Genomic DNA, 56,154 nt, shown 5'->3' with positions numbered 1-56,154 from the left:
GCGCCGAGATGATGGGCGTCGACACCTCGCAGTCCGATCAGCCGTGCAAAGGCATGACGCTCGACTGCATCGCCAAGATGGGCTGTGCCATTCCGCTGGCCGTCGTCACACCCGCTGCACCGCTTGCCGTTGCCAGCCATCGGTGCGAACTGGTCGATCCGCTCGCCGTGCAGCGGCTGGTGGGACGCAACTTTGGCCCCGAACCCGAGCCACCGCTAACCCTCGGTTGAATCGCGCATTGCGCTCCGCCTCGTCGCGGCGCGCAGTTCCCTGCTTTTCAATCGAGGAATTCCAAAATGAAAATGCTATTATTCGCCGCAGCGATTGCGGCCATCGGTTTTGCAACGCCGAGCTTCGCCCAGGAAAAATCGGGCGGTCACTATGAATGGCGCGAGCGCCAGATACCCGGACCGAACAAGTCCAACATCTCGCCGCGCGTCCGCGTCTGGGTTGTCGACGCCTTGCCCGAGATGGCGAACTGCGACGGGGACATGATGAAGTCCGATGCGGCCGACTGCATGAAGACCATGTCCGCTCGTCAGATGATGCCCGCGAAGGGCTGACGCTGTGCCGCCCCCGGCGCACGCGTCGGGGGCGGACCTGCCTACGCCCGAAGAGGGGAACATCATGCGCATATTGCTTGCAACCACCGTCCTGGCGCTGCTGCCCTCGGTACTTCGCGCCGAACCCATGTCGCTGGACGAAGCGCTTCGGCGCGCCGAAACGCAGGCGCCCGAACTCCGGGCGCGCGAAGCGGGCGTCGACGCGGCCACATCCGCGGCTATCGCGGCGGATCGCCTGCCCGACCCCAAGCTCGATCTGGCGATCAAGGATTTTCCGGTCACCGGCCCCGATGCGGGGCGGTTCAACCGCGATGACTTCACGATGCAGGTCATCGGCATCAGTCAGGAATTCACCAATCCCGCCAAGCGCCGCGCCCGCGCATTGCGCGAGCACGCCGAGATCGGCGTCGCCGAGGCCGAGCAGGCGGTCGCGGCGCAGGATGTTCGCCTTGCCACCGCGCTCGCGTGGATCGATCTTCACTATGCGAAAAAGCGGCTGAAGGAACTCGATTCTCTCGATGCCGAGCTCGACAATCTGCAGGCAACGGTAACCGCGCGGCTCGCAAGCGGTGCGGCGCGCCCGGCGCAAGCGCTCGAACCCGAGCAATTGCGCGCCGAAATCGCCGACCGGCGCAGCGGGCTCACCGCCGAAATCGCGCGGTACCGGGCGCAGCTCACCCGGTTCACCGGCGATCCTGCGGCCGATACGGTGGTCGACCTGCCTCCGCTCGCGGTCGATGGCGACGCGCTGCGCGCCGGCCTCGCCGCCTTGCCGCTGCTGCGCGGCTATGACGCACGGACATTGGCCGCCGATGCCGAGACCGGGCTGGCGCGCGCCGACAAGCGACCCGACTATACCGTCAACGCCGCCTATGGCCGGCGCGAACCCAATTTTGGCGATCTCGTCACGGTCGGGGTGACGATCGACCTGCCGCTATTTGCGAAAAAACGACAAGACCCCAAAATCGCCGCGCGCGCGAGCGAAGCGACCCGCGCGCGGCTCGATCGCGAAGCGGCCGAGCGCGCGGTGGAGGCGTCGCTGTCCGCCGACCTTGCGATGCACCGCATGCACGACGAACAGCTGGCGAATGCGCGAACCAGACTGGTGCCGCTCGCCAAGAAGCGCGCCCAGCTCGACCTCGAAAGCTTTGGGGCGGGGCGTCTCGATCTCGGCACCGCGCTCTTGTCGACACTGACGCTCGCCGAAGCCGAGGTCGATGCGCTGGCGCGCGAAGCCGAAGTGGCGCGCGACGCGGTGCGGATCATTTACACTTATGGGGAGACGCGGCGATGACCGATGCGACGACGACGGCGGCGCGGTGGCGCGCCGCGCTGATGGCCGCAGTTTTGGTCGCCGGGGGCGCGGGCTATTGGTTGGGGCAGCGCGGCGACAACGCGACGGTGGCCGGGTCTGCGACGGACGATAGCGGCAAAGTGCTCTATTATTATGATCCCATGTTCCCGAACCAGAAGTTCGACCAGCCGGGCAAGTCGCCCTTCATGGACATGCAGCTGGTTCCCAAATATGCCGACGGGAGCGGCGGGACCGATGCAGCGCCCGGCATTTCGGTCGATCCATCGGCCGGGCAAAGCCTTGGCATCCGGGTCGTCGCGGCCGAAATGGGAAGCCTCGCTGCGACGCTCGACGTCACCGGCACGGTCGACTTCAATCAGCGCGACGTCGCGATCGTCCAGGCAAGATCGGGCGGCTTCGTCGAGCGCGTCTATCGGCTCGCGCCCGGCGATGTGGTTCGCGCGGGCGCTCCGATCGCCGACCTGCAATCGCCCGAATGGGGCGGCGCCCAGACCGAGTATCTGAGCGTCAAACGCCTTGGCCGGCCCGAACTCACCGCCGCAGCGCGGCAACGCCTGCGCCTGATGGGCATGCCCGAGGCCGTGATCGCACAAGTCGATCGCAGCGGGCGGACGAGCGGCACGGTTACGGTCCGTGCGCCGATCGGCGGTGTCATCCAGACGCTCAATGCGCGCGCGGGCGTGACGCTCGCCGCCGGGCAGACGCTTGCGGAACTCTCGGGGCTCGGGACGGTGTGGCTGAATGCCGCGCTCCCCGAAGCGCAGGCCGGCGCTGTGGAGGTCGGCCAGCGCGCGAACGCCAAGCTCACCGCCTTTCCCGGCGAAAGCTTCGGCGGCCGTGTCGTCGCCATCCTGCCGACTGCGGCGGCGGACAGCCGGACGCTGACCGTGCGCATCGAACTTGCGAACCGCGGCGGGCGGCTACGCCCCGGCATGTTCGCGAGCGTGGCATTGGGGGGCGATGCCAAGCCGGCGCTGCTCGTGCCGAGCGAAGCCGTCATCCGCACCGGGACGCGCACGATCGTGATGCTCGAGATGGGCGACGGCCGCTATCACCCCGCCGAGGTCGCGACCGGGCGTGAAGGCGGCGGCAAGACCGAAATATTGCGCGGTCTCGCCGCGGGCGAGAAGGTCGTGGCGTCGGGCCAGTTCCTGCTCGATTCCGAGGCGAGCCTGACCGGCATCGCCATCCGGCCGCTGGACAATGCGAAATGATCGAACGGATCATTCGCGCATCGGTCGCCGCGCGCGGCCTCGTCGTCGCCGCGGCGCTGATCCTGGCATTAATCGGGATTGCCGCCGTCCGCACGACGCCGGTCGACGCCCTTCCCGATCTCTCGGACGTGCAGGTCATCATCCGCACCACCTATCCCGGCCAGGCGCCGCGCATCGTCGAGGACCAGATCACCTATCCGATCACGACAACGATGCTGTCGGTTCCGGGCGCGCGCGTCGTGCGCGGCTACAGCTTCGTCGGCGACAGCTTCGTCTATGTGTTGTTCGAGGACGGCACCGACCTTTATTGGGCGCGCAGCCGAGTGCTCGAATATCTGAGCCAGGTGCAAAGCCGCCTTCCCGAAGGTGCCCGGGCGTCGCTCGGTCCCGACGCCACGGGGGTTGGCTGGATTTACGAATATGCACTCGTCGACAAGAGCGGACGCCATGATCTCGCCGAACTTCGCAGCCTCCAGGACTGGTTTCTGCGCTTCGAGCTCAAGGCGGTGCTCGGCGTCGCCGAGGTCGCGAGCATCGGCGGCATGGTGCGGCAATATCAGGTCCTCGTCGATCCGACGAAGCTCGCCGCCTATGGCGTGACCGCGCAAGAGGTGACCGAGGCGCTCCAGCGCGCCAACCAGGAGAGCGGCGGCGGCACGGTCGAAATGGCCGAGGCCGAATATATCGTGCGCGCCGGCGGCTATCTTAAAAACCTCGACGATTTCCGCGCCGTGCCCGTTCGTAGCGCGGCGGGCGGCATTCCCGTGACGATCGGCGATGTCGCCACCGTCCAGATCGGTCCCGATATGCGGCGCGGTATCGCCGAGCTTAACGGCGAAGGCGAAGTCGCGGGCGGCGTCATCGTGATGCGCCAAGGCCAGAATGCGCGCGAGGTGATCGAGGGGGTTCGCGCCAAGCTCGCCGAACTCAAGCAGGGCCTGCCGCCAGGCGTCGAGATCGTGACCACCTATGACCGGTCGGGCCTGATCGACCGCGCGGTCGACAATCTCACCTCGAAGCTCGTCGAGGAATTCATCATCGTCGCGCTCGTTTGCGCGCTGTTCCTCTGGCACGCGCGCTCGGCGCTGGTCGCGATCCTCACCCTGCCACTCGGCATCTTGATCGCCTTCATCGTCATGCGGTTTCAGGGTCTCAATGCCAATATCCTCTCACTTGGCGGCATCGCAATTGCGGTCGGCGCGATGGTCGACGCCGCGGTGGTGATGATCGAAAATGCCCATAAACATATTGAGCATTGGGAAAAGGCTCACCCGGGCGAAGAGCTCGCGGGCAAGGAAAGGTGGCGCGTCATCACCGACGCCGCTGCCGAGGTGGGACCGGCGCTGTTCCTCAGCCTCCTGATCATCACCTTCTCGTTCCTGCCGATCTTCTCGCTCGAAGGACAGGAAGGCAAACTCTTCGGGCCGCTTGCCTTCACCAAAACCTATGCGATGGCGGCGGCGGCAACCCTGTCGATCACCCTCGTCCCGGTGTTGATGGGCTGGCTCATTCGCGGACGGATTCCGAACGAACAGGCCAATCCGGTCAACCGCTGGCTGACCCGCGCCTACCGCCCCGCGCTCGACCGGGTTCTCTGTCATCCCCGGCGGACGCTCGCGGTCGCCGGCCTCATCTTTGCGACCAGCCTGTGGCCGCTGACCCAGCTCGGCGGCGAGTTCATGCCGCAGCTCAACGAGGGCGACTTGCTCTATATGCCCTCGGCGCTTCCCGGCATTTCGTCGGCCAAGGCGTCGAGCCTGCTCCAGCAGACCGACCGGCTCATCAAGACGGTGCCCGAGGTCGAGAGCGTCTTCGGCAAGGCCGGGCGCGCCGACACTGCGACCGATCCCGCCCCGCTCGAGATGTTCGAGACGACGATCCGCTTCAAGCCGCGCGATCAATGGCGCGGGGGGATGACCCCCGAAAAGCTGGTTGCCGAACTCGATGCCCGCGTGAAGGTCCCCGGCCTCGCCAATTTCTGGATTCCACCGATCCGCAACCGCATCGACATGCTGGCGACGGGGATCAAGAGCCCGGTCGGCATCAAGGTCGCGGGATCGAACGTCGCCGAGATCGACCGCACCGCGAAGCGGATCGAAGATATCGTCCGCAAGGTTCCCGGCGTCGCCTCGGCGCTCGCCGAGCGGCTGACCGGCGGGCGCTATATCGATGTCGACATCGATCGCGCCGCCGCCGCGCGCTACGGTCTCAACGTTGCCGATGTGCAATCCATCGTCGGCGGCGTCATCGGCGGCGAGACGATTGGCCAGACGGTCGAGGGGCTGGCGCGTTATCCGATCAGCGTGCGCTATCCGCGCGAGCTTCGCGACAGCTGGGGCAAGCTCGAGAATTTGCCGATCCTCACCCCGTCGCGCCAGCAGATCACGCTCGGCACGGTAGCGGCGGTCCGGATCAGCGACGGACCGCCGATGCTGCGCAGCGAGAACGGCCGGCCGGTGACCTGGATCTATGTCGACGGCCGCGACCGCGATCTTCAGCGACTGGTGCAGGACATCCAGCAGGCGGTCGCGCGCGATGTCAAACTGCCGCCGGGGATCAGCATCTCCTATACCGGCCAGTTTGAATTCCTCGTGCGTGCGGCCGAGCGGATGAAGATCGTCATACCCGTCACGCTCGCGGTCATCCTCATCCTGCTCTACCTGACCTTCCGGCGCTGGGACGAGGCGCTGCTCATCATGGCAACTTTGCCCTTCGCACTCACCGGCGGGCTGTGGCTGCTCTATTTGCTCGGCTACAACCAGTCGGTGGCGAGTGCGGTTGGCTTCATCGCGCTTGCGGGCGTCGCGGCGGAGTTTGGGGTGGTGATGCTCATCTATCTCAAGCATGCGCTCGCGGCGCGCGGTGACGGCCCGATCGAGGACGCGGTTCGCGACGGCGCGCTGCTCCGGGTCCGGCCCAAGGCAATGACCGTCGCGGTCATACTCGCGGGCCTGTTCCCGATCCTCATAGGAACCGGCACCGGATCCGAGGTGATGAGCCGGATCGCCGCGCCGATGGTCGGCGGGATGATCACCGCACCGCTCTTGTCGATGTTCATCATCCCCGCCGCCTATCTGATGATGCGGCGGCGATGGCCCGATCGACCCCCGTTGAAAACCGAAGAGACGTAACATGAAAGCAAGGAGAAACGACATGAAGACGAAGTGCATATTGGCTGCGAGCGCGGTCGTGCTGATGGCCGTAGGCGCCTGCAGCCCGGAGGCCGACAAACAGCAGACCCCCGCCCCCAAGGAAACGACCGCAGCCGCTCCGGCTTCGGTGCAGCGTGGAAAAGGCGAAGGAAAAATCACCGCGATCGATACAGCCAAGGGGACCGTCACGCTCGATCATGGCGAAATCGCCGCGCTGAAATGGCCGCCGATGACGATGGGGTTCGAGGCCTCGGCGGACTTGCTGAAGGGCCTCAAGGTTGGCGACCGCGTCGCCTTTGAGCTCGACTGGGATGGCGCCAAAGGGCGCATCACGCGGATCGAGGCGCTTCCCGCCTCCTGATCGCGCGCCGGCCTTTGGGCGGCGCGTCAGTTTCGCGCGGCGCCGCGCATCGGCCCGAGCGTCTGGATGATCTTGCAGTCGCCGACTTTTCCCAAGCGGCAGCCACCGATAATGCGCGCGAGTTCGTCGCGCATCTGGGCGAGATCGGCGATCTTGCGCTCGATCGTCGCGAGATGGCTGCTTGCGACCGCATCGACGGCGCCGCAGGGCTGGTCGCGGTCGTCGGCGAGCGCTAGAAGCTCGCGAACCTCCTCGAGCGAAAATCCGAGATCGCGAGCGCGGCGAATAAAGGACAGGCGCTCGAGATCGCCGGTTCCGTAGGAGCGATAATTGCCGCCGGTCCGTGCCGGAGGCGCCAGCAGGCCCGCGACTTCATAGTAGCGGATGGTTTCGACCTTCGTGTCGGTCGCGCGCGCCAATTCGCCTATTTTCATCGCTTGAACCTATAGTTGCTGGAGGGTGCATATAGAGCGCCGACTCGAGAAGGGAAAGAATGACGGAATGAGCGATTGCGGCTGCGAAGCGGACGAAAAGCGCGCGGGTGTTGACCCCGCATATCGGCGCGCGCTCTGGATCGTTGTCCTTCTCAACCTCGGCTTTGGCGTGATCGAACTGGCGGGCGGCTTCCTTGCGCGGTCGCAGGCACTCAAGGCCGATTCGCTCGATTTCATCGGCGATGGATCGATCACCCTTGTAGGACTGATCGCGCTCGGCTGGTCGGCGGTTGCGCGCAGCCGAACCGCGCTGGCTCAGGGCTGCTTTCTCGCTGTCCTCGGCCTTGGCGTCATTGGATCGGCGATCTGGCGCAGCTTTCACGCCATCCCGCCTGAGGCCGACCTGATGGGCGGCATCGGCATCGCCGCCCTGCTCGTCAACATCTCGGCGGCGCTCGTCCTTAGCCGCTTCCGCAACGAAGGCGACGCGACAGCGCGCGCGATCTGGCTGTTCTCGCGCAACGATGCCCTCGCCAATGTGGCGGTCATCGTCGCGGCTGGTCTGGTTGCGGTGACCGGCAAGGCCTGGCCCGACCTGCTCGTCGCGGGCGTCATTGCGCTGCTCTTCCTCCATTCAGCCTATGATATCGTCCGCGACGCGCTCGGAGAGATTTCTTCGCACAAGGCGGGAGTGGCCGCGGAGTGACGTGCGGGAAGTCGGCCGTTGCTCGTGCCCACTGACGGCATGCTGATGATGTTCCTCGCGGCGCGCAGCTAAGCCGCGCGCGGCGCCCTTGCCCGATTGAACCAGAAGCCTGCGGCAAGGATGATGGCAGCCGCAAGCTGCGCCAGGACCGTCTGAAGCGTCGGGTATACTCCCAGGATCGGAACCCGGGGAAATCCGGCCAGCGGCGTAACGCCGAGTAGGCCGGCTTCTTGCAATCCGCCGACACCCTTACCGGCCAGGCCAATGGCCAGGACTGCGATCAGCGCCGCGCTCCAGGAGAAGAATTGCGTGATCGGGAGCCGGGCGCTGTAGCACAGCATTGCCCAGGCGATCAAGCCAAGCAGGACAGCAGCCGTCGCAGCCCCCGCCAGCATGGCGCCGCCATTTCCCTGCGCCCACAGGGCTGCGTAAAAGAGGATCGTTTCGAACACCTCGCGATAGACCACGAGGAAGGTCAGGCCGAACAGAAACCATGCCGACCGGCGCGACAGCGCAGCGGAGATTTTTTCCTTGATATAGCGCTGCCAAGCTTCGGCATTGCTCTTGCCATGCATCCAGATGCCGACCGAGATCAGGATAATTGCAGCGAAGAGCGAACCAAAGCCTTCGGTGAGTTCGCGTGATGCCCCGCTGACCCCGATAAAGTAGGTTGCGACGAACCAGGTCAACGCCCCAGCGGTGAGCGCCGAGACCCAGCCGCCATGGACATATCCCATCACGTCGGTTCGGCCAGTTTTGCGCAGAAAGGCCATCATGGCGATCACGATCAGCAGCGCCTCAAGGCCTTCGCGCAAAAGGATTCCGAAAGCACCGAGAAAGCTGGAAGAGACGCTCGCCTGCTCAGGGGCGAGGGCAGCTTCGGCTTCGACGAACAGCCGGGCAACCTCGGCATTTGCCGTCTCGACTTCCGCGACCGGGCGGCCCTTCCCGATGGTCGAACGCAAATTTCCCATCGCCAGCTCGATCTTCGCCATGAGGTCGGGATCGCGCGCTGCTAGAACCGGTTCGACTGGTTCAAATCCGTCGAGATAGGCGGATAACGCCAGATCGGACGCGGCGCCGCGGTCGCCTGCCGAATAGGCTTTCAGGCTCGCTTCGAGGCGCTGGCGGGACAGCGCCAGCGAGCCGGCCGGTTTCGCAACGGCGGCTTCGGGCTGGCGACGCAAAAAGGCGGTCAGCGGCCCGGCCTTGTCATCTCCTATCTCACGCGCAAGCTGCGCAGGCGTCTTGGCCACGAGGGTTGCAAGATCGGGTATGGCGGCCCGAACGGGCGCCTCCGCATCCCATATCTGCCGACCGACGGTTTGCGAAGATTCGGGAAAGGCGAGGCTGCCGACATAAAAGGACAGCGCCCAGCGATCGCCGTCGGGAAGGGCTTCGAAACTTGCCATCGACGTTCCCTCAAGGCCTTGCGAAATCACTTGGTAGAGCGCGAACAGGCTACGCTCGCGCGCTCGCGCCGCGTCCGTGAAAGCGATCGGCGGCGGATCGAGCCCCGCGGCGCCCGGGCCGTTTCCGGCACCGGTCGCGCCATGACACATGGAACAATTTTCCGCGTAGAGCTTCGCGCCGCGCGCCAGATCGGGAGCCGACCGCGGCGCCAGCGGCACGGGGTAACTTCCAAGCAAAGCCTCGGCGAGCCCCCGCGATTGTTCTTCGATCGTCGCCGGTGCGGATTTCGCAGCGATCGATTGGCGCAAGGTGGCGGCGCGAGCCACCAAATTCGGCTTCGCGGCCTTCTGCGGCAGTCGCTTCAAACGCGCTTCGACCTGCGTGGCAAACTCGGTCATCTCGGCATATTCAGCCGCACTCATAACCTTGTCGCCGGACACCGCACCGGGATAATCAACGGCAACATAATCGAGCAGCCGCCAAATGGTCTGAACCTCGGATTCGCTCGCGCGGGCCGGCTGGAGCGCGAACAGAGCCAAGAGCAAAATGGCCAGAGCGCCGCGCCCCAGCGCCCGCATCGGCGCGAATGAATTTCGGTTCAGGGTCATCGCCACGCCAGCCACCTTTATTGAGAATGATTTGCAATGACTGATTGGGGCCTGGCAATCAATATAGAATCGGCGTCTTTGGCTAAGCTGCGATCAACAGGCCCAACCGGAGGGCGCCTATTCAGAAGCATATGAACGCCAAGCGAGTTCGTCGCCCGGGGTGACGGCGAGGTAGACCTGCTGCTATCAGAATAGCATGACCGACCTAGCTCATTGGAAAGGCAGACTTCGCATTGGCGATTTCCTCGCCTGCTGGTCGGGTTCGGTCGGAGATGCCGTTCCCCATCGGCACTTCGCCGCGCAGGCGGTCTTTGCCGACGATCCGGTCGAAGTAACCGACAGCCACGGGCAGCGCTACATAGGTCGGTGCCTGCTCATCGAGCCCGAAGTCGTTCATTGTCTTCTTCCGGCGAGCGAGGCGGAGCTCTGGTATGTCGAGCCGACGATCCAATTCGGTCCGCCCGTCGATCTGAGAGCGCGCCCGAACGGCGCGAAGCCGATCCATGTCGTGAGCGACCGTGGCACGGGCTTCTGGAAGGCTTGGCTCGCACTTGAACCGCGCCGACCGCTCGATGCGCGCATCGTGCAAGCCGTCCGGCTTGCCGACGCAGGCCGGGAGAGCGGCCTGTCGCTCGGACGGTTCCGCCATCTCTTTACCGCCAAAATCGGAATGCCATTCCAACGCTATGTGCTGTGGCGCCGTTTGCTGATCGCGTTCGAAGCGATCGGCAGGCAACGGGGCGCAACGGAGGCGGCGCACATGGCGGGGTTCAGCGACAGTGCCCATTTCGCACGCACGATCAAGGCGATGTTCGGCATTTGCGCGAGTGATCTCATGATCGAGGGATAGCCCCTTCGTTCAAGCGCGGATGCGATGGCCGTCACTAAAGAAGGGTCATGACCGACACCGACAGAGATTTCGTACCCGCGCTTGGCAAAAGCGGTTCGCTCGACCGCTATGATGCCGCAATCGCGGCGGCCAGAAATCCTCTCTTGTCGTTGAATGACCTCTGAATATGCGGCTCTTGCTGGCGGCCCAGCGGCGACCCGGGTCGTATTCGCGGCAAGGCGGCAGGACTGGCGCGTAAATTCCGGCACAGAAGGCCCGCCCCGACATTTCGCCGGGACGGGCATCATCACTTTCCAGCACGACCCGTCGCATGTCCTCCGCGGATGATCGTGTTCACGACCGCCGCCCCTTCTTCGACCGCATGACCTTCGCTGCCGGTTTGGACCGAGGCCGAGCGAGATATTGTGTCAGGAGGCGGTTGGTTTCGCTCAGAAGGACTTCAAAGTTCCGGCGTATCTTGGGAAGCCCGAGACGAGCGATCAGCCCCTTGCAGCTTATGCTGTGGGTCAACCGCGTACCTTCCGGCGCCGGCTCGATCTTGAAATGCTCCTCGATCGACAGCAGCATCCCGCCGAGCTTCACGTCGAACGCGAGATGCTCTCCGGGGTCGCATCGGGATATGGTTGCCGTTACCCGCCAGAAGCGCGGGTTTGCCGGGTTCATGCGGAAGGAAAATTCGATCTCCGCGCCGCGCTCAAAGAGTCCCTTTGGCCGTACATAGGGTTTCCAGCGTTCGTATCGGTCGAAATCCGCCAGTACTTCCCAGAGCTGGTCGGGCGATCGCAGCAGCAGCGTCTCCCTTACAATCTCGAACACGTCCATCTCCCCTAACCGCGCCAAGTCCCAGCGCGCAGCTATTCGCGATAAGCAAGCAGCCGCAGTGCATTGGCGACAACCACGAGGGTCGAGCCTTCATGCGCCGCGACCGCCGGGCCGATCCCCAGGCCAAAGATCGTCGCCGGGACCAGGACGACGACGACGCCAAGACTGACGACCATATTCTGGCGGATGATCGAGCGGGTCCGGCGGCTGAGCCCAATCGCGAAGGGCAGATGCGCCAGATCGTCCGCCATCAGCGCGATATCGGCCGTCTCCAGCGCGACGTCGGAACCCGCTGCGCCCATCGCGATTCCGACGGTGGCGCTCGCCATCGCCGGCGCGTCATTGACCCCGTCGCCGACCATTGCGACGGGCATTTCGGCGCGTAGCTTCTTGATCGCGTCGACTTTCTGCTCGGGCATCAGGTCGCCCCAGGCTTCACTCAGACCCACTTCGGCGGCGATGGATTCGGCGACGCGCTGATGATCGCCCGAAATCATGATCATTCGGCCGATGCCCAATTCGCGCAGCCGCGAGATCGCCTCGCGCGCCGCGGCACGCGGCGTATCCATGAGCCCGATCGCGCCGAGGTCGCGCGTGCCCTTGCGCACCACCATCGTCGTGCGGCCATTTTCGCGCAACCGCTCGATCGCCTCTGCCATCTCGGAGGAAAGAGGCGCAATGCCATCGGCGCCGAACATCTCCGCTTTTCCGATGCTCACGGTTTCGCCGTCCACCTGCGCCCGGACGCCGCGCCCGGTCAGGTTCTTCAGGTTGGTAGCAACGGGGAGAGCGGCATCCTTGAGCATTTCGCGGCCGTCACGCACGATCGCCGTGGCGAGCGGATGGTCGCTCAGGTTCTCGACCGCCACCGCGATGGCCAGCAGTTCGGTGTCGGTCGTGCCGGTCGCCCGCACCACATCGGTGATACGCGGCCGTCCCTCGGTCAGCGTGCCGGTCTTGTCGAACGCGAGCGCCGTCAGCGAACCGAGATTTTCAAGTGGGCCGCCGCCCTTGACGAGGACGCCACCGCGCGCGGCGCGCGCGACCCCGGACAGGACCGCGCTCGGCGTGGCGATCGCGAGCGCGCAAGGACTCGCTGCGACGAGCACGGCCATGGCCCGGTAGAAGCTGTCGCGGAACGGCTCGTCGACGACAAACCCCGCGAAAAGCAGGAGGAAAACGAGCCCGAGGACACTCGGTACGAAGACGCGCTCGAACTTGTCGGTAAAGCGCTGGGTCGGCGATTTCTGGGTCTCGGCCTCGTTGACCATCTTCACGACCTTCGCGAGCGTCGTGTCGGTGGAAAGCCGGGTGACCGCGATTTCGATCGCGCCTTCGCCATTGATGGTGCCGGCAAACACGCGATGTTTCGCATCGAGCGTGTCGGCGCGTAGCGCGGCCTCTTTAGCCTCGGCGACTGGTTCCTTGTCGACCGGCACGCTCTCGCCGGTCACCGGCGCCTGGTTGACGCTCGATCGGCCGAGGACGATGAAGCCATCGGCCGGGAGCCGCTCATTGGGCTTGACGATGACGATATCGCCGACCACCAGTTCCTCGACCGGAAACTCGCGCACTTCACTGTCGCGGCGAACAAGCGCGGTTTGCGGCGCCAGTTCCGCCAGCGCCTCAATGGCCCGCTTGGCACGCCCCATCGCATAATGTTCGAGCGCATGGCCGAAGCTGAAGAGAAAGAGCAAGAGCGCCCCTTCGGCCCAAGCGCCAAGCGCGGCGGCACCCGCCGCGGCGACGAGCATCAGCGTGTCGATCTCGAATCGCTTGAGCTTCAGATTCTCGATCGCCTCGCGCAGGGTGAAACAGCCGCCAAGGCCATAAGCGGCAATATAGAAAGCGAGCGAAACCCAGGTCGGCGCGTCGGCCACCTTCTCGATCGCGAAGCCGACCCCGAGCACCGCCCCGCACAGCAGCGCGACATAAAGCTCGGTGTTCGCGCCAAAAATGCCGCCATGGGCATGTACATGCTCCCCTTCGGCATGCTCGGCGTGATCATGGCCACTATGATCGCCGATCTCGTCGTGTGCGTCCTTCACCGGCGTCGCCGCTATTGCGGTCGCCGATTTCGGATAGACGCTCATATCGGCCAGCGCCGCGCGGATCCGGTCGAGCGATATGTCGGTTCGGCTGAACTCGACGCGGATCATCCCCGCCGCGCTCGCCTCGGCTTCGACGACGCCGGAAAGCTGGCGCAAACGATCACTCACCGTTCGGGCGCGCCGCGTGTGTCCGAGCCCCTCGACGTCGGTCCAGAGAAGATGCTGATATTGGTCGGTCAGTGCCGCCCCGGCACTTCGGGCGAGCTGGCGCACCCGTTCGAGCGGCACGACGTCGGGATCATAGTGGATACAAAGCTGGACGGGTGCGTCGCCCTGCGCGGCAACGACATGCGCCTTTTCGACGCCCGGCCGGCCCTGCAGTTCGCCGGACAACCGTTCTATGCAGCGGTCCGCCTCATCGGGCACCTCCGGAAGCAAGAGTTCGATATCGAGCCTGACCGTTTCCGTCATCTTTCGATCCTTTTAGTTGACCACTTGCGCATGCCGGGAACCATTCGTGTTCCCGCTATATCGAGCCGCCATTAGAACTTTTCTCTTCGCCGTGTGCGTCGCGCAGAATCTCGACGGCGCCTTTGATCGCGATCCCGGCGGTGGCGAGGCCGACGAGCAGGTCGGGCAAGTTGCTGCCGAGCCACAGAACGAGCGCGCCGGCGACAAGAATCCCTCCGTTGGAAACGAAGTCGTTGAAACTGAACGTCTTCGCCGCACGGACGTTAACGTCGGGCTTCTCCAACCGTTGCAGCAACCGCAGGCAGATGTAGTTCACGACTGCGGCGACCGCGGATATGATCATCATTGTCGCTCCGATAGGCTCGCTACCCATGATATAGCGGCGGCCGACATCGATCGGGATGGCGATCGCGAACAGCAGTAGCATGACGCCCGATGCCTTCGCAGCGCGGGCTTTCCACTGGTCGCCGCGAGTCAGCGCGGCCAGGCTGATCGCATAGACCGCGACATCGGCCGTGTTGTCGACCCCGTTGGCGACGAGCGCGCTCGAATCGGCGAAAATGCCGCTGGCGAAGAAGCCGCCGGCAATGGCGGCGTTAAGCAGGAGGACGGCCCACAAGGTGCGCCGTTCTTCCGGGCGTTCGCCGCCGTCATCGGGATCGATTGCGGCGGCGGGAGGTTCGGGTGCCGCAGCCAATTTAGTTCGCCGTGCCCGGACTTGGGCGCCCCGCCTGGTCGCGCCGTTCCAGCCAGTTTAGTATGACAGCGATCTCCTTTTTCTGCGCCGCGATTACCGATTGGGCGAGCGCGCGCACTTCGGGGCCCCTGCCATGTTCAAGCACGACCTTGGCCATCGCCACCGCGCCTTCATGATGCGGGACCATCGAGCGCATGAAGTCGGTATCGGCGTCGCCGGTGAGGACGACCGCCATATCCTTGTACATCCCATCGGCGACCGCCCCAAAGGCCTTGCCCGCGGAAGTGGAGGTCGCCGCCGCATGCTGCATGGCGCCATGCCCCGCGCCGTCCGCGGCGCTATCCTGTTTCGCGGGCGCGCACGCAGCGAGGAACATTGCCGGCAGGAGAATTTGAAACTTCATCGGACGGCCTCCGGAAAAGCCGATGGCGGCGGATAGCCGCCATCGGTTTCGCCATATCGCGCAGCACTAACATGAACTTCGCTCACTCGGGCTGCCCGCCCTTATTGTCGTCGCCCGGCAGGAAGACCCGTTCGCCGAGCGCGGTAACGTCGGTGTAGTCGCCAGCCACATGCTTGTTATGTCGTCCGCGGAGCAGCAGATGGCTGATAGCGGGGAGGACGAACAAGGTCAGCAGCGTCGAGGTAATCAACCCGCCGATCACGACGATCGCGAGCGGTTTTTGCACCTCGGCGCCGGTCCCGGTGGCCAGCGCCATCGGCACGAAGCCGATCGCGGGGACGATCCCCGTCATCAGCACCGCCCGGACACGCTCCATCACGCCTTCACCAATGGCGACATCGACAGGTTTGCCTTCGTCGATGCGCTGGTTGATGCTCGACATCACGACAAGACCATTAAGCACCGTCACGCCCGACAGCACGATGAAGCCCACCGCCGCCGAGACCGAGAAGGGAAGCCCGGTCAAGAGCAGCGAGAAGACGCCGCCGGCGAGCGCGAGGGGAATTGCCGAGTAGACAGCAATCGCCTGGCGCACGCCGCCCAGTGCCATGAACAATATGCCGAAGATGGCGGCGAAGATGATCGGGATAACGATCGACAGACGCGCCGACGCAGCTTGCAGATTTTCGAACTGCCCACCCCATTCGATAAAGCTCCCGGTGGGAAGCTTGACCTGCGCATTCACCTTTTCCTGCGCTTCGGCGACGAACGAGCCCAGGTCATTGCCGCGGACATTGGCTTGCACCACGACGCGCCGCTTGCCGTTTTCGCGGCTGACCTGATTCAGGCCTTCCGAAAAGCCGAACCTCGCCAATTCGCTGAGCGGCACCGATGCCCGCGCGCCACCTTCGCCCGGAAGGAGCACGGGAAGCGCACCTACCGCGTCGAGATCGTCGCGCGTGGCCCGGTCGAGCCGGACGACGATATCGTAGCGCCGGTCGCCTTCGAACACGATCCCCGCCTCGCGCCCCCCAAGGGCCGCGGCGACCGTATCGCTGACATCCTGAAGCGTCAGGCCGTAACGCGCGATCGCGTCGCGGTCGAACTGGACATCAAGCACGGGGAAGCCCGCGGTTTGCTCGACCTTGACGTCGGCGGCACCCGGAACGGTGTTCAGGATCGCCGCCACCTGCTGCGCGGCGCGGCCCATTTCATCGAGATCATCGCCGTAGAGTTTGATCGCGATGTCACCTCGTACGCCCGCGATCAGTTCGTTGAACCGGAGCTGGATCGGCTGGCTGATCTCGAAGGCGTTGCCGACGAGCGGTTCGAGCTTCTTCTCCACCCGCTCGATCACGTCGTCCTTGGTGCTCACGCCATCGGGCCAGGCATCGCGCGGCTTCAATATGATGAAGGTGTCCGACGCGTTGGGGGGCATCGGATCGCTGGCGACCTCCGCCGTACCCGTCTTCGAGTAGATGAAGGCGACCTCGGGAAGCGACGAGACCGCCTTTTCGACCTGCAGCTGCATTTCCTGCGACTTGTTCAGCGATGTCGAGGGGATGCGCAGCGCCTGCATTGCGAGATTGCCCTCGCCGAGCACGGGGATGAACTCACTGCCAAGCATCCCGAAGACGAGGATGGCGGCGGCAAAAGTCCCGCCACCTGCACCGATCCACGGCCAAGGGCGCGCGATGACGCGCTTGAGCACGGGCTCGTAGCGCGTCTTCACCCAAGCGATCGCGCGCACTTCCTTCTCAGCGACTTCGCCGCGAATGAGCAGCGCGACCATTGCCGGGACGAAGGTGAGCGATGCAACGAACGCACCGGCGAGCGCCAGCAGCACCGTAATCGCCATCGGCGAGAAGGTCTTGCCTTCGACGCCGGTGAAGGTGAGCAAAGGCACGAATACGAGAAAGATGATTGCCTGCCCGTAGATCGTTGGCTTCACCATTTCGCGCGAGGCTTCGAACACCTCGTGCAGCCGCTCGCTCAGCGAAAGCAATCGGCCTTCATGATGTTGTCGTTCCGCCAGCCGCCTGAGGCAGTTTTCGATGATGATGATCGAACCATCGACGATCAGTCCGAAGTCGAGCGCGCCAAGGCTCATTAAATTGCCCGATGTCCCGGTAATATTCATGCCCGTGCCCATGATCAGGAACGAGATCGGGATCACCAAGGTCGCGATTACCGCGGCGCGGAAATTGCCTAGCAGCCAGAACAGCACCGCCGCGACGAGTAGCGCGCCTTCGGCGAGATTCTTCTCGACGGTGCCGATCGTGGCATCGACGAGCTGCGATCGGTCGAGCACCGGTTTTACGACGATGCCGGGCGGCATCGACTTTGCGACATCCTTTAGCCGTTCGGCGGCCGCCGAAGCCACGATCCGGCTGTTGCCGTTCGCGAGCATCAGCACGGTGCCAACGACAAGTTCTTTGCCATTTTCCGACGCCGAACCGGTGCGCAGTTCACCGCCGATCTGCACCGTCGCGACGTCGCGGACCACGACGGGAACACCGCCGCGGCTAGCAACGGTCGCACGGCCGATCTCGTCGAGCGAGCGGATGCGGCCGTCGGCGCGGACGAGGAAGGCCTCTCCGCCGCGTTCGATGAAGTTCGCGCCGACCGAGATGTTGGCTCGCTCGAGAGCTTCGGCAAGCTCGGAGAAGGAGATGCCGTAGCTCGCCAATTTGGTCGCGTCGGGCTGGACGACGAACTGTTTTTCATAGCCGCCGATAGAATCGACGCCGGCGACACCCGGCACCGTTCGCAGCTGCGGACGGATAACCCAATCCTGCACGGTGCGCAGATAGCCAAGCTTGGCAACATCATCGACGAGGATTTCGCCGGTTGGAGTCATGTAGGAGCCGTCGGGCTGGAAACCCGGCTTCCCTGGAATTTTCGGATTGTCCTTGGTCGCGGTCGGCGCAAAATCGACCGTGTACATCAGCACTTCGCCAAGGCCCGTCGAGACCGGCCCCATCTGGGGTTCGGCGCCGTCAGGTAAGGTGCCCTGAGCCTGATTGAGGCGCTCGGCGACCTGCTGCCGCGCGAAATAGAGATCGGTATGATCTTCGAAAATCACCGTGACCTGGCTGAACCCGTTGCGCGAGATCGATCGCGAACTTTCCAGTCCCGGAATGCCAGCCATCGCGGTTTCGATGGGGAAGGTCACGAGGCGTTCGATGTCGAGCGGCCCGAGATTGGGCTGGACGGTGTTGATCTGCACCTGCTTGTTGGTGATGTCGGGCACGGCATCGACGGGCAGCTTCAAGAGCTGCGTGAGGCCATAAGCCGAGATGATGAGGGTGAGGATGACCACACCCCAGCGAAAGCGTATCGACGCGTCGAGGAGTTTTTCGATCATCTCAATGCTCCGCCTCGCCCTTGCCGATTTCGGCCTTGAGCAGGAAGGCACCGCGCGTTGCGATGACCTCGCCAGGCTTTACGCCGTCGACGATCTCGATGCGGCCGCCGCCGCGCTTGCCGGTGACCACCGTGGTCGCCTGGAAGCCCATGGCGGTCTTGACGAAGACAACCTCGCGGCCTTCGACGGTCTGCACCGCCTCTTCGGGCAAAGCGATCAGGGCGGAGTCTGCACCACCCTGCGGTTTGATGCGTGCGCGAAGGCCCTGACCGGGCGTCAGCCCGGCAATGCCACCGGGAATGAGTATGATTGTGGCGCTTTTGCTCTCGGGATCGAGGCTGGGGGTTGCCGAGCGAACCCGTGCGTCGACCGTCTCGCCACCGAGAAGTTCGATGACCGCGGTATCGCCGGGCTTGATCCGACGCGCATCGGCCGCGAGCACCGAGGCATTGATCTGGATACGATTGGGGTCGGAGACGCGGAACAATTCGGTTCCGGCGAGCACATAGGATCCGAGCTTGGCGTCGGATTTCGTGATTCGCCCGGAAATAAGGCTCGTCACCGCCAGGGTGCGACCGTCGCCCGAAACCTTGGCGGCAGCGGCAGCCGACTGCGAACGCCGTGCTTCGGCCTCGGCTTCGGCAAGCGCGGCGGCGGCGGCTTCGAGATCCTGCTTCGCGGTAATCCGCGCATCAAATAGCTTCTTCTCGCGCGCATAGGTTGACCGAGCGAGGGCGAGGCGGGCGCTGGCCGCACTCCGTTCGGAGGCAATCGCGGCCGCATCGCGGCTTTCCATCACTGCTACCGCTTCCCCGGCACGCACGGCGTCGCCGAGACGGCGGTTGATGCGCGTAATCGCTCCATCTGCACGCGCCGTCAGAACGGCCTCGCCTTCGGGCGTCGCTGCCACGACTCCCTGCGCAAGTATTTCCGAGCCGAGACCACCAGCCTGGATCGTCTCGGTGACGATGCCCGCGCCTTTGGCGCGCGCCTCGTCCATCAGAATCTGCCCTTCGACATGTCCTTCCTCTTCTTCCTCGGCGGATGCCGCGGGTGCGGCGGCCTCGGGAGCGGTCATCGAGCGACCGATCAGGATACCGCTGCCGCCCAACAGGAGAGCCCCGACCGCGACGGCGGCCATGAGGCGATTCTTGGTTTCGAAGATTTGCATGATTTTCAGTTCCCTATTGCGCGTTCGCGCGGCCCAGCGCGGCAAGGGCGCGGGCGCGATCAAGCTGCGCTTCGATCAGTTTGAGATTGGCGCTGGTCAGCGCCTCCTGGGCGTCAATCAGTTCGATGAGCGTGAACTTGCCTTGTTGGTAGCCGATCTCGGCGACCCGCGCGGCTTCACTCGCCTGGGAATGACCGGCTCCCGACAAGGCGGAAACCCGTTCGTTCGCCGCCGCCAGCATCAGTTCAGCGCCGCGCCGCGAGAAGCGGGTATCGAGGCGCGTCTGGGCCAGCTGCGCTTCGGCGGCTTCGCCACCGGCGCGCGCGGCAGAGATGTTGCCGCGATTGCTGTTAAACACTGGCAGTGGAATGGAAACACCGACGATGAAGGCGGTATCCTTGTTTTCGCGGAAGTTGCGAACTCCTCCCGATGCCGTGATGTCGGGCACGCCCTCGGCCTGAGCGAGGTGCACTCGTGCCGAAGCGGCATCTCGCTCCGCCGCCGCGAGGCGTTCGTCGAGGCTCTGCGCATCGGCCGGCAAGGCGGGCGGCGGCGGAAGATCCTGAGCGATGACCGACAGCTCGGGATCTTCGCTGCCGATGAGCAGGGCCAATTCTTGCCGCGCCGACAGAAGTTCTGACTGCGCGCGCAGACGTTCGGCCTTTGCCTCCGCCAGCAGGGCGTCGGCCCGCAGCTTCGTCAGCGGCGGGTCACGACCCACGTCAACGAGCGTCTCAGCGATGCGCGCCAGCTCGACCGCCCTTTCATGGACACTGTCGGCGAGCGCTTCCCGATCCTCCGCCGCGCGCAGTTCGGCGTACGACACGGTAATGTCGTGGATGAGGTCGGCGTCGGCCATTCGTAGCGCGATCTCGGCGAACGACCGCTCGGCGGCGGCGACCTCCTTGCGCGCGCGCCTTTTTCCCCCGAGCTCGAAAGGCTGCGACACCGCAATTGTGGTCTCGGTCTGGCGAAAGGTTCGATAGGGTCCGGTGCCGCTGAAATTCTCGACTTCGGCGGATATGGTGGGATTCGGACGCACACCCGCCTGCATGGCACGCCCCACGGCCGCCTTAAGTTCGGCTTTGGCCTTGGCGAGCCGTGGCGATACGTCTCGTCCGCGCGCCAGCGCGTCGGACAGAGAGACAGGTTCGGCGAACGCAGGTTGCCCTGCCATTGCCAGCGTCCCTGCGAACAGCAGGACGCCCAGTGATTTCGACATAAGTACTCCTGATCAATGCAAAAGGGCGCAGGCAAATGCCAGCGCGGAGCAGTGATCAGGCGGCGGGAGGCTCGGTTGGGGGAGCGGGCGCGCGTGAAGCGAGCACAACAGTTGCGCGCGCGAGATGGATATCGCGCGCCGGCCAGCTGCCAGGCATCTCGGACTCGTCGGAAAGCAGGCCTGCGGGGCAATGATGATGGTGGAGAAGCGCGTTGCCGTTCGGAGCACTGTCGTCGGGGGTCGCGTCGTGCGCGACCTCTACAAAAACATGCTGATGCACATCAACGCCCACCGGTGCGGCGTCATAAGCCATGGCCAGCGTATCGAGGCCCGCCATAAGCGCTACAATGAGCAACAATAAGTGGACCAAACGGTTTCGCATCTAACGCCGGTTAGCAGCCGTACAAAATGCAGGCAAGTCAGGAATCCGCCGCAGCCAAGACTGCAAATCCTGTGGCTGGTGTCCGTGCAAAGTGGCTGAGACTAGAACATTGTTCCCAGAGAGCTTTGCCCAGGCCGGTTATCCAGCCACACTCCAGCCTGCCAATGCTCGGCGTATCCGCGCCAACGCCAAGCTCACGTGATGTTGGACGCCCTTGTCGCCGATGCCGAGTTGTTTCGCAATCTCCATGTAGGTCATGCGCCTCATCCGGTGCATCATGAAAACACGCCGGGTTCGGCGCGACATGGCGCGGAGCGCGCGTCCGTAGGCTCGCCGCAAGTCGGCTTCCTCGATTCGCCACGTTTGCTCCGGGTAGACGGGGGCGTCGCAGCCTTCGTCGAAGGGAAAGATGAGGGCTTGCGACTGCTGTTGCTGGCGCGCGCGGTCGATCAGCAGATTGCGGGCGGAGCGGGTCAGGTAGGCCTGCGGATTGTCCATCCGCTCGAAAGCGCCGCTGCGCAGCAGGCGAGCGAACGTCTCCTGCACCAGATCGGGCGCCTCGTCGCGACCGACCCTCGTCCTGAAGTAGCGCAGCAGTCGCCCGTGCTCGGCCCGATAAAATGCCGCGAACGCGGCGGTCGAATCGCGCGTCATGGCCGTGCTCCCCGGCGTTCACGCGCATTCAGCGGAGCGTCGCGCGAGGCGCGGTACAGCGTGATACCCGCCTCGATGCGGTCGAGAATGAACGTGTCCCGTTCTGCGCGGGCGGTGCGAATGTCTGACTTGGCGTAAATTTGAAGATCGACTGCGCAGCGGTCGCCGAGTTCGCGGTCGAGGGCGGCGCGAGCGCGGCGCCAGCAGCGGTCGTCGGTGAAAAGCGGATGGTTGACGACGATCCAGAGTTCGTAGTCGGAGAAGGCGATCGTGTGCCGGTCTTCATACCAGGAGCGCCGCGCATAGGGGCCGATCAGAATGACCCGCTTGATCTGGCCCGGCGCGGGCGCCTGTACCTGTTCGGGGTCGAAGCAGCCGCGCACGATGCGCGTGATCCGTTCAACCTCGCTCTGCTTGCGGCGGATGAGATGGCCAACGCGCGCCATCACGACTTCGCGCGCGTAAACGTCAATAGGGGGTGTCATATGCAGCTCGCACACCAGCGGTCCGCGCGTTCATGCGCGGATGTGCAAGCGGTGTCCGCTGCGTGCCGCTGATGCGGCTTGCAGCAACTGCCCGACCATAACGGCCGAGCCTGCATGATGCCTGGCAGGGTTATCCCGGAGATGGCCGCCAGTCATTCCATCCCGTGGCCGGGAATATGCCAGAATCGGGTTGGTTCGGCAAGTTGCCGGACGGCGGCGGTGTTATGTGTTCGCGGCCGATTCCAATTCAGCGATACGTTCCGAGCAAGCCTGAAGGACAATGCGGCCAAGTTCTTCGATCCGCGCGCTAAGCCACATCAGCTCTTCGTCGTTGATCTTGTAGTGCTTGGAGTAGCGGGCTTTGGTGTAGGCCTCTTTCAGCTTCTGAAACATGGCGCGGTCACGTCGATTGTCCTCGGGCCATATCCGGAACAGGCGCCGGTCCAGTCCTTCAGCGAGTGAACGCAGGAAAGCGATATTGTGATTGTAAGGCGTATAGAATGTCAGTGTGAGCAAAAGGCAGGAATAAAGCCGTTCTGTGGCTTGATGCAGCAGAAAGGCTGCTTCTTTGGGGCGTTTCTGTTTCGCCAACTCTCTCGATGTGTTCAGCCAAACAACGGCGCCGGGATAATATTCTTCAAAATATTCCCTAGCCGTCCCGAGTGCTTGTTCGGGCGTCTTGGGTTTAGGTGTCGCTAGTTCTCGTCCATCGGCTTCATAAAGCGCGACACCGTCCTTGGCGACTTCCATGAAGAATACGCGACCATGCGCCAGCCCATCGTTCACCTCATGCAGCGAGTGGACAATGAAGTTGACCGGCGTACGCAGCGTCTTCTCGATTGTATAGGCCCGGATCAGCCGTTCCTCGGCCTTCGCCCAATAGGCGGCGCGGTCAGTCAGCTCCTTCTGGCTGACGATGATGAGAATGTCGTAGTCGGACTTGTACTGGTTCGCCGAAAGCGGCGCATCGACCCAGTCGCCGCGCGCATGGCTGCCGAACAGGACGATTTTCAGGATGCGCGCACCCTTGCGCCGCCCGACCGCGTTCTCGGTCGCCTCGCGGAACTCGTCGAAAATGATCTCGACGATGCGCTCAAGCTCACGCTGCTTCGCGGCAGGCAGATGGTCGATGTCGGTGCGCATGGCCAGGATTCTTCGCCATTCTCAATGTTTTGGCAAGCGCTATCGCCAAGAGCTCCTTCGGCGGCGAGAAGTGCTTAAATCGCTATTCTCAGTTTATTCCGAACTCCCTCTACCTCGACGATAAAATGTGCAATCTCGTTAGTCTTTACGGGGGATCAGGTACTATATTCTGATCGCGTCCAGTCATGCTGATGATCGCCGCGTGTGTGCCAGGGCCGACACGCCAGACAGGCAAACCAGTTATTTTCGCGTCGCCCGGTCCTTCAACCAGTTGGCGCATTTCCTCTCAATGTCAGCTTCACATCGAGAAGCACGTTTGTGGTGTCACACATGGCGACCACAACCGTATGGCAATAACCACCCTGCCGACCACTACATTACAGGGTCACGCCAGCCCTGCCCAGATAACCCCAGTGATCGCGGTGCACGCCACACCTCGGTGCTATTCCAAAACCAACTATCAAGAGACGTCTATACAGGCAGGCGGAGAGAATCGGTCACTCTGCCCACAACAATAATCGATACGTCTACAAGCGCATCTGTTGCTGGGCGTTGCTATCGCGACAAGCTGAACCTTCTCTCCTCAGGGGTCTGGATTGATTCTGATCTCGACGAGTAGACGGGAAACCTCCGTTACGTCATTCACGTTGAGCTCGCCGTAGAAACTCTTGCCCACGAATGGGTGGCTAATCATTTTTGGCAGATAAGTATCGGTCTTTGCGATGATCTCTCCGGATTTGGTCAGGGCTTCCAAGTGGATATGACCATGCGTGTGACCGTAGTTTCCGCGGCGCACTTTACCCCAGATTTCAACACCCTGTTTACCTCGATAGGCGTGGACCCATTGGATGGTGTAAGGCTCGCTGAAATTCTGCGTAATCGGAACTTCGAGCTTAGGTCCTAAAGCGCAACCACCGGTTGCGAGACCGACTGCCATTGCGGTTACGAAAATTCTCGCTCTTGATAGCATCGTACTATGCCTCTCATGTTTTGGAGTTATCGGCGCGGACCCTCCTTCGGGTTTGCGCGTCGTTCTGCCCTGAATCCTCAAATTTCTCATGTCGATGCACCGGCAGGAAAGGTGCCGGGACCGACAACAGTGTCAGGAGCGTTGGCGAGATGGTCCGGCCAATCACCGATGGCGAGTGCACGCCGTACAGCCTTCTCAAGGCTGATTGGTTCGGCTCTTGCGGCATTTGGCAAATGCAGCACCCTCCCGGCCAAAAAGCCGGCGGCCATTTTCAATAGCATGGGATTAGCTCCTGAAACGTAGCACATCACGGGCCGGAATTTTCCCGACCCAGCGAAGGGGCGCTTCAGGCTAGGGGCGGTTCCGTCGGTTGGTCCGGCGTCAGTGAGAGAAGCACCGTGGCTTCTCCCGGCCAGAGAATTTTCCTGTTAAAAAAGGCGAGCCCGGTGGCATCCCTCGCATCACCTACCACCGTCATGGGACAATGGATGTGATGCGCGATTGGTTGCAATTTGTCGGTAGCGCCATCCTGCGGGGATTGTTCATGGTCATCTATATGATGCACGCCCGCAACTTGAACGAATTCCACTCCAAGACCACGCTGCTCGTGATGGGCTTCTACGGGCGTGTGAAGTCCGGCGCACAACACCGAAAACAGAACCAGAATCTGAAGAACAATGCGCCCCATCGACTAACTTTTAGCAAAGCGCATCAATTTTTCAAAACAAAACATCAATGGTAGTCCCACCATCACTATGGTTCTGAAATGTGCATATGCCAGAGCATATGCTGGGCGATCGCGCGGTCACCATCACCGCGAGCGCGAAGCGAAGCGATTTGCTCTGGACCATGATGGCAATCAACTGCAGTCATGTTGCCGTACCCGCGCCGGAAAGTTCGCGCCGTGCTTGCTTTATGACTTCCAGACCGCCTTGCAGGCCCAAAAAGGCAATAATGAACGCTGCAATGATGTCGGGCAGACCGCTACCCGTCAAAAGCACGGCGAAACCTGCTGCAATGACCAGCAAATTGTTGATCGCATCGTTACGTGAGCATATCCAAACGGAACGCATATTAGCATCGCCTGACCGAAACCTGTAAAGCATCCGGGCAACCGTTACGTTGACGAACAGCGCAAGTGCGCCGATGCCGCTCATCATCCAGGGTTCGGGCTGGCCTCCAGCGAATAATCCCCAAATGGCCGAAATCAGGACGCCGAGAGCAAAAGTAAATATAGTAAAGCCCTTGATCATCGCGGTCCGCGCGCGCCAGGCTAATGCCATTCCCGTCACGCCGAGGCTAATCGCGTAATTTGCCGCATCACCCAAAAAATCGAGCGCGTCAGCCTGCAGGGAGCGGGAACCCGAGACGGCACCAGCTGCAATTTCGATCAGGAACATGAGGGTGTTGGCTGCAAGGGCAATCCAAAGGATGCGTCTCCACGCCGGATTGGCCTGTGACTGAACAGTTTCACACGAACTGGTGCAGCACGTACTGTCCATCGCCAAACTCCTTGGTTCATTCGAGTCGGCCGATTATATGGACCCTGTAGCAACTACAGGGTCAAGTCGTGAAAATTGGGAAGCTCTCGCTGACCACCGGCACTAACATCGAGACGATCCGTTATTATGAGCGGATCGGCCTTTTACCCTTGCCCGACCGCACACCTGCCAATTATCGGTCCTATGGCGAGTCACACCGAGCAAGACTCGCGTTCATACGTCATTCGCGTGAACTTGGCTTCACCATCGAAGACATTCGCTCGCTTCTTGACTTGGCGGACCATCCAGACCGGGAATGTTCGGCAGCCGACCGCATCGCCAGTCGCCATCTTGAGCGGGTCGAGACCAAGATTGAGCATTTGCTCAGACTTCGTGACGAACTGATGCGCCTGATCGGCGACTGCCGGGGCGGTCTGGCGGCCGATTGCCGCGTCATCGAAGCGCTTGGCGACCACGCTTTCTGCGAAGGACATCACGCATGACGTACATCACTGCTAAGATTTCGCTCTCCGCCGCCATCATTGCCTGGGTAGCGCCGAGCGAGGTCGCAATGGCCGGCATCTGCTACTCGATGCCGGCCCCCCTGGCTTTAACGGCGGCGGGGGAGGGCACGACCATCTGCGCAATGGCGGTCTGCACCTGTCCCGCCCGTTCGGTGATCGCGGATACCAGTCTGCCGCGATCATTGGTGAACACGGTGGCGGAGGCCTTCGCGCGAGAGATTCCCACATAGAAGCTCTTCTGATCGACAAGGTTGGTGGCCCGGCTGTCGGCGTGGATGATGACGTGGTCGGCGGTACGGCCCTGGGCGACGAACGTGGTCTCGACATAGGCATGGGCGATGTGCCTGTCGCGCGCCGCGTCGAGATTCAGCGTCTCAGTCTTTCCTCTCGGCGTCTGGATTGTCGCGGTGCGGGATTTCTCGTCCACGTCTACCACGACGCTGCGCCCGCCGTTGACCCGGCCCATTTCGCGATCGTTTCGTGTGAACCGAATGCTGTCACCGGCCTTCAGCTCAAGCGGCTGCGGGGCAAAAGCCTGGCTCTTGCCAGCGCCCCATTGCCGTAAACGCCAATCCACCTCGCGCCCGTCCTCAGATTTGAGCGTTATGGCGGACTTCGCCGGGTCGATGCTCTCCACCCGGTAAGCTTCGCCGCGCGCCACGCCCTTGTCGGCATAGTCGCGGGTGAACCGGACGACATCGCCCTTGTCATAGCTCAAGGGATCGCGCGCCTCGGCGCGGGTCAGCCCCTTGTTCGCAAGGCTCTGCAGGGTAACGGCCGGACCGGTAAGCACGCCCGACCGTGTCAGCGCCGCACGAATATCGGCGGTCAAAGCGTCGCGCCCCTCGCGCGACGGCTCGATGACAAGGGTGCGGACGCGGCCAGGATTGTCCAGCGCAGCATATGTCTCGGCAATGGCGGCGAACCTTTCGGCCCGGTCGGCACGCTCGATGATCTGCCCGCCACCCCGATCGAGCGCGTCGAGCGCCGCCTTCGCGTCCCCGGCGATCGATGCCAGCACCGCCTCCTTTGTCGCCGCATTGGTCTGCCGGACGATCTCCGCGAGCCTCGCGGTTTCCATACCGGCGCCCTGCAACTGCACGAACGCGGCACCTGCTTCGACCGAGCCAAGTTGCTTCACGTCGCCGACAAGGAGGACGCGGGAATTGTGCCGGTCGGCGAGGTCGAGCAGCCGGGCGGTGTCGCGGGCCGAGAGCAGCGAAGCCTCGTCCACAATCCAGGCGGCGGGTTGCCCGTGAGGGGACCGCTCGGGTGACATTAGATGCCGCGCGACCGTATCGCCGCGCGTGCCGAGCGCCTCCCCCAGCACCATCGCCGCCGATGCGGTGGGCGCAAGCGCGATGACGGATACGCCGCGCGCCTCGGCCTCGCGCGCGAACGTCGCGAGAACCGTGGTGGTCTTGGCGGTGCCCGCATAGCCCTGCAAGGCGGTGACCCGGTTCCGGCTGCCCAGGAGCTGCGCGGTGGCTTGGCGCTGGTCGGCATTCCAGCCAAACCCCGCGCGTTCCGCCTTCGCCGCTGCATGGGCGACGGCCTTGGCGGCGGCGAGAGGCGATGCAATCGAGGGAAGAGCGCCGCGGCCCTCCGCCTCGATTCGCAGCATCCGGGCTTCAGTCTCGACATTCTGGCGGGTGGTGAGCCCGGCGAACGCCGCGCCGCGCCGGTCCAGAAAGGTCCGGTCGATCACGTCGCCCCTTTCCGTCGCCGCCGTCAGGGCCGCGCCGATCTGCGCGTAGCTGACCTTGCCGAGCCCAACCCGTCCGGCTTCCTCATGCAAGGCGGCAACGGAAAACACCGACTGCCGTTCGCCGAGCTTGTCGGCGGCCTGGGTGATCGCGTGGGCGGCGGCCCCGTCGCCCTGCATTTGTATTGCAACGCGGTTCGATGGATCGACGGCCCTGGCTTCGGCCTGCCGGATCATCGCCAGCCGTGCCGCCCGCCCGAACCCTGCCTTGTCGGCCGTCTGCCGCCAGCCCGCGACGAGCGCGGCATGATCGGCCGCGACCTTGGCTTGCCGCGTGTCGAGCGCCGCGACCTGCTTTTCAGACGCGCTCGCCGCGTCGCGCGACGTGCCGCGCGCGGCGAGCGCCGCCTCGATCTCGGCGCTGCGCGTACTGAATGCGGTCATCACCGCGCCGGACACGCCTTTGATCTCGAACAGCGAGTCCTTGCCCACCTCAATCTCATAGCCGAGTTCGCGCACCTTCAAGGCGAGCTCCTGCCGGTAGATCGCGCCGATCTGCTTCTGAAGCTGATAGAGCGCGCGCGGTTCAAGGCTGCGCCAGCTGCCATCCTCGCGCTGCGTCGCATTCATGATGACATTGTGCGTGTGAAGCTGCGGGTCCTGCGCGCGGCTGGTGCCGTGCTGGAAGCTGGCGATGATGAGATTGCCGGTCGCCTCGCGGATGACTGCGCCGCCGTCGCGGACGCGCGTTGCGGCCATGTGCGCCTCGACATGCGCCATCGCGGTTCTGACCGCTTCGCCGTGTGCGGCGATCAGCCGCCGGTCGCCCGCAACCTCCGCCATGATCGACACTGACTTGGGCGCGCTCAAGGTCACATCCCAGCCGGGGCGGTGTTCAAGCTGGCCGCCACGCATCGTGCCGAGCTGCGCCCCCGCGACCTTGCCATCCAGAAGCGCGCGGAACTGGTCGCGGTCCACCTCGCCGGAGAGGTCCAACGCCTCGGCGCCCTTGCCCTGCCATTCCGATGGCGAAAGTCCGCCTTCGGCGTAATAGTCATCGGCCTCGTAGTAGCTGCTCGCCTGCGCCGAGCTGGTGAGCGCGGACACCGACGCGACCATCACACCGGCCCCTGGCTCGTGGGGGAGGGCGGGGACGCGGACGGGGGCTGCGGTTCGGGCGCTGCGCGCCCCGCCTGCCAAAGCGTGGTGCCTGGATCGCCAGCGACGAAGCCCGGCTGGCACGGCGGCCCGCGCCGCGCGACATGATCGGCGGTGAGCTTCACCCGCGCCACCGGCAAGCCGTCCGGCAGCAGCAGGAAGCCTTCATGCTTGGGGAGGCGCAGTTCGCTTTCGAGGACGGCAGGCCGCGTCTTGCGCATCCGGCCGAGCGTGGTGCGGGCCTCAGTGTCGCCATCGGCGAGCGCATCGGTCATGGTCTGGATTTCGACATCGCACGTGCCGATGGTCTCGCTGGCCCATCGCCGGGTCTCGCCATCGATCGTCTGCAGGAACAGCTTGGTGTTGCAGCAGCCGAGCATCGACTCGGCAAGCTGCGGCCCGTAGCGGTGCCGCATCTGGCCAAGCGCCTGAAAGGTGAGCACGACGGCGGCGCCGAACTTGCGGCCCTCAGGGAGAAGCCGCGCGAGATTGTCGACGCGGGGGAGGTCGGCAAGCTCGTCGAGCACGAACCAGATGCGCCGCTCAGGAGAGGGCGCGAGCCCCAGCACGGCGCTCGCCGCGCATTCGAGCCAGCAGGCGAGCAGCGGCTTCGACGCTTCAAAATAGTCTTCCTTGCGCGGCACGAAGATCCACGGGCGCGGGGCCTCCCGGGCATCGAGCCGGCTCATGAAGTCACGGAACGCGAACGGCGCGCCGCCGCTGTCCTCGGCGCGCAGGAACTGGATGAGGTCGGCGGCCTTGGCGAGCATGAAGAGCACGCTGCCCGTCGCCCGGTCGGCATCGTCGGCGAAGGTCCGCGCCGATGAGGTGTCGGTCAGCCATGCCTTGAGCTCGTCCTTGGTCTTCACCTGAAGCGCGGCGAGCAGCGCGGGGAGGGTGGTGTTGCCCTCGTCCCAGAGCTTGCGGATCATGTTGGCGACAAGGATGCGCGCGGTCTCCAGCCACACGTCGTGGTCCTGGCTGTTCGTCTCGGTGATGAACTGGTGCGCGATGCGCGCGGCGTCGGCGGGGTGAGAGATCTCCGCGAAGGGCGTCCAGAACGCGCAGCGCGCATCGAACGGGTTCAGGATGACGTCGCCGCGCTCGGACCGGTAGTAATGGGCGACAAACTCGCCGCTGGTGTCATAAACCAGTGCGGCGTCACCGCGTGCCTCGATCCCGTCGAGCAGCTGCCGCAGCGCCGTGGTCTTGCCGCTGCCCGTCGTGCCGATCATCGCCATGTGGCGGGTTTCGAGCGGTGCGGGGATCGGCACCTTGCCGATCGACAGGGCATCGGCACGCGCCTCTTTGGCGGTGAGCTTCGCCAGCCGCCTCTCGGTGGTGACGAGGGTTCCGGCGATGACGCGATCCTCAAGCGCGCGCTCGCGCCGCCGCGCGCCGACATCGCGCAAGAGGACAAGGCCCAAGAGCCAGGCGGCAAAGCCGAGCGCGCATCCGCGCCCCGCGTAAACCAGCACGGCGCCTGCCGCCTCGCGGTAATAGCGGCTCGCGACGACGGCGCGAGCGGAAACGCGGTAAGCCGCTCCCTGATATCGGACGCTGATCTCGGGATCGGCGGATACGCCGCCCGCGACCCATAAGCTCGTGCGCGCGTAAGCGTAGACGCCCGCCGCCCACTGCGCATCCTTGTTCAGCAGCGCATAGGGCGCGGCGACTGAACCTAGGGCAACCGCTGCCAGCATGACGCCGACCTGCCGCTTGAAGCGCCGGGCATGATTGCTGCGAAGCTGCCGCCGCATGGCGTCGGCATGGATGCGCCGGTCGTGGGTCACGGCCGGGCCTCCTGCGAGAGCCGCCGCTGGCGGTCATAGGCGGCGTTGATCTCGGCGGTGATGACCTCATCGTTCTTGCGCGCATCGAGCGCCGCGCTGCGGGCGTAGGCATAGGCGGCGCAGGCGGTGAACAGCGTGCGGTCGAGCAGCCGCTCGACGTCCACGATGCGGGTGCCGAGCGATGCCAGTTCGGCGACGAGTTCGCGGTCGTCGGTGCCCGGCGCGGGTGGGTTGGCGAGCGCCGCGATGCCCGCTTTCACGCTCAGCTGAAGCGCCGCGTAGATGCTCGTATCCTGCTGCCTGGCCAGCGACCGCAGCGCATTGGCAAGCGATGCTGGCAGGCGGACGGTGTATTGAATCGGCTTCATAGCGCTACCGCGCTGAGAGTGCGCCGCGCACTCGTGAAACGCCGCGCAATTGCGAGGGTTTGCCAATCCGCTGAAAGCGCGCACTCTCGGCGCACTCTCAAAAAACGGCGGAAAAGCGGGATGCACACGTGCGTGAGGTGTGTATCCAAATTGCGGGCTCGATGCAGAGCATCGCGGCCCTGCAACGCTGCCCTTTGCACAACCGGATCAGACATGGTGCGGGCCTTTCGCATCGTCGGCGGCGGGTCGGCGGTTCCGCTCCTGCCGCGCCGCCCAGGCCGCGATCATCGCCTTGGCAACGCGGTCGGCCTCGCGGCGATCGAACTCCACCAGGACTGCCGGCTGAGCACGGCGACTGCGATCGGCAAGCCATGCCCGAATGGCCCGTTCGACTGCGCCTTGCATATGTTCGTGCAATGCCTCGGCCTCGAACGGATCAAGGTGCGCGGTCACGCCGGGACTGAGGATCAGCCCGCCCAGCGGAAACGGATGATCCCCCACCCATTGGCTGGGGCCATCGATCCGGCAGAAGCTGGTGGTTCCATGATAGAGGGCGAGGGGCGGCCGCTCCGCCCGGTGCCAGTCTTTCAGCGCGGTGCGGTAGGTCTCGCCGTCGTCGTCATCGGCGAGAAGCTTTCGGACGAGCGGACGGACGTAAGCCGCGGTGCGCGGATGGGCGATGAAGTGCAGACTGATTCGCTCAGGCGCACCAAGAAGGCGGCCGAACCAGCCAAAGGCTTGTCGGAATACGCACACGATTCGACCTCACCTAAGGATATGAAGGGGAAAGGCGCGGGCAGCACATTGCCACCCGAGCGTCAGTTTGAGCGATGCACCTCGGTGAGCCGGGCAATCGATTCGGTCGTGATCAACGTCCGCGTTCCGATTTTGAGCGCATCGACCTGACCGGTCTTGATGAGTTTGTAGATGGTGCTGCGGCCGACACCGAGCGCTCTGGCTGTCCGATTTATCGAGTATGCGATTTCATCCATGGTCGCCTCCGTGTGTGCCGCGATGCGGCGAATGACCGGATCATTCACGTCTAAGCGCCGATGGTTCCAACGGCGTGCTAATGCGTGGGGAGACCGCCAAATTTGGCGGTCACACGATAACAATCAAATTTGGAAGTCGCGGATTTGTGCCATTCCTCGGGAATGGCGGCTAGGATTTCGTGGCGCGATTTTTCGCGATCACGTCCAATATCTGCTTGGCATAGAGGCTCAGCTGGGTTTCGCTGGGCGCTGGCCTGCGCCGGCTATGATACCAGTCCTCCAAAAGTGCGACAATCTGCTTCTGATTACCGCGTTTTCCGATCTGGAGCGAGCGGACGAAGGGATGCTCGATCAGCGACATGACAGCATCCGTATAATCATATGTTTTCGGCGCCCCTGTACGACTGGGTCTGGCCTTTGCGCTCGTAATGAGCTGATCGATATCGGCTTCCAGAAATAGTTCACGCGCGAACCAGAATCCCGTGGGCCCGAAAAGCGAGTCGCGGAGAGCGCTGCTCTTGGACACGTGTGCCGCGCGCAGGCTGCCAAAGAAATAACGCTCGTCCACATAGCGACGCGTGTCGTTGCGGAAGCGGTAGAAGGCCCGCGGTGTCGATTCGAGCTGAAGGACGGCAAACAGGCGTTCCAGATTACGCGCAGCAGGATCGTCAGCATCGGCATAAACAGCCTTCTGCGGCTTAGATGCTTTCAAACCGCCATACTGGAAGGAACGCCACACGGAGAGAACAGCCATAAGCAGGGCGAAGCATACCAAGCCCACAATAAGGGCCACGTCGGCGCCCGGCGTCTCGCTAGCGACGAGCAAAAGTCCAGGAATAAGTGTAATAGCAGTTGCCAAAAGTGCGACGGCAAATGCAGCTAACAAAATGGTGTATCTCTTGTGAATAACGCGGGAGGCGCTCTCTGTAATGCGGTCAAGCTCGGCGAGACCCACTTGCTCATTGATGTTTATGAAGCGGGCAGCAACTATGCGAAGCGGCAATACGTCCTTGTGGTCGTCCACGAGTTACCCCTCACGAGACGATCACATTGCCCTGTTTGCCGCGCGCATACAAACACTTGCTTAAGCATCAAACGCTGGCACGCACGGGACGCAGGCATTTCCGAGCGTGGTAGCCCGGTGGTAGCCCAACAGAAGACGGCTGATTCACGCCCTGCGCCGATGGCGCCTAAGTGATTGTAATCGCTTGAAAAATTGGAGCGGGCGAAGGGATTCGAACCCTCGACCCCAACCTTGGCAAGGTTGTGCTCTACCCCTGAGCTACGCCCGCTCGAACGTATGCGAAGGCTTGCCTCCGCCAGAGGTCGCGGCTGCTAGCATGAGCGTGGCGAAAAGCGCAAGCGGATTCGCGATTGGGGTTGGACGGCGTGCGCGCACTTCCCATATGAACGCCGGAAACCAACCTTTGTCTTTCGAAAAGGGCACGCATCTTGGCCACTCTCAGCACCCCCGAATCCGAGCGGGCTTCGATCGAGGCCTTCAAGCGCGACGTGATTGAACCGTCGATGACGTCGCTCGTCATCCTCGATTTCTATGCGGACTGGTGCGGCCCGTGCAAACAGCTTGCCCCGGTTCTGGAAAAGGTCGCGGCGGACTATGCCGAGCGCGGCGTGAAGCTGGTGAAGATCGATGTCGACAAGAACCAGATGATCGCTTCGCAGTTCCGCGTGCAATCTATCCCCACCGTTTATGCGTTTTTCCAGGGCCAGCCGGTCGCCGACCTGACGCCCGCGCGCACCGAGCGCGAACTGGTCGCGTTCCTGGACCAGATCCTGCCGCAGTTGCCGATCAATGCAGCAGACGGCCATGACAAATCGCTTGCCGCCTATGTGGAGGCCGCAGCCGCCGCGCTGGAGGCGGGCGACTTCGCCCAAGCCGAGCAGATTTACACCGCGCTGCGCGCCGAGGAGCCGGAGCAGGAAGCACACGCGATCGGCCTTGCCCGCGCGCTCGCCGGGCTCGACCGGATCGACGAGGCCGAAGCGGCGCTCGGCTCCGTTGCCGCCGACAGCAAGGCGCCGGGGCTGGCGCAGGTGCGCGCCGCGATCGAGATGGCGAAGAAGCGCGTTCCCGCCGGGGCGCTCGGCGCACTGGAAAGCGCGCTCGCCGCGAACCCGGACGACCACGCGAAGCGGCTGGAGCTTGCCGCCGCGCTTGCCGCGAACGGCGACCGCGACGCCGCAGCCGAACACCTGTTCGAAGTGATGCGCCGCGAGCCCGGCTGGAACGACAATGCGGCGCGCGCGCAGCTTTTGAAACTGTTCGAGGCGATCGGCCTTGAAGACCCGTGGGTGAACGCCGCCCGCCGCAAGCTTTCGGCGCTGCTGTTCTCGTGAGCGGTTTCGGGATCAGTTCGCTGCCGGAGGTGATCCCGGTGTTTCCGCTGGAAAATGCGGTCGTGCTGCCGCGCGGCCAGCTGCCGCTCAACATCTTCGAGCCGCGCTACCTCGCCATGGTGAAGGCCGCGATGGGCGGCGATCGCCTGATCGGCATGATCCAGCCCAAGGAAGACGGCAGCCTGTTCGAAATCGGCGGGCTCGGCCGTATCACGCAGTTCACCGATCCGGAGAACGGCCGGCTGCTGATCGTGTTGACCGGCGTCACGCGGTTTCGCATTGCCGAGGAGATCGAAGTGGAAACGCCCTATCGGCAGGTGCGCGCCGACTACCGCGATTTCGTGGAGGACTTTCAGGCGCCGCAGCCAATGGCGGCGGTGCTGCGTTCCGACCTTGAATCGACGCTGCGCACCTATCTCGATACGCAAAACCTGTCGGCGGACTGGGAAGCGGTTTCGAGCGCGGACGACGAATCACTGGTGAATACGCTTGCCGCCGTCTGCCCGTTCGACGTGGCGGAAAAGCAGGCGCTGCTGGAAGCGAAGACCGTGCCGATCCGCGCTGCCACGCTTTGCGCGCTGATGACGCTCGCGCAGACCGGTGCCGAAAACGGATCGGGGATGGTGCATTGAGCCGCGACGTCGATCCGCGGTTGCTCGCGATCCTTGTCTGCCCGCTGACGAAAGCGCCCCTCACCTACGACCGTGAAAAAGGCGAGCTCGTCAGCAAGGCGGCGGGCCTCGCCTATCCGGTGCGCGACGGCGTGCCGGTGATGGTGATCGAGGAAGCGCGCGAACTCGGCGAGGACGAGCGCTAGGGCAGATCGCCCCGCAGCAGTGACGGCAGATCACCAGAGGCGCCGCGCGCCTCCGCCATGAAGAAGCGCTTGAGCGGCGGCATGCGCTGCACGCCCGCGAGGCCAAGGCGGCGGATCGTTGCCGCGGGGCGCCCGGGAATCGCGAACAGCTTGTTGAGCACATCGGTCGCGCCCATCACCGACATGCTGTCGAAACCCCGCCAGCGCTGATAGCGCGCGAGCACCTGCGGATCGCCAAGATCGAGACCCAGCCGCACGGCTTCCGCCAGCACATCGGCGAGCGCGGCGGAATCGCGGAGGCCGAGGTTGAGGCCCTGGCCGGCGATTGGGTGCATACCGTGCGCACTGTCGCCCACGAGGATCAGGCGGCGGTCCGTGTAGCGCTCTGCATGGTGGAAACCGAGCGGGAAGGAACTGGGCTTGGCGGCGAGGCGTACCTTTCCGAGAAAGCCGCCCATGCGCTTATCGATTTCGGCGATGAAGGCGCGTTCCGGCAGCGCCAGCGTCGCAGCGGCATCGCGTTCCCGCACGGTCCACACGATCGCCGAGCGCGTACCCGGCAGCATGGGCAGCACTGCGAACGGCCCGGCAGGATAGAACAGCTCGAACGCGACATTGCCGTGCGGCACCTCGTGCTCGATCATGCCGACAATGGCGGTCTGATGATAACTCCACCCCGCGATGCGGATGCCGGCATCTTCGCGAATCTTCGAGCGGCGGCCGTCAGCCGCGATGATGAGCGGCGCGGTGAGCGTACCGCCGCTTGCGAGACGCACGGTGACGCCCGCCTGGGTGCGGTCGATCGCTGCAGCTGCATCGGGTGCGTGCACGTCGATATGGGCGGACGCCGCACCGGCCGCGACCAGCGCCATGCGCAGATGGCGGTTTTCGAACATGTAGCCGAGCGGTTCGTCTGAGCCGTCGCCGGTGCCGTCGAAATGGAGATGCAGCGGCGAAAGGCCGTCCGTGACGCGAATCTCGCGGATCGGGCACCCCTTCGGCTCAAGCTCTGCACCAAGGCCGAGAGCGGCGAGCATCCGCCATGTCGCGCTCGCGATCGCGGAGGCACGGCCGTCGAAGCCCGCCGCCAAAGTCGCATCGAGATCGGCGCTGTCGATGACGGCGGACCGGATGCCGGAGGCCGCGAGGGCAAGCGCCGTCGTCATGCCGACGAGGCCGCCGCCGATGATGATCGTATCGTGGGTATGCCGCATGACCGAACCCTAGCCGGACATCGCACCGTGCGAAAGAGGACGGAGACTGCACAATTTTCAGGCGTGCGCTTTCGTGAGCCTATTTATTGTGCAATTCATATTTCAAAATCCACGAAAGCGCGCCATTCCGCGCTTGGCACGGATTTTGAAGAGACGCCGACGAGACGCATTTCGCGTCTCTGCTCGCTCGGGAACCTGGATTTTTCAGGACCGTTCCTGTCGGCCGGCCTCACCGCCGGCCGACTTTTTCTTGACCCCGGCGCCCCACGGACTCAATCTAGGCATGTTCGCGGGATGTTCCGCGCGAACGTTGCAGTGGAACGGGGTCGGCAAAGGGTCATGGCGCGCGGGGCAGCAGGTAAGTCGACGGCGATCATGCCGCAAAGCTGGGTGGTTGCGCTTGAACGCGCTGCCGTCGTGGCAGGCGGCGGCGTGCTGGTGATGATCGCGCTGGCGTTGATGCTCGCCTTCGCGAGCTACGACAGCACAGACCCTTCGTTCAACCGCGCCACAATCGCCGCGCCGCAGAACTGGCTTGGTTACACCGGCGCCTACGTATCCGATTTGCTGCTGCAGCTTGCGGGGCTTGCGAGCCTGCTTGTCGTGCCCGTGGTCGCGCTCTTGGGGGTGCGGCTGATCCAGCGGCGCGGCATCGACGGCTGGCGCCGCCAGCTTGCCGCGACGCTCGGCGCGGTGCTGCTCGCCGCAGCTGCGCTGGCGCTGCCGGGGCGCGACCTCCTTGGCGACCTTCCGGCAGGCGCCGGAGGCATCGCCGGGCTTCTGCTCGGCCGCATCCCCGAAGCTGCGGCAGGTCTCCTCCCGCCGGACGTGAGCCACGCCGCCGTGACGGCACCGATCGGCGTGCTGCTCGGGCTCGGCGCGATCGCGCTTTTCTTCTACGCCCTTGGGATCAGCCGCGAGGATATCGCCGCGCTCCGCACGCGCCTTGCCAAACGCAGCAGCGAGCGCGCCGAAGCGCCGCAACCGCGCGCTGCGCCCCGCGCGCAGCCCCGTCGGGAAACGCCGCGAGATGCCGAAACCGTGCCGGAAACCGCAGCCGCGCCGACCAAGCGCATCGTTACACCCGAGAAGAAAGCCGCGCCTTCGAAGCGGGAGGCACGCGAGAAGCAATCGCGGCTCGATCTGCGCGATTCCTTCCAGCTGCCGCCGCTCTCTCTGCTGTCGCCGCCACCAAAAGCCGCCGCGCGCAAGATCGATGCGGCGAGCCTGGAGCAAAACGCACGCCTGCTCGAATCCGTGCTCGACGACTTCGGCGTGAAGGGCGAGATCGTGGAGGTGCGCCCCGGCCCGGTCGTCACCATGTACGAGCTGGAGCCCGCGGCAGGCATCAAGGCCAGCCGGGTGATCGGCCTTGCCGACGACATCGCCCGCTCCATGTCTGCACTCTCCGCGCGCATCGCCGTGGTGCCCGGTCGCAACGTGATCGGCATCGAGCTTCCGAACGTGAAACGCGAGACGGTGTCGCTTTCCGAAATGCTCTCTTCGGACGCGTTCGAAACGCAGTCCGCCGCGCTCCCCATCGTGCTCGGCAAGGACATTGCGGGCGATCCCGTTGTCGCCGACCTTGCGCCGATGCCGCACCTCCTCATCGCGGGCACCACCGGCTCGGGCAAGTCCGTCGGCCTCAACGCCATGATCCTGTCGCTGCTCTACCGGCTTAGCCCGCGCGAGTGCAAAATGATCATGATCGACCCCAAGATGCTGGAACTTTCCGTCTACGACGGCATCCCGCATCTGCTCTCGCCGGTCGTCACCGAGCCCCCCAAGGCGATCCGCGCCCTGAAATGGGCCGTGGAGCAGATGGAGGACCGCTATCGGATGATGGCATCGGTCAACGTCCGCTCGCTTTCCGGTTTCAACGCGCGGGTGAAGGAAGCGCGGGCGAAGGGCGAGCCGTTCGTGCGGCGCGTGCACACCGGCTACGACAGCGAGACGGGTCAGCCGATCTACGAAACCGAGACGCTGGAATTCGATACACTGCCGCTGATCGTCGTCGTCGTCGACGAGCTTGCCGACCTGATGATGACCGCGGGCAAGGAGGTGGAATTCCTGATCCAGCGGCTCGCGCAGAAGGCGCGTGCGGCAGGCATCCACCTCATCATGGCCACGCAGCGACCCTCCGTTGACGTCATCACCGGCGTCATCAAGGCGAACCTGCCGACGCGCATCAGCTTCTCGGTCACCTCCAAGATCGATTCGCGTACCATCCTTGGCGAGCAGGGCGCCGAGCAGCTGCTCGGCAAGGGCGACATGCTCTACATGCCCGGCGGCAAGCAGATCGCGCGCGTACACGGACCGTTCGTGTCCGACGAGGAGGTCGAGCGCGTCGCCATTCACTGGCGCGAGCAGGGCGCCCCGGAATATATCGCCGCCGTTACCGAGGAGCCCGAAGGTTCGGACGGACAGTTCGGCCTGCCGATCGACGAGGACGATGCCGAGGCCGGCCTCTACCGCCGCGCCATCCAGGTGGTCGCGGAAAGCCAGAAGGCGTCGACGTCCTATCTCCAGCGGCAGCTCCGCGTCGGCTACAACAACGCCGCACGCCTCATCGAGCGGATGGAGAAGGACGGCTACGTCGGCACGCCGGACCACGTCGGCCGCCGCGAAGTGCTGATCGATCCGGACGGGAACCGGATTTAACAGAAAAGGCTGAGCATTAAATGCTCAGCCTTTTTTTCCATCGCTAAAGCCGAGCACACTCACTGCACAATGGCTTGCCACCGGTCCCTGAACGCAAGTTTTCGCGTTCAATATTATTTCCGGTGTTACAATCCGTATTGTTGTGATGAACGTGAGCTTTAACCGAATGCCATGGCGTGGTCCTGGCCATGATAGTCCTCCGTCAAAACGGAACGGCAAGGCTTGACCAGCATAAAAACGTTCGCATATTCGAACGCAGCAATGGGCTGGAGCGCCTTAACCGCTCTGGTTGCTATAAGCCGGATCGCGCTGCAACGCGGTCCGGCTTTGTTCTTCTGACTCGATTCGCGATTCGATTCAAGTGGTTGTATGGCTAAAGCTTAGGCTTACCATCAGTTGTGGTGAATCGTTGCAATGATGGTTCACCTGCCCGCAAATGTTCAATGTCAGTTCAAATACGGTGGGGCATGTTCCGCCGATGTTTGCCGCACCTCCGCATCGGCGCTACAGGACCCGAGATGAAAAAAGCCCTTTTTGCCCTTGCCGTGACTTTCGGCCTTTCCGCGCCTGCCGCCGCCTCGATTCCCGAGGTGAGCGCACACCTCGCCGCGACGCGGACGATGACGGCGGATTTCCGCCAGACCGCCGAGAGCGGCGCGGTGGCGACCGGCAAACTCACGCTGGCGCGGCCAGGGAAGGTGCGCTTCCAATATCAGAAGGAGGTGCCGCTGCTGGTGGTCGCGGACGGGCGCAACCTCACCATGATCGATTATCAGGTGTCCCAGGTCTCGCGCTATCCGATCAAGCAGACGCCGCTTTCGGTGCTGCTGGACGCGAACGCCGACCTTTCGCGCTACGCCCGAATCGTCTCCTCGACGCCGAAAGCGCTGACCGTGGAGGCCAAGGACCGGAAGCATCCCGAATATGGCGTCATCACCATTTTCTTCGATCGCGACCGGGCCGCGCCCGGCGGCCTTGAGCTGAAAGGCTGGCGTGTTCTCGATGCGCAGGGCAACACCACGCGCGTCGATCTTTCCAACATCGCCTTCAATGTTCCCGTGAACGACAATGCCTTCCGCTACCGCGATCCGCGCCCGCGCAGTCGCCCAGGCAGTCGATAAACGAGATTCGGAGGCGGAACGGTCGAATTTGCTGACCAAGCGCCTGGCCGTTCATTGAAGCGACAGGATCGACTCCTTAGATTGTCATTAGTCGGCTGGTGTTCGGGATTTGCCCCCTGTTGCCCGGACCCGCCGCCGACTTGCGTGACGAGCGCAAAAAGGGCCCCCGTCTTCACCTCGAAGGCGGGGGCCTACGCATTTCTGAGGCTTTGCCTGTAGGCGCAGGCCTTGCTAAGCCGCTCGCCATGTCCCGTCTCAAGATCGCCAGCTGGAATATCAACTCCGTCCGCATCCGCCTGCCCATCATCGCGCAGCTGGTGAAGGACGAATCGCCCGACATCATCTGCCTGCAGGAAACCAAGGCGCAGAACGCGGACTTCCCGCTCGCCGCGATCCAGCGCATGGGGTACCCGCACGTCATCCTGAACGGCCAGCGGATGCACCACGGCGTCGCGACCCTTTCGAAGCTGCCGCTTGTGGAAGAACGCCGATTCGATTGGCAGGATAATGGTGAGGCGCGGCACATCGGCGTGCGGCTGCCCAGCGGCATCCTGCTTGAAAATGTCTATGTGCCCGCGGGCGGTGACATTCCCGACCGTACGCTGAATCCGAAGTTCGGGCAGAAGCTGGATTTCGTGCAGCGCATGACGCGCTGGTCCGAACGCTTGCGCGACCCCACGATCATCCTCGGCGATTTCAACATCGCGCCGCTCGAATGCGACGTGTGGAGCCACAAGGCGCTGCTCGACGTCGTCAGCCACACGCCGATCGAGGTGGATGCGCTCACCGGCCTGATGCAGAGCCACGACTGGGTGGACATGGCGCGCACGCTCGTGCCCGCGCCGCAGCGGCTCTACACGTGGTGGAGCTATCGCAACAAGGACCACACGGTGAACGACCGCGGCCGGCGACTCGACCATGTGTGGGTCTCGCCCGCGATGAAAGACACGCTTGCCGGCTTCCGCGTGCTGGAGCCCGCGCGGAGTTGGGAGAAGCCCTCCGATCACATCCCGCTCATCGCCGAGTTCGCGCTTTGAAGAGCACTGCGCAATGCGCAGAACGCGCGATCGACGCGCTGCGGCGCGGCCATCCAGTGCAGGTGACGGACGGGGAGGCCACCATCTCCGTCCTCGCCATCGAACTTGCCGATCCCGAATCGCTCGCAGAGTTCGAAGGCGCCGCCCGCGCGAACGTGCTGCTGACCGACAAGCGGGCCGCGTTTCTGGGGCTCGGCAACCAGCTTGCTGCGGCAGGGATGCAGGCGGTGCTGATCGAGCGCACGGCTTGGCTCGATCTGGATACGGCGCGCGCGGTCGCCGACCCGGTGCTAGACCTCGCAACGCCGATGAAAGGCCCGTTCCGCAGCCTTCCGATGGGCGGCGTCGATCGGGCGGCTCGCGCCGCGCTGAGCCTCGCCAAACACGCCGGGCTGCTGCCCGGGCTTTTCGTGATCGCGGGCGGCGCGGCGGAAGACACCGTGACGGCGGCGGACATCGAGCAGTTTGCGGAAACAGGCGCGCTCAAGCTCGTCAGCCGTGCGCGCCTGCCCATCAAGGTGCACGAAAAAACCGAAATCGTCGCCTTCCGCCTGCCGGGCGGTCCCGAGCATCTCGCGCTGCTGATCGGCGACCCGTATGGTACCACGCCCCTCGTCCGCCTGCACAGCTCGTGCCTCACCGGCGATCTGCTCGGCTCGCTGAAGTGCGATTGCGGGGATCAGCTCCATGCCGCGCTGCACGCAATCGCCGACTCCGGAGGCGGCATCCTGCTCTATCTGCAGCAAGAAGGGCGCGGGATCGGCCTGATCAACAAGCTGCGCGCCTATGCGCTGCAGGATCAGGGCTTTGACACGGTGGACGCCAACCTGCGCCTTGGTTTCGAGATCGACGAGCGCGAGTTTGCGCTCGCCGCCAACATGCTGAAGGCGCTTGGCTTCGGCACGATTCGCCTGCTGACCAACAACCCTGCCAAGGTCGCCGGGCTGGAGACAGAGGGCATTACCGTCGCCGAACGTCTGCCGCTCAAGGCCGGTGAGGGCGCGCACAACGAGGCGTACCTGCGCACCAAGCGCGACCGCACCGGGCACATGCTGTGAGCGCCATCCGCGTCGACACCGCCGCGCGCACGCTGACAGCGTTCGGCGAGACCATCCCATGCCTGATCGGCAAGGACGGCGCGACAGACGCGGCAGACAAACGCGAGGGTGACGCCATGACGCCGCGCGGCACGTACGCCATTCGCGCGCTGCTGGTACGCCCCGACAAGCTCGCCGCCCCGAACACAAAGCTGCCGTGGCGCTGGTTGCACGAAAGCGACGGCTGGTCCGACGATGCGCGCGACCCCGCCTACAACCGGCCGGTGCGCCACCCGCACCCGTTCTCGGCAGAGCACTTGTGGCGCGAGGACGGGCTTTACGACCTCATCATCATCCTCGGCCACAACGACACGCCGCCGGCGCCGGGCATGGGCAGCGCGATCTTCCTGCACTGCACAGCGGCGAAGGACTTCACGCAGGGCTGCGTTGCCATTCCGCGCGAGCGGCTATCGGCGATCGTGGGGCAGCTTGCGCCGGACGACCTGATCGAGATCGTATAGGATGCGGCCGCTGGTTTCGCTTCACCTGTATGCAACGGTGCGTACCGCCTGAAAAGGCTGGTTGGGCATTGCATGCGTCACATCAACCTTCACCGCGTCATCACCAATCTCCAGCGCATTCCATTGAGCCCCGAGAATCTCGGTGTGTCCAATCCCTCCGGAGATAAAATTCGTCAGTTTCTGACGGGTTACGTCGTCGCCAAAATCGATCCGATACGTGATCTGCGGGTCGCCCTTGGAGGAAACGCGAGCAGAAGCAAGCGATACCCGGACAGTGTATGGCCGGGCAAATTGGTCCGGTGTCAGGAGTGAATATTTGCCCGAGGCCGGTTTGGGATTGCGCGGCTGCTTGCCGCTGATGAACGGAACGCCTCGCATAGGGTTACCCCCGTTGAAATGCCCATCGAACACTCCATCATCGTCGCTGTCGATGAGGCAGAGTTGGAGATTGCCTCCACCGAGCATGAATGAACGATAGAAGCTGGGGCGCGGCACCTCGACAACGCAGAACGTCTTTCCGCTCGCCACGCCGAGCCGGAAGAGCTGCCTGCCCTTTTCGACCAGCACGTCTCCCGACGCTGATCGAATGTCCTCTACCGTCTCAGCCAATCCGAACGGCAGCAAACGCTGTTCGATGATGGGGCTTCCCACCGCGACGTTGCGTGTCCCAGCCTGGCTCTCGTCAGCATGGATCACCCATATAGTTTCGTATCGCCTGTCCGGATTTTCGGAGGCAGCCACAGCAAAACTCAGTGCCCCTCCCATAAGACTGAGAGCGCTCACCGTTCGCACAATCGTCCAGACCATCACTGCTCCTGCACATCAATGGATAATACCGATTTCGTATGATCGCCCGCCTAAGACAGATCCCGGCGTTTCACACCGCTGAAGCCAAGGATGAAGTCGGGGCCGAAGGCGCTCGAGGGTGTGTGGAAGCCGGGCGCGACCTCGCCGCCGTGGATGCGACGGGCGATCTCGACCGCGGTGAGGGCGGTGAGCGTGTAGCCTTCCGGGGTTTCGAGCTGGCTGACGGCGCGGTTTCCTTCGGCGTCCGTCGCATGGCCCACGAGGACGCTGCGTCCCCGGCCGCGCGCGTCCGCATCGGGGCCGGGCGGCATCCGGTCGATGGCGCGTCCCGCAAGCCAGCGGCCCGGCGCGCTGGCGATCAGCGACCGGAGCAGGCGCGGCATGCCAAGCGCGCGTTCGAGCGGCGGGCTCGCTTCAAAGAAAACGCGGATGTCAGGGATGCCGGTGGAATGCCACGCGGTGGAAACATCGCCCCAGCTGACGCCGACGGTCGGCTTCAGGCCGCGCCCGAAATCCGCCGTGCCGCGCGGCACCTCGGAAAGTTCGACGATCGCGCCGCCTTCGCGCACGCGCGTGCCCGCCGCCATACCTTCCAGCATCGTGCGCGTGGTGCCGCGGCTCGCTTCGTGAAGACCGCCGATGACGAGATCGAGCGAGACGGCGCCGGGGAGGCGGCGCTTCAGATGCGCCGCGAGACAATCGGACGGCACGACGTCAAAACCCGCGCCGGGGAGAACGGCGATGCCGGCCGTCTTCGCGGCGGCATCCTGCGCGGCAAGCGCCTCGAACACGTCGATCTCGCCGGTGATGTCGATGTAATGCGCCCGCGCGGCGAGGCAGGCCTTCAGCATCGGGGCCGATGTGCGCGAGAACGGCCCCGCGAGGTGGAGCACCGTACCGATGCCCGATAGGTCTCCCGAAACATCACCCTTGAGATCGAAGATGCGCGAAGGAAGGCCGGTTTCGTCTGCAATCGCCTCGACCGCCTGACGGTTGCGACCTGCCAGCACCGGTTTCAATCCACGCGCGAGCGCACGTTCCACGACCAACCGGCCCGTGTAGCCGTTTGCGCCGTAGATGAGGATGTCGCCGCCCATACGGAGCAGCCTAGTGTGTTTCGCGCGTTCCGAACAGAGCCGAGCCAACGCGCACGTGTGTGGCACCGAGTTGGACGGCAGTTTCGAAATCCGACGACATGCCCATGCTGAGCGCGGAGAGACCATGACGCGCCGCGAGTTTCGCGAGCAGCGCAAAATAGGGCGCCGGCTCCTTGTCGGCAGGCGGCACACACATCAGCCCCGCGAGGGGAATCTTCGCCCCGCGCGCTTCGGCAAGAAGTGCGGGGAGATCATCGATGGCAACACCGCCTTTCTGCGGTTCGTCGCCGATATTGACCTGAACGAAGCAGGGCACCCGGCGCCCGGAGGCCTCCATCGCCTTTTGAAGCGCAGCAACGAGCGATGCACGATCGAGCGAGTGGATGACGTCAAACAGCGCTACCGCCTCTGCCGCCTTGTTGGACTGGAGTTGGCCGACGAGGTGGAGTTCGACACCGGGAAACGCATCGCGGAGCGCAGGCCATTTCGCGGCGGCTTCCTGCACGCGGTTTTCGCCGAACACACGCTGGCCCGCTTCGAGCAGGGGACGGATTTCGTCCGCGCCGAAGGTCTTGGAAACGGCGATCAGTGTCACAACGGGTTTTCGGTCCGCGATCTTCGCGGCCTTTTCGATGCGGGCGCGAATGTCGGCGAGTGTCTCGGCAGCAGTCATGCGCTTCCCTATAGAGAGGGGGATGCGACGCCGCCACTCCCAGCGCCTGCCGGAAACCTGGCTCTTTACCGACCCCCGCATGGGCGAGGCGCTGTGGGATGCCATCCGCCGCCTGCCGCGCGGCAGCGGCATCGTGCTGCGACACTATAATGAGGCGGATCGCACGGCGATTGCGCGGCGGGCGGCAAGGCTCGCGCGGCGATACGGGCATATGCTGGTGGTCGCTGGAGATTCTCGGCTCGCGCGTGCCGTCGGCGCGGCGGGGGTGCATATGCCTGATGGCGGCCGCCCGACAGGTGACGTCATAACGGCAGCGTCACATGATCGCGCAGGGCTGGTGCGTGCACGGCGCGCCGGCGCAAGCCTCGCGTTCCTGTCTCCCGTGTTCCCGACGGCCTCGCACCCCGGCGCCCGGACGCTCGGCCCCCTCCGGTTCGGGCTGATGGCGCGTGGAACGAGTATCGCCGTCGCAGCGCTCGGCGGCATCACCCCCAAGCGCTACGCGCGGATGCAAGCGCTCGCCGCGCAGGCATGGGGTGCGATCGACGCCTGGAATAAGTGAAGCTTACCGTTTGCAGCCCGATACGGGCGAAACCGGAGCCGATCCTAGAAGCTGAAGGACGTACCCAGGTAAACCGCGCCCGCTTCGCCATCGGTGCCGAGGCGTTCGCCGTTGCGCAGCAGGTAGCGGCCCGAAGGATCCGGTTCGGAGAGCTGGTAACGCACGCCGCCGATGACCGAGAGGCGCGGATTCAGCGCATAGGCGCCGCCGAGTTCGACCGTGTAGCGCTTGTCGAGGCTGAGCGGGTTCACCCAGCCATCGGCATCGCGTTCTGCGTTCAGCTGAAGCGCTGTCTTCCAGCGGCTGCCGCGATAGGAGAGGCCGAGATCGACACCTTCGCGCTCGTCGCTGAGAACGCTGGAGATCTTGCTGTAGCCGCCGGTGAGCGCGAAGCCCCGAAGTGCCACGGACACATCGAAGTTGTACGCCGTCGCCATTTCGGTTTCAGCCGGACGCGCGGTCTCCGGCGCGGCAGCGCGAACGACGCGCGCCGTGACGCCCAGTGCCAGCGCCTTGTTGTCGCGGCTCTTGCCTGATGGCGTGAAGCGGAACGTGCGCTCCTGCGATGCCCCGGCAACGCCTGCGCGGCGCGCACTATCGAGCATCGGCGGGGTGAAGGAACCGAGCGTTTCAGCCTTCAGCGGCGTCACCACACCCGCGGTGGTCGTGAGCTTGCGGCGGGGCTCCGAAGTCTTCACGGCAGCGGCCCTGTCGGCGGCCACTTTCTCGATCGACTTCTTCGAAGAGGCGGCGGCGGGAAGCGCGCACAGCATCAGGCCCGCGGAAACCGCGACCATTGCTTTTGCTGCGTATGTCCCAACCCGAATCATAACCCCCGCGCTTCTGTCGCGTGCCTGTGACAACTACGTGACAGAACTACAGTTTCCTCCGCACGAATCCGAGTCTGAATCGCTCGTTTGGCGGCGACCGACCGGGTTCGTTCGAACCTGTTGCAACATCTCAACAGCGAATGCAACGCGAAGAGGGGCTATGCGCCCACACAAGCGCTGCCTATAACGGCCGCCGAGCAAGCCTGATGGAGCGGATATCCACGTGAAGACGAGTGTACGCATTACGGGTCTGGCGATCGCGCTGGCCCTGCTCGCCGCCTGCGGAGGCAAGAAGGACGCGCCGCGCGCCGACCTCGCCGCTGCGACGACGACGACGATTGGCGTCAATTCCTACCTCTGGCGGGCGAGCCTCGAAACGCTGGCGTTCATGCCGATGGCGCAGGTCGATTCGAACGGCGGCGTGATCGTGACGGACTGGTACGCCAACCCGCAGGCACCCGGTGAGCGCGTGAAGGTCACCGTCTACATCCTCGACCGGGAGCTGCGCGCCGATGCGCTGCGCGTTGCCGCCATCCGCCAGCAGCAGCAGGGCGGCAACTGGGTGGATGCGCCGGTGCGTGCCGGCACCGTGCAGAAACTCGAGGAAACCATCCTCGCCCGCGCCCGCGACATGCGCAGGGCCGTTTATCAGGGCTAAACGCCAATGACGCGATTCAATCCCGCGGTCGCTGACGGCCGCTGGCAACGCATTTGGGACGAGCGCCAGGCCTTCGCGGCCGACAGCGCATCTGAAAAGCCCAAGACCTATGTGCTGGAGATGTTCCCCTACCCGTCGGGGCGCCTGCACATGGGCCACGTGCGCAACTACACGATGGGAGACGTGATCGCGCGGTTCCGCCGCGCCCGCGGTTTCGAGGTACTGCACCCGATGGGCTGGGACGCCTTCGGAATGCCCGCCGAAAACGCCGCCTTCGAAAAGAAGACGCACCCTGAAAGCTGGACGCGGCAGAACATCGCGGCGATGCGCGAACAATTCCGCAGCCTTGGCTTCGCGCTCGACTGGAGCCGCGAGTTCGCAACCTGTGACGCCGAATATTACGGCCACGAGCAGGCGCTGTTCCTGAAGATGTACGAGGCCGGCCTCGTCTATCGCAAGGAAAGCTACGTCAATTGGGACCCGGTCGACATGACCGTGCTCGCCAACGAGCAGGTGATCGACGGCAAGGGCTGGCGTTCCGGCGCGCCCGTCGAACGCCGCCTGCTCAGCCAATGGTTCCTGAAGATCACCGCCTTTGCCGACGAACTGCTGGACGGGCTTTCCAGCCTCGACCAGTGGCCGGACAAGGTGCGGCTGATGCAGGAGAACTGGATCGGCCGCAGCCGGGGCCTGAAGTTCCGCTTCGCGATCGAAGGCCGCGACGACGGCCTCGAGGTGTTCACGACACGACCCGACACGCTGTTCGGCGCAAGCTTTGCCGCGATTGCCGCCGACCATCCGCTCGCTGCCGAGCTGGCCGCGAAAGATGCGGGCCTTGCCGCCTTCATCGAGGAGTGCCGCAAGACCGGCACCTCCGCCGAGGCGATCGAGACCGCGGAGAAGAAGGGCTACGACACGGGCCTCCGCGTCGTGCATCCACTCGACCCGACGTGGACGCTGCCGATCTTCGCGGCGAACTTCGTGCTGATGGAATACGGCACGGGCGCCATCTTCGGCTGCCCGGCGCATGACCAGCGCGACCTGGATTTCGCGCGCAAGTATCAGCTGCCCGTGACACGCGTTGTCGGTGACGCCGACGAACCGATCGTGGACGAGGCCTATGTCGGGCCGGGGCGTCTCGTGAACTCGGGCTTCCTGACCGGCATGGAGGTGGACGACGCCATCGCGGCGGTGATCGCGCGGGCCGAGGGCGAGGGCTGGGGCGAGGGGACGACACAGTTCCGGCTGCGCGACTGGGGCGTTTCGCGCCAGCGTTACTGGGGCACACCGATCCCGGTGATCCACTGCGGGGACTGCGGCGTGGTGCCGGTGCCCGAGGACCAGCTACCGGTGCGTCTGCCTGCTGACGTCACCTTCGAGACGCCGGGCAATCCGCTGGAGCATCACCCGACGTGGAAGAACGCCGACTGCCCGAAATGCGGCAAGCCGGCGCGGCGCGAGACCGATACGCTCGATACGTTCGCGGATTCGAGCTGGTATTTCATCCGTTTCGCCAGCCAGCCGAAAGACAAGGCGTTCGATCGCGCCGAGGCGGAGAGCTGGCTGCCGGTCGATCAGTATATCGGCGGCGTCGAGCATGCGATCCTGCACCTGCTCTACGCACGCTTCTGGACGCGCGCGCTGAAGACCTGCGGGCTCATCGACCTCGACGAGCCGTTCCGGCAACTTTTCACGCAGGGCATGGTGACGCACGAGACATACCGCGCCGCCGACGGTCGCTGGCTGCTGCCGAGCGAAGTGGAACGGCGCGACGGCAATCTATTCGAAGTAGACGGCGGCGCGGTGACCGTCGGCCGCGTCGAGAAGATGTCTAAATCGAAGAAGAACACGGTCGATCCCTCACCGATCCTCGACCAGTACGGCGCCGATGCCGTGCGCTGGTTCGTGCTTTCGGATTCCCCGGCCGAGCGCGACCTGCAGTGGACCGAAGCGGGCATCGAAGGCGCGTGGCGCTTCGTGCAGCGCGTGTGGCGCCTGGTCAATGAAACCAAGGAAGACGCCGGCGGCGAGGACGAGGCTTTGACGCGTGCGGCGCACATCGCCATCGACGGCATCACCGCCGACATCGAGGCGCTGCGCTTCAACAAGGCCGTCGCCAAGAGCTACGAGCTGGCCGCCGCCATCGAAAAGGCTGCGCCGTCGTCTGCGCGCCGCCACGCGGTGAAAATGCTCGTGCAACTGGTGTCCCCCGCGATGCCGCACCTTGCCGAAGAGGCCTGGGAAGCACTGGGCGAAGCCGGGCTGGCGATCGATGCCGCGTGGCCCGAAGCCGACCCCGAAATGCTGGCGCAGGACACGGTGACGATCGCCATTCAGGTGAACGGCAAACTGCGCGACGAGGTGGAAGCCGCGAAGGGTGCGACGCGCGAAGACATGGAAGCGCTGGTCTTGACCCGCGAGAAGGTGCAGCGTGCGCTGGATGGCAAAACCCCGCGCAAGGTAATCGTTGTGCCCGACCGGCTGGTGAACATCGTCGCATGAAACGCGCGGCCGCCCTGCTGCTCTTGCTGATGGCGGGTTGCGGGCTGCAACCGGTCTATTCGGGCGGCAGCCAGGGGCCGAGCGCGACGATCCTGACCGGGATCGACGTTCCGGTGATTCCGGAAAAATCAGGCTATCTGGTGCGGCAGGCACTGCTCGACCGCCTGCCCGACGCGAGCGGCGAGCGGCGCTACAAGCTGATCGTGAAACTCGATGACAGCCTCTCCGGCTTCGGCGTGCGCGGCGACGATTCGATCTCGCGCGAACGGCGCCAGCTTCGCGCGCGCTGGCAGCTGGTGGAAGACACGAGCGGCGCCGTGCTGATCGATGCTGTCGCGCGATCCGACGCGGGCATCGACATCGTGAGTTCGGAATATGCGGTGATCGCGGCGGAAAACGCGGCGCTCGAACGGCTTTCCGAAGAGATCGCCCAGCAGATCATCGCGCGCGTCGCACTGTTCGCACGCAGCGAAGCGGCGCGGTGATGGCGTGAAGGCGGCCGATCGCAAGGCGATCGATGCGGCGCTGACACGCTTCGACCCCGCCACCCGGCTGGTTCTGCTTTACGGCCCCGACGAAGCGCAGGCGCGCGAGATCGCGAACCGCTTCACGGCCCTGCTCGCGCCCGCAGACGATCCGATGGGCCGCATCGATTTCGAACCGACCGCGCTCGCCGGCGATCCTGCGAAGCTTGCCGATGAGGCCGCCGCGGTTTCGATGTTCGGCGACCGCCGCCTGATCCGCGTGGACGGCGCGGGCGACAATTGCACCGCGGCGATCGAGGCGCTGCTGACCGCGCCTGCCGCAGGCAATCCCGTGGTGATGGTGGGAACGGGAAGCCTGAAAGCGACGTCAGCGCTGATCAAGGCCGCCGTCGCGTCCCCGCTTGCCATCGTCGCGCAGTGCTTCGTCCCCGACGGGCGCGAGGCGGTGGACATGGTGATCGACGCCTGCGTGCGGCACGGCCTGAAACCCTCGCGCGAGGCAGCGGAGGCGCTCGCCGCCGGGTTCGGCGCCGAGCGGGGCGTGCTGGCCCGCGAACTCGAAAAGCTCGCGCTCTACCTTGATGCTGCGCCCGACCGTGTGCGCGCACTCGAAATGGAAGCGCTCGCCGAACTCGGCGCTGCAATGGCCGAATCGGATTTCGACGCTCTGGTAAACGCGGTCGCCGACGGCAATTCAGCCGAAGCGGAGGCGCAGGCGGCAAAGCTTGGTCGGAACGGCATCGTCGGGATCCCGCAGCTACGCGCCGTGGCGCGGCGGCTGACGCTGCTCGGCGAGCTGAGACGCACGATCGACAGCGGACGGAGCGCGAAAGAAGCCGTGGAGGCCGCGCGGCCCCCGATTTTCTGGAAGGCCCGCGACCGAATCGCGCGGGAGGCATCGGCATGGAACATGGCGTCGCTGCGCAACGGGCTTTCACGTTTGCTGGAAGCGGAGCGCCAGATCAAATCGCCGGGTGCGGCAAGCCCTGAACTTCTGACATCCCGCGCGCTGCTGGCGGTCGCCCATCTGGCGCGGCGCAGGCGCTGAAGCCTTCCTGTCGGCGCCGGGTTTACTGGCGCCCGGAAACGAACGTCGCAAGCCTGAGCAAACCGCGGTCCACCACAGACTGATCGAGGGGGCGTTCCAGCTCTTTCAGCAGATCCTGCAAATCGGTGTTCTGCAGCTCCGGACATTGCGCCGACGGGGAGGAGGCCCCCCTGCCATGTGTGCTGCCATTGTCCTTCTCGGCCATTTTGCTTTCCACCTCGGCGCTCACGGCCCCCATCAGGCGGGACGATGCACCGTTTTTCTTAATGTTTCCTCACGGCGATGAACGCATAGCAGGGGATTCGGGTCCACGCCTATGCGACCGAGTGCGCAACCACGTTGCAAGCCTGCATCACAGGGCCGCGACACGTCAACGCCGGGCGCAAACGAAAAGCCGCCCGGCCCGTCGGAGTTCACGGACCGGGCGGCGATCAAGGCCGGGGCGCACGGGGGACTTGGCGCCGCAGCCCTTTCGGGCACCGTTGGGGCACTTGGTTCGCCGCGGGGCGCGGCACTGTGCCCTTCTTCTGCAGACCGCCCGGCGGGAACGGAGAGGAACCAGGGGACGACCCGTTGGCTGATCAGTCTGCACGCACAGCTTTAGCCCCGGATTCGTAAACAAGCCGTAAACGGCACACGCATAAGTTGTTTTGAGCGCACGAGAAGTTGCGCGGAACGACTTTCCGCGCGGACGGGTTAGCGGCGCAGCGCCGCGCGAAGCCGGGCGAAGGTTTCAAGATGACGCGCCCGATCAGCCTCCGCGGCCGCGCGCAGCGCCGCACCCGATTCGGACCCTGCCAGCGCCTCGGCAACCTCCGCGAACGGCACCGCTGCGCGTTCGAGCCGGCTGAGCTGAAGCTCTGCCGCCGCCCAGGCGCTTTCGCCCGCTTCGGCACGAGCGGCCGCAGCCACGGCGCTCTCCGCAGCCTTCATCGTATCGGCCCACGCCCCCCGTGCCGCCACAAGGCGCGCTTCAAGCGCGGGAAGATCGGGCGTGGCGGCGGAGACCACCGGCGGCGCGGCCACGCAGGGACGGGCTCCGGTCGGCGCCGATTCGGCCGCAGGGCCGCAGGGCGGGGTCGGCGATCCCGGCACGCGCGCAAGCGACGGCCATTCGCCGCCGCGATCCGCACAGGCGGCGAGCATCAGGGAAACGGCCAGAAAAGCAGGGAAAGCAAGGTATCGCATCGCGGCGGGACGATAGAGATGCCGCCCCGCAGCCGCAAGCGCGCGCAAACCGCCATGACAGTGCAAACACGGGCTTGAACCCGACGACGGACGCGACTATGAAGCGCCCTCCCGTGCGCGCCCGTAGCTCAGCTGGATAGAGCATCAGACTACGAATCTGAGGGTCGGACGTTCGAATCGTTCCGGGCGCGCCAATTTTCTCTTTTTTGTTTTTCCTCAGGCGCCGGGCGGCCGCGTCCGCGGCCTTGGCTTTCCTCGCATAAGCTCGGGCGGCCGGTCGGCCTTGCGAACCCTGACGGGTTCGGGGTTTTGCCCCTCAGGCGCCGGGCGGGTTTGTTTGTTGTCCCTCAAGCGCCGGGCGGCGACATCCGTCGCCTTGGCTTTCCTCGCATAAGCTCGGGCGGCCGGTCGGCCTTGCGAACCTTGGCAGGTTCGGGGTTTTGTCCCTCAGGCGCCGGGCGGCGACATCCGTCGCCTTGGCTTCCTCGCACAAGCTCGGGCGGCCGGTCGGCCTTGCGAACCCTGACGGGTTCGGGGGCGCTGCTTTCTGACTATCGTGTCGGCGTTTGCCCCGATAAAGCAGCGGCATGGGCGATTACCGCATCATCGATGTCCAGCTCGACGACCGCACGATTCTGTGGCGGAGCGCCGATATCGAGCAGGAGCGCCGCGTTGCCATCTTCGATCTGCTGGAAGGCAACAGCTTTCGGCTGGTGACGACGCGCGGTGCACCGCACGACGGCCCCTACCGGATTCGTCTTCGCGTGGAGGACGGGCGGCTCGCCATCGACATCGCGGACAGCGACAGCGAGCATATTGAAACCATCGTGCTGGCGCTCTCTCCCTTCCGCCGCGTGATCCGCGAATATTTCGCGGTGTGCGAAAGCTATTATCAGGCGATTCGGCAATCGACCGCGAGCCAGATCGAAACCGTCGACATGGCGCGGCGCGGTATCCACAATGCTGCCGCCGAAACACTGATCGAGCGGCTGAGCGGCAAGATCGAAGTGGATTTCGATACGGCACGGCGGCTATTCACACTCATCTGTGTGCTGCACATTCGCGGCTGACGCTGTCTTCAAGAAGGGCCGGGTTACATGGCGGTGATGTCCGACAAATGGATTCGCGGGCAGGCGCTTGAGAACCGCATGATCGAGCCGTTCGTGGACAGCCAGCGCCGCGAGGGCACGATCAGCTTCGGCCTTTCCTCTTACGGCTATGACGCGCGCGTCGCAGACGAATTCAAGATCTTCACCAATGTTGATTCGGCGGTGGTCGACCCGAAGAATTTCGATTCGAACAGCTTCGTCGACCGCAAGACCGACGTGTGCATCATCCCCCCCAATTCGTTCGCGCTTGCCCGCACGGTCGAATACTTCCGCGTGCCGCGCGACGTGCTCGTCATCTGCCTCGGCAAATCCACCTATGCGCGCTGCGGCATCATTGTGAACGTGACGCCATTGGAGCCCGGCTGGGAAGGCCACGTGACGCTGGAATTTTCGAACACCACGCCGCTGCCCGCGCGCATCTATGCGAACGAAGGCGCGTGCCAGTTCCTGTTCCTGCAGGGCAACGAGCCGTGCGAGACGAGCTATGCCGACCGGGCAGGGAAATACATGGGCCAGCGCGGCGTAACGCTGCCGCGGCTTTGAGGCCGTGACCGACGAACAGACGCGCCGCGGCCTAGCGGCGGGTGTCGGCGCTTTCCTGATCTGGGGCACGATGCCCCTCTACATTCACATGTTCGCAGGCATTCCAGCAGCGGACGTTCTGGCGCACCGCGTACTCTGGGCGTTCGTGCTGCTCGTCGCCGCCGTCGTCGCGTTAAGGGGCTGGCCCCGGCTCCGAATGGCAATGGCCGCGCCGCGCCTGATGTTGATGCTCGCCGCGAGCGGGGCGCTGATCGCGGTCAACTGGCTGATCTACACATGGGCGGTGCTGAACGACCGGGCGCTCGACACCAGCCTCGGCTATTTCATGCAGCCGCTGCTCAACGTCGCCATCGGTGTGCTGCTGCTGAAAGAAGCGTTCCCGCTTTCCAAACGCATCGCCGTCGCGCTGGCGGTCATCGGCGTCGGTATCGTTACCGTGGCGCACGGATCGCTGCCGTGGGTTTCGATCGGCCTCGCGCTCTCGTTCGGATTCTACGGGCTGATCCGCAAATACACGGCGGTCGATCCGGTGACGGGGTTGCTCCTGGAAACCGGGTGGCTGGCGCCTGTCGCGGCCTTGTGGCTGGCGATGGCGCCGCGCGATCTCTTCGGCTACGGCACAGCCATCGACATCGCGCTCGTCGGTTCGGGTCTCATCACCATCATACCGCTCGGCCTCTTTGGATATGCGGCGCGGCGGTTGCCGCTCTCGACCATCGGAATGCTTCAGTATCTGGGACCGTCGCTTGTCTTCCTCGCTGCGGTCTTCGTTCTCGGCGAACCGCTCGACATCGGGCGCCTCGCCGCTTTCGGCTGTATCTGGGCAGGCCTTGTCGTCTTCTCGATCGGCGGCTTACGTGCCGCTGCAAATCCCGCTAGACCATAACCCCATGGACAAGATCATCATTCGCGGCGGCAGGCCGCTTTCGGGGCGCATCGCCATCTCGGGCGCGAAGAACGCCGCACTCACGCTGATGCCGGCAGCGATCCTCACCGAAGAGCCGCTGACGCTGCGCAACCTGCCGCGCCTTGCCGACGTCGATACCTTCGGCCACCTGCTGAACCAGCATGGCGTTTCGACTCTGATCGAGGGGCACCGGCGCGGCGAGTTCGGGCGCGTGATGACGATCAAGGCAGCGCGGCTCACCTCGACGCTCGCGCCCTACGATATCGTGCGCAAGATGCGCGCTTCGGTGCTCGTGCTCGGGCCGCTACTCGCGCGCGCGGGCGAGGCGACCGTGTCGCTGCCCGGAGGCTGCGCGATCGGCAACCGGCCCGTCGATCTCCACCTGAAAGCGATGGAAGCGCTCGGCGCCGAGATCGAAGTGACGTCAGGCTATGTGAAGGCGACGACCGCCAACGGCCTCGTCGGCGGGCGCATCGATTTCCCGATCGTATCGGTGGGCGCCAC

General features: G+C 64.5%; 55 protein-coding genes, 2 tRNA genes and 1 pseudogene (1 of these 58 only partly in view). 27 read left to right on the top strand and 31 right to left on the bottom strand.

Annotation, left to right across the window (positions count from 1 at the left end):
- The 6 genes from DFR51_RS18465 to DFR51_RS18440 form a co-directional block, all read left to right on the top strand.
- Positions 1-230 carry the 3' portion of a hypothetical protein gene (locus DFR51_RS18465; RefSeq protein ID WP_121053813.1) on the top strand. 136 nt of this gene lie to the left of the window's left edge, so only the last 230 of its 366 coding nucleotides appear in the window; its start codon lies off the left edge, out of view; the stop codon is at positions 228-230.
- Between the two features lie 66 nt (positions 231-296).
- The gene (locus DFR51_RS18460) at positions 297-563 is read left to right on the top strand and encodes a hypothetical protein (RefSeq protein WP_121053811.1); all 267 of its coding nucleotides are present in this window, start codon (positions 297-299) and stop codon (positions 561-563) included.
- 64 nt (positions 564-627) lie between these two features.
- Positions 628-1,857 (top strand): TolC family protein, encoded by a 1,230-nt coding sequence (locus DFR51_RS18455; RefSeq protein ID WP_121053837.1) that lies wholly within the window; start codon positions 628-630, stop codon positions 1,855-1,857.
- Entirely contained in the window at positions 1,854-3,092 is a 1,239-nt protein-coding gene (locus DFR51_RS18450) for an efflux RND transporter periplasmic adaptor subunit (RefSeq protein ID WP_121053809.1), read from the top strand. Before DFR51_RS18455 ends, DFR51_RS18450 begins: the two co-directional genes overlap by 4 nt.
- Positions 3,089-6,223 (top strand): efflux RND transporter permease subunit, encoded by a 3,135-nt coding sequence (locus DFR51_RS18445; protein ID WP_121053807.1) that lies wholly within the window; start codon positions 3,089-3,091, stop codon positions 6,221-6,223. Before DFR51_RS18450 ends, DFR51_RS18445 begins: the two co-directional genes overlap by 4 nt.
- 22 nt (positions 6,224-6,245) lie before the next feature.
- Complete coding sequence (locus DFR51_RS18440) at positions 6,246-6,605, top strand: copper-binding protein (RefSeq protein ID WP_121053834.1); 360 nt, start codon at positions 6,246-6,248, stop codon at positions 6,603-6,605.
- A 26-nt stretch (positions 6,606-6,631) separates the two neighbouring features.
- On the opposite strand, the gene DFR51_RS18435 is transcribed toward DFR51_RS18440, so the two are convergent.
- Positions 6,632-7,039, bottom strand: coding sequence for a MerR family transcriptional regulator (locus DFR51_RS18435; protein ID WP_121053805.1), 408 nt, complete (start codon positions 7,037-7,039; stop codon positions 6,632-6,634).
- A gap of 67 nt (positions 7,040-7,106) precedes the next feature.
- Here DFR51_RS18435 and DFR51_RS18430 point away from each other — a divergent pair, with 67 nt between their 5' ends.
- Positions 7,107-7,745, top strand: a complete 639-nt coding sequence (locus tag DFR51_RS18430) for a cation efflux transmembrane domain-containing protein (RefSeq protein ID WP_121053803.1) — start codon at positions 7,107-7,109, stop codon at positions 7,743-7,745.
- A gap of 68 nt (positions 7,746-7,813) precedes the next feature.
- Here DFR51_RS18430 and DFR51_RS18425 read toward each other — a convergent pair whose 3' ends face one another.
- A complete protein-coding gene (locus tag DFR51_RS18425) occupies positions 7,814-9,736 on the bottom strand; it encodes a cytochrome c/FTR1 family iron permease (RefSeq protein WP_121053832.1) in 1,923 nt (640 codons plus the stop codon).
- 226 nt (positions 9,737-9,962) lie between these two features.
- Here DFR51_RS18425 and DFR51_RS18420 point away from each other — a divergent pair, with 226 nt between their 5' ends.
- Entirely contained in the window at positions 9,963-10,616 is a 654-nt protein-coding gene (locus DFR51_RS18420) for an AraC family transcriptional regulator (protein WP_121053800.1), read from the top strand.
- Between the two features lie 333 nt (positions 10,617-10,949).
- Here DFR51_RS18420 and DFR51_RS18415 read toward each other — a convergent pair whose 3' ends face one another.
- From DFR51_RS18415 to DFR51_RS18350, 15 genes are all read right to left on the bottom strand, one after another.
- Entirely contained in the window at positions 10,950-11,432 is a 483-nt protein-coding gene (locus DFR51_RS18415) for an SRPBCC family protein (protein WP_160119071.1), read from the bottom strand.
- 38 nt (positions 11,433-11,470) lie between these two features.
- On the bottom strand, positions 11,471-13,960 hold the full coding sequence (locus tag DFR51_RS18410) for a heavy metal translocating P-type ATPase (RefSeq protein WP_121053796.1): 2,490 nt from the start codon (positions 13,958-13,960) through the stop codon (positions 11,471-11,473).
- Positions 13,961-14,015: 55 nt separating this feature from the next.
- Positions 14,016-14,624, bottom strand: coding sequence for a cation efflux transmembrane domain-containing protein (locus tag DFR51_RS18405; protein ID WP_121053830.1), 609 nt, complete (start codon positions 14,622-14,624; stop codon positions 14,016-14,018).
- Between the two features lie 34 nt (positions 14,625-14,658).
- Positions 14,659-15,060, bottom strand: a complete 402-nt coding sequence (gene copM / locus DFR51_RS18400; RefSeq protein WP_121053794.1) for a CopM family metallochaperone — start codon at positions 15,058-15,060, stop codon at positions 14,659-14,661.
- A gap of 82 nt (positions 15,061-15,142) precedes the next feature.
- Positions 15,143-18,427 carry an efflux RND transporter permease subunit gene (locus tag DFR51_RS18395; RefSeq protein ID WP_121053792.1) on the bottom strand — a complete coding sequence of 1,095 codons (3,285 nt, stop codon included), beginning with the start codon at positions 18,425-18,427 and terminating at the stop codon, positions 15,143-15,145.
- Between the two features lies 1 nt (position 18,428).
- Positions 18,429-19,598 (bottom strand): efflux RND transporter periplasmic adaptor subunit, encoded by a 1,170-nt coding sequence (locus DFR51_RS18390; protein WP_121053828.1) that lies wholly within the window; start codon positions 19,596-19,598, stop codon positions 18,429-18,431.
- 13 nt (positions 19,599-19,611) lie between these two features.
- Positions 19,612-20,820, bottom strand: a complete 1,209-nt coding sequence (locus DFR51_RS18385; RefSeq protein ID WP_121053789.1) for a TolC family protein — start codon at positions 20,818-20,820, stop codon at positions 19,612-19,614.
- Between the two features lie 55 nt (positions 20,821-20,875).
- Entirely contained in the window at positions 20,876-21,202 is a 327-nt protein-coding gene (locus tag DFR51_RS18380; protein WP_147423407.1) for a hypothetical protein, read from the bottom strand.
- Between the two features lie 138 nt (positions 21,203-21,340).
- The gene (locus tag DFR51_RS18375; RefSeq protein ID WP_121053785.1) at positions 21,341-21,856 is read right to left on the bottom strand and encodes an RNA polymerase sigma factor; all 516 of its coding nucleotides are present in this window, start codon (positions 21,854-21,856) and stop codon (positions 21,341-21,343) included.
- Positions 21,853-22,341, bottom strand: a complete 489-nt coding sequence (locus DFR51_RS18370; protein ID WP_243445526.1) for a hypothetical protein — start codon at positions 22,339-22,341, stop codon at positions 21,853-21,855. The genes DFR51_RS18375 and DFR51_RS18370 overlap by 4 nt, the downstream gene beginning before the upstream one ends.
- 222 nt (positions 22,342-22,563) lie before the next feature.
- Entirely contained in the window at positions 22,564-23,484 is a 921-nt protein-coding gene (locus DFR51_RS18365) for a nucleotidyltransferase and HEPN domain-containing protein (RefSeq protein ID WP_121053781.1), read from the bottom strand.
- Positions 23,485-24,067: 583 nt separating this feature from the next.
- The gene (locus DFR51_RS18360; RefSeq protein WP_121053779.1) at positions 24,068-24,421 is read right to left on the bottom strand and encodes a hypothetical protein; all 354 of its coding nucleotides are present in this window, start codon (positions 24,419-24,421) and stop codon (positions 24,068-24,070) included.
- Positions 24,422-24,540: 119 nt separating this feature from the next.
- On the bottom strand, positions 24,541-24,735 hold the full coding sequence (locus tag DFR51_RS18890) for a hypothetical protein (RefSeq protein WP_126494497.1): 195 nt from the start codon (positions 24,733-24,735) through the stop codon (positions 24,541-24,543).
- Between the two features lie 65 nt (positions 24,736-24,800).
- A complete protein-coding gene (locus tag DFR51_RS18885) occupies positions 24,801-25,142 on the bottom strand; it encodes a hypothetical protein (RefSeq protein WP_126494499.1) in 342 nt (113 codons plus the stop codon).
- 181 nt (positions 25,143-25,323) lie between these two features.
- Complete coding sequence (locus DFR51_RS18350; RefSeq protein ID WP_121053775.1) at positions 25,324-25,956, bottom strand: cation efflux transmembrane domain-containing protein; 633 nt, start codon at positions 25,954-25,956, stop codon at positions 25,324-25,326.
- Positions 25,957-26,024: 68 nt separating this feature from the next.
- Between DFR51_RS18350 and DFR51_RS18345 the strand changes: the two genes are divergently transcribed.
- Complete coding sequence (locus DFR51_RS18345; protein ID WP_121053774.1) at positions 26,025-26,438, top strand: MerR family transcriptional regulator; 414 nt, start codon at positions 26,025-26,027, stop codon at positions 26,436-26,438.
- 82 nt (positions 26,439-26,520) lie between these two features.
- On the opposite strand, the gene mobF is transcribed toward DFR51_RS18345, so the two are convergent.
- The 7 genes from mobF to DFR51_RS18310 form a co-directional block, all read right to left on the bottom strand.
- Positions 26,521-29,283 carry a MobF family relaxase gene (gene mobF, locus DFR51_RS18340; protein ID WP_121053772.1) on the bottom strand — a complete coding sequence of 921 codons (2,763 nt, stop codon included), beginning with the start codon at positions 29,281-29,283 and terminating at the stop codon, positions 26,521-26,523.
- Positions 29,283-31,115: a type IV secretion system DNA-binding domain-containing protein gene (locus DFR51_RS18335; RefSeq protein WP_338068338.1), complete on the bottom strand. Its 1,833-nt coding sequence runs from the start codon at positions 31,113-31,115 to the stop codon at positions 29,283-29,285. The genes mobF and DFR51_RS18335 overlap by 1 nt, the downstream gene beginning before the upstream one ends.
- On the bottom strand, positions 31,112-31,483 hold the full coding sequence (locus tag DFR51_RS18330; protein WP_121053770.1) for a hypothetical protein: 372 nt from the start codon (positions 31,481-31,483) through the stop codon (positions 31,112-31,114). Before DFR51_RS18330 ends, DFR51_RS18335 begins: the two co-directional genes overlap by 4 nt.
- Before the next feature lie 207 nt (positions 31,484-31,690).
- Positions 31,691-32,239 carry a hypothetical protein gene (locus DFR51_RS18325; RefSeq protein WP_121053768.1) on the bottom strand — a complete coding sequence of 183 codons (549 nt, stop codon included), beginning with the start codon at positions 32,237-32,239 and terminating at the stop codon, positions 31,691-31,693.
- Between the two features lie 62 nt (positions 32,240-32,301).
- Positions 32,302-32,475, bottom strand: a complete 174-nt coding sequence (locus DFR51_RS18320) for a helix-turn-helix domain-containing protein (protein WP_121053824.1) — start codon at positions 32,473-32,475, stop codon at positions 32,302-32,304.
- A 169-nt stretch (positions 32,476-32,644) separates the two neighbouring features.
- A complete protein-coding gene (locus DFR51_RS18315; RefSeq protein WP_126494501.1) occupies positions 32,645-33,499 on the bottom strand; it encodes a hypothetical protein in 855 nt (284 codons plus the stop codon).
- Between the two features lie 193 nt (positions 33,500-33,692).
- A tRNA-Gly gene (locus DFR51_RS18310) sits at positions 33,693-33,767 on the bottom strand.
- Between the two features lie 235 nt (positions 33,768-34,002).
- On the opposite strand from DFR51_RS18310, the gene DFR51_RS18305 reads away from it, so the two are divergent.
- From DFR51_RS18305 to DFR51_RS18295, 3 genes are read left to right on the top strand one after another with little or no spacing between them, the layout of a single operon-like run.
- Positions 34,003-34,833 carry a tetratricopeptide repeat protein gene (locus tag DFR51_RS18305; protein WP_420853151.1) on the top strand — a complete coding sequence of 277 codons (831 nt, stop codon included), beginning with the start codon at positions 34,003-34,005 and terminating at the stop codon, positions 34,831-34,833.
- Positions 34,785-35,465, top strand: a complete 681-nt coding sequence (locus tag DFR51_RS18300) for an LON peptidase substrate-binding domain-containing protein (RefSeq protein WP_243445528.1) — start codon at positions 34,785-34,787, stop codon at positions 35,463-35,465. Before DFR51_RS18305 ends, DFR51_RS18300 begins: the two co-directional genes overlap by 49 nt.
- Positions 35,462-35,650, top strand: coding sequence for a Trm112 family protein (locus DFR51_RS18295; RefSeq protein WP_197723680.1), 189 nt, complete (start codon positions 35,462-35,464; stop codon positions 35,648-35,650). The genes DFR51_RS18300 and DFR51_RS18295 overlap by 4 nt, the downstream gene beginning before the upstream one ends.
- On the opposite strand, the gene DFR51_RS18290 is transcribed toward DFR51_RS18295, so the two are convergent.
- A complete protein-coding gene (locus tag DFR51_RS18290; protein WP_121053762.1) occupies positions 35,647-36,864 on the bottom strand; it encodes a UbiH/UbiF/VisC/COQ6 family ubiquinone biosynthesis hydroxylase in 1,218 nt (405 codons plus the stop codon). The genes DFR51_RS18295 and DFR51_RS18290 overlap by 4 nt on opposite strands.
- A 339-nt stretch (positions 36,865-37,203) precedes the next feature.
- Between DFR51_RS18290 and DFR51_RS18285 the strand changes: the two genes are divergently transcribed.
- The 5 genes from DFR51_RS18285 to DFR51_RS18270 all read left to right on the top strand — a co-directional run bounded on the left by DFR51_RS18285 (position 37,204) and on the right by DFR51_RS18270 (position 43,241).
- On the top strand, positions 37,204-39,525 hold the full coding sequence (locus tag DFR51_RS18285; protein WP_420853143.1) for an FtsK/SpoIIIE family DNA translocase: 2,322 nt from the start codon (positions 37,204-37,206) through the stop codon (positions 39,523-39,525).
- A 518-nt stretch (positions 39,526-40,043) separates the two neighbouring features.
- Positions 40,044-40,646, top strand: coding sequence for a LolA family protein (locus DFR51_RS18280; RefSeq protein ID WP_121053760.1), 603 nt, complete (start codon positions 40,044-40,046; stop codon positions 40,644-40,646).
- 245 nt (positions 40,647-40,891) lie between these two features.
- Positions 40,892-41,683 carry an exodeoxyribonuclease III gene (locus tag DFR51_RS19460; protein ID WP_243445529.1) on the top strand — a complete coding sequence of 264 codons (792 nt, stop codon included), beginning with the start codon at positions 40,892-40,894 and terminating at the stop codon, positions 41,681-41,683.
- A complete protein-coding gene (gene ribA, locus DFR51_RS18275) occupies positions 41,680-42,741 on the top strand; it encodes a GTP cyclohydrolase II (RefSeq protein WP_243445530.1) in 1,062 nt (353 codons plus the stop codon). Before DFR51_RS19460 ends, ribA begins: the two co-directional genes overlap by 4 nt.
- The gene (locus tag DFR51_RS18270) at positions 42,738-43,241 is read left to right on the top strand and encodes a L,D-transpeptidase family protein (RefSeq protein WP_121053756.1); all 504 of its coding nucleotides are present in this window, start codon (positions 42,738-42,740) and stop codon (positions 43,239-43,241) included. Before ribA ends, DFR51_RS18270 begins: the two co-directional genes overlap by 4 nt.
- Before the next feature lie 21 nt (positions 43,242-43,262).
- Here the strand turns inward: DFR51_RS18270 and DFR51_RS18265 are convergent, their stop codons facing one another.
- The 3 genes from DFR51_RS18265 to DFR51_RS18255 are packed head-to-tail and all read right to left on the bottom strand — an operon-like array spanning position 43,263 to position 45,818.
- Positions 43,263-44,048, bottom strand: coding sequence for a hypothetical protein (locus DFR51_RS18265; protein ID WP_121053754.1), 786 nt, complete (start codon positions 44,046-44,048; stop codon positions 43,263-43,265).
- Between the two features lie 50 nt (positions 44,049-44,098).
- Positions 44,099-45,145, bottom strand: coding sequence for a saccharopine dehydrogenase family protein (locus tag DFR51_RS18260; protein WP_121053753.1), 1,047 nt, complete (start codon positions 45,143-45,145; stop codon positions 44,099-44,101).
- A gap of 10 nt (positions 45,146-45,155) precedes the next feature.
- Entirely contained in the window at positions 45,156-45,818 is a 663-nt protein-coding gene (locus DFR51_RS18255) for a YggS family pyridoxal phosphate-dependent enzyme (RefSeq protein WP_121053751.1), read from the bottom strand.
- A 22-nt stretch (positions 45,819-45,840) separates the two neighbouring features.
- Between DFR51_RS18255 and DFR51_RS18250 the strand changes: the two genes are divergently transcribed.
- Positions 45,841-46,380: a thiamine phosphate synthase gene (locus DFR51_RS18250; protein ID WP_243445531.1), complete on the top strand. Its 540-nt coding sequence runs from the start codon at positions 45,841-45,843 to the stop codon at positions 46,378-46,380.
- Between the two features lie 44 nt (positions 46,381-46,424).
- Here DFR51_RS18250 and DFR51_RS18245 read toward each other — a convergent pair whose 3' ends face one another.
- Positions 46,425-47,177, bottom strand: coding sequence for a porin (locus DFR51_RS18245; RefSeq protein ID WP_160119072.1), 753 nt, complete (start codon positions 47,175-47,177; stop codon positions 46,425-46,427).
- Positions 47,178-47,433: 256 nt separating this feature from the next.
- Between DFR51_RS18245 and DFR51_RS18240 the strand changes: the two genes are divergently transcribed.
- Genes DFR51_RS18240 through holA form a run of 4 tightly spaced genes read left to right on the top strand, consistent with a single transcriptional unit; the run spans position 47,434 to position 51,903 of the window.
- A complete protein-coding gene (locus tag DFR51_RS18240) occupies positions 47,434-47,868 on the top strand; it encodes a DUF3576 domain-containing protein (protein WP_243445532.1) in 435 nt (144 codons plus the stop codon).
- Positions 47,869-47,874: 6 nt separating this feature from the next.
- Entirely contained in the window at positions 47,875-50,370 is a 2,496-nt protein-coding gene (leuS, locus tag DFR51_RS18235; RefSeq protein ID WP_121053743.1) for a leucine--tRNA ligase, read from the top strand.
- Positions 50,367-50,855, top strand: a complete 489-nt coding sequence (lptE, locus tag DFR51_RS18230; protein WP_121053742.1) for an LPS assembly lipoprotein LptE — start codon at positions 50,367-50,369, stop codon at positions 50,853-50,855. The genes leuS and lptE overlap by 4 nt, the downstream gene beginning before the upstream one ends.
- 4 nt (positions 50,856-50,859) lie before the next feature.
- The gene (gene holA / locus DFR51_RS18225) at positions 50,860-51,903 is read left to right on the top strand and encodes a DNA polymerase III subunit delta (protein WP_121053740.1); all 1,044 of its coding nucleotides are present in this window, start codon (positions 50,860-50,862) and stop codon (positions 51,901-51,903) included.
- Positions 51,904-51,925: 22 nt separating this feature from the next.
- Here holA and DFR51_RS18220 read toward each other — a convergent pair whose 3' ends face one another.
- Complete coding sequence (locus tag DFR51_RS18220) at positions 51,926-52,132, bottom strand: hypothetical protein (protein ID WP_126494503.1); 207 nt, start codon at positions 52,130-52,132, stop codon at positions 51,926-51,928.
- 467 nt (positions 52,133-52,599) lie between these two features.
- Positions 52,600-53,091 (bottom strand): hypothetical protein, encoded by a 492-nt coding sequence (locus DFR51_RS18215; protein ID WP_170151816.1) that lies wholly within the window; start codon positions 53,089-53,091, stop codon positions 52,600-52,602.
- A 117-nt stretch (positions 53,092-53,208) separates the two neighbouring features.
- Here DFR51_RS18215 and DFR51_RS18210 point away from each other — a divergent pair.
- The 5 genes and pseudogenes from DFR51_RS18210 to DFR51_RS18190 all read left to right on the top strand — a co-directional run.
- Positions 53,209-53,285, top strand: a tRNA-Arg gene (locus tag DFR51_RS18210).
- A gap of 393 nt (positions 53,286-53,678) precedes the next feature.
- Complete coding sequence (locus DFR51_RS18205) at positions 53,679-54,161, top strand: UPF0262 family protein (protein WP_121053734.1); 483 nt, start codon at positions 53,679-53,681, stop codon at positions 54,159-54,161.
- Positions 54,162-54,188: 27 nt separating this feature from the next.
- Positions 54,189-54,743, top strand: a complete 555-nt coding sequence (gene dcd / locus DFR51_RS18200) for a dCTP deaminase (protein ID WP_121053732.1) — start codon at positions 54,189-54,191, stop codon at positions 54,741-54,743.
- A gap of 4 nt (positions 54,744-54,747) precedes the next feature.
- Positions 54,748-55,629, top strand: coding sequence for an EamA family transporter RarD (gene rarD, locus DFR51_RS18195; protein ID WP_243445533.1), 882 nt, complete (start codon positions 54,748-54,750; stop codon positions 55,627-55,629).
- 4 nt (positions 55,630-55,633) lie between these two features.
- Positions 55,634-56,154: pseudogene (locus tag DFR51_RS18190) on the top strand (UDP-N-acetylglucosamine 1-carboxyvinyltransferase); the annotation flags it as partial.

Origin of the sequence: Sphingosinicella microcystinivorans, from assembly GCF_003634215.1 — a bacterium.
GTDB classification, from domain to species: Bacteria; Pseudomonadota; Alphaproteobacteria; order Sphingomonadales; family Sphingomonadaceae; genus Sphingosinicella; species Sphingosinicella microcystinivorans.
This window is presented reverse-complemented; position numbering and strand designations above follow the sequence as displayed.

Excerpts from the sequence above, each read along its gene's own strand:
- DFR51_RS18460 (WP_121053811.1), top strand. The coding sequence starts at position 297 with ATGAAAATGCTATTATTCGCCGCAGCGATTGCGGCCATCGGTTTTGCA.
- DFR51_RS18455 (WP_121053837.1), top strand. The coding sequence starts at position 628 with ATGCGCATATTGCTTGCAACCACCGTCCTGGCGCTGCTGCCCTCGGTA.
- DFR51_RS18450 (WP_121053809.1), top strand. The coding sequence starts at position 1,854 with ATGACCGATGCGACGACGACGGCGGCGCGGTGGCGCGCCGCGCTGATG.
- DFR51_RS18445 (WP_121053807.1), top strand. The coding sequence starts at position 3,089 with ATGATCGAACGGATCATTCGCGCATCGGTCGCCGCGCGCGGCCTCGTC.
- DFR51_RS18440 (WP_121053834.1), top strand. The coding sequence starts at position 6,246 with ATGAAGACGAAGTGCATATTGGCTGCGAGCGCGGTCGTGCTGATGGCC.
- DFR51_RS18435 (WP_121053805.1), bottom strand. The coding sequence starts at position 7,039 with ATGAAAATAGGCGAATTGGCGCGCGCGACCGACACGAAGGTCGAAACC.
- DFR51_RS18430 (WP_121053803.1), top strand. The coding sequence starts at position 7,107 with ATGAGCGATTGCGGCTGCGAAGCGGACGAAAAGCGCGCGGGTGTTGAC.
- DFR51_RS18425 (WP_121053832.1), bottom strand. The coding sequence starts at position 9,736 with ATGCGGGCGCTGGGGCGCGGCGCTCTGGCCATTTTGCTCTTGGCTCTG.
- DFR51_RS18420 (WP_121053800.1), top strand. The coding sequence starts at position 9,963 with ATGACCGACCTAGCTCATTGGAAAGGCAGACTTCGCATTGGCGATTTC.
- DFR51_RS18410 (WP_121053796.1), bottom strand. The coding sequence starts at position 13,960 with ATGACGGAAACGGTCAGGCTCGATATCGAACTCTTGCTTCCGGAGGTG.
- copM (WP_121053794.1), bottom strand. The coding sequence starts at position 15,060 with ATGAAGTTTCAAATTCTCCTGCCGGCAATGTTCCTCGCTGCGTGCGCG.
- DFR51_RS18395 (WP_121053792.1), bottom strand. The coding sequence starts at position 18,427 with ATGATCGAAAAACTCCTCGACGCGTCGATACGCTTTCGCTGGGGTGTG.
- DFR51_RS18390 (WP_121053828.1), bottom strand. The coding sequence starts at position 19,598 with ATGCAAATCTTCGAAACCAAGAATCGCCTCATGGCCGCCGTCGCGGTC.
- DFR51_RS18385 (WP_121053789.1), bottom strand. The coding sequence starts at position 20,820 with ATGTCGAAATCACTGGGCGTCCTGCTGTTCGCAGGGACGCTGGCAATG.
- DFR51_RS18380 (WP_147423407.1), bottom strand. The coding sequence starts at position 21,202 with ATGCGAAACCGTTTGGTCCACTTATTGTTGCTCATTGTAGCGCTTATG.
- DFR51_RS18375 (WP_121053785.1), bottom strand. The coding sequence starts at position 21,856 with ATGACGCGCGATTCGACCGCCGCGTTCGCGGCATTTTATCGGGCCGAG.
- DFR51_RS18370 (WP_243445526.1), bottom strand. The coding sequence starts at position 22,341 with ATGACACCCCCTATTGACGTTTACGCGCGCGAAGTCGTGATGGCGCGC.
- DFR51_RS18365 (WP_121053781.1), bottom strand. The coding sequence starts at position 23,484 with ATGCGCACCGACATCGACCATCTGCCTGCCGCGAAGCAGCGTGAGCTT.
- DFR51_RS18360 (WP_121053779.1), bottom strand. The coding sequence starts at position 24,421 with ATGGCAGTCGGTCTCGCAACCGGTGGTTGCGCTTTAGGACCTAAGCTC.
- DFR51_RS18890 (WP_126494497.1), bottom strand. The coding sequence starts at position 24,735 with ATGCTATTGAAAATGGCCGCCGGCTTTTTGGCCGGGAGGGTGCTGCAT.
- DFR51_RS18885 (WP_126494499.1), bottom strand. The coding sequence starts at position 25,142 with ATGGGGCGCATTGTTCTTCAGATTCTGGTTCTGTTTTCGGTGTTGTGC.
- DFR51_RS18350 (WP_121053775.1), bottom strand. The coding sequence starts at position 25,956 with ATGGACAGTACGTGCTGCACCAGTTCGTGTGAAACTGTTCAGTCACAG.
- mobF (WP_121053772.1), bottom strand. The coding sequence starts at position 29,283 with ATGGTCGCGTCGGTGTCCGCGCTCACCAGCTCGGCGCAGGCGAGCAGC.
- DFR51_RS18330 (WP_121053770.1), bottom strand. The coding sequence starts at position 31,483 with ATGAAGCCGATTCAATACACCGTCCGCCTGCCAGCATCGCTTGCCAAT.
- DFR51_RS18320 (WP_121053824.1), bottom strand. The coding sequence starts at position 32,475 with ATGGATGAAATCGCATACTCGATAAATCGGACAGCCAGAGCGCTCGGT.
- DFR51_RS18305 (WP_420853151.1), top strand. The coding sequence starts at position 34,003 with ATGACGTCGCTCGTCATCCTCGATTTCTATGCGGACTGGTGCGGCCCG.
- DFR51_RS18290 (WP_121053762.1), bottom strand. The coding sequence starts at position 36,864 with ATGCGGCATACCCACGATACGATCATCATCGGCGGCGGCCTCGTCGGC.
- DFR51_RS18285 (WP_420853143.1), top strand. The coding sequence starts at position 37,204 with ATGGCGCGCGGGGCAGCAGGTAAGTCGACGGCGATCATGCCGCAAAGC.
- DFR51_RS18280 (WP_121053760.1), top strand. The coding sequence starts at position 40,044 with ATGAAAAAAGCCCTTTTTGCCCTTGCCGTGACTTTCGGCCTTTCCGCG.
- DFR51_RS19460 (WP_243445529.1), top strand. The coding sequence starts at position 40,892 with ATGTCCCGTCTCAAGATCGCCAGCTGGAATATCAACTCCGTCCGCATC.
- DFR51_RS18265 (WP_121053754.1), bottom strand. The coding sequence starts at position 44,048 with ATGGTCTGGACGATTGTGCGAACGGTGAGCGCTCTCAGTCTTATGGGA.
- DFR51_RS18260 (WP_121053753.1), bottom strand. The coding sequence starts at position 45,145 with ATGGGCGGCGACATCCTCATCTACGGCGCAAACGGCTACACGGGCCGG.
- DFR51_RS18255 (WP_121053751.1), bottom strand. The coding sequence starts at position 45,818 with ATGACTGCTGCCGAGACACTCGCCGACATTCGCGCCCGCATCGAAAAG.
- DFR51_RS18250 (WP_243445531.1), top strand. The coding sequence starts at position 45,841 with ATGCGACGCCGCCACTCCCAGCGCCTGCCGGAAACCTGGCTCTTTACC.
- DFR51_RS18245 (WP_160119072.1), bottom strand. The coding sequence starts at position 47,177 with ATGGTCGCGGTTTCCGCGGGCCTGATGCTGTGCGCGCTTCCCGCCGCC.
- leuS (WP_121053743.1), top strand. The coding sequence starts at position 47,875 with ATGACGCGATTCAATCCCGCGGTCGCTGACGGCCGCTGGCAACGCATT.
- lptE (WP_121053742.1), top strand. The coding sequence starts at position 50,367 with ATGAAACGCGCGGCCGCCCTGCTGCTCTTGCTGATGGCGGGTTGCGGG.
- DFR51_RS18215 (WP_170151816.1), bottom strand. The coding sequence starts at position 53,091 with ATGCGATACCTTGCTTTCCCTGCTTTTCTGGCCGTTTCCCTGATGCTC.
- DFR51_RS18205 (WP_121053734.1), top strand. The coding sequence starts at position 53,679 with ATGGGCGATTACCGCATCATCGATGTCCAGCTCGACGACCGCACGATT.
- dcd (WP_121053732.1), top strand. The coding sequence starts at position 54,189 with ATGGCGGTGATGTCCGACAAATGGATTCGCGGGCAGGCGCTTGAGAAC.